Origin of the sequence: Streptomyces lavendofoliae (assembly GCF_014649735.1) — a bacterium.
GTDB classification, from domain to species: domain Bacteria; phylum Actinomycetota; class Actinomycetes; order Streptomycetales; family Streptomycetaceae; genus Streptomyces; species Streptomyces lavendofoliae.
Genome location: NZ_BMTP01000022.1, coordinates 1 through 54603, shown reverse-complemented (window position 1 = coordinate 54603; position 54603 = coordinate 1). Strand labels below are relative to the sequence as shown.

At 72.0% G+C, this 54603-nt stretch carries 56 protein-coding genes, 2 tRNA genes and 1 riboswitch; of the genes, 20 read left to right on the top strand and 38 right to left on the bottom strand.

Annotated elements, in window-relative coordinates; all coding sequences use genetic code 11:
* Positions 1-178 precede the first annotated feature (178 nt).
* Entirely contained in the window at positions 179-2155 is a 1977-nt protein-coding gene (locus tag IE109_RS30040; RefSeq protein ID WP_189554512.1) for a glycosyltransferase family 2 protein, read from the top strand.
* Positions 2152-4104, top strand: a complete 1953-nt coding sequence (gene glxA, locus IE109_RS30035) for a radical copper oxidase GlxA (RefSeq protein WP_189554511.1) — start codon at positions 2152-2154, stop codon at positions 4102-4104. Before IE109_RS30040 ends, glxA begins: the two co-directional genes overlap by 4 nt.
* Positions 4105-4174: 70 nt before the next feature.
* Here the strand turns inward: glxA and IE109_RS30030 are convergent, their stop codons facing one another.
* The 6 genes from IE109_RS30030 to IE109_RS30005 form a co-directional block, all read right to left on the bottom strand.
* The gene (locus IE109_RS30030) at positions 4175-5206 is read right to left on the bottom strand and encodes a glycoside hydrolase family 6 protein (protein WP_189554534.1); all 1032 of its coding nucleotides are present in this window, start codon (positions 5204-5206) and stop codon (positions 4175-4177) included.
* A gap of 152 nt (positions 5207-5358) precedes the next feature.
* Entirely contained in the window at positions 5359-6042 is a 684-nt protein-coding gene (locus IE109_RS30025; protein WP_373297803.1) for a class F sortase, read from the bottom strand.
* Positions 6039-6626 carry a hypothetical protein gene (locus IE109_RS30020; RefSeq protein WP_189554509.1) on the bottom strand — a complete coding sequence of 196 codons (588 nt, stop codon included), beginning with the start codon at positions 6624-6626 and terminating at the stop codon, positions 6039-6041. Before IE109_RS30020 ends, IE109_RS30025 begins: the two co-directional genes overlap by 4 nt.
* Before the next feature lie 114 nt (positions 6627-6740).
* A complete protein-coding gene (locus IE109_RS30015) occupies positions 6741-7520 on the bottom strand; it encodes an HAD-IIA family hydrolase (RefSeq protein WP_189554508.1) in 780 nt (259 codons plus the stop codon).
* A gap of 420 nt (positions 7521-7940) precedes the next feature.
* Entirely contained in the window at positions 7941-8732 is a 792-nt protein-coding gene (locus tag IE109_RS30010) for a hypothetical protein (protein ID WP_189554507.1), read from the bottom strand.
* 259 nt (positions 8733-8991) lie between these two features.
* Positions 8992-10059, bottom strand: a complete 1068-nt coding sequence (locus IE109_RS30005) for an ROK family transcriptional regulator (RefSeq protein ID WP_229891727.1) — start codon at positions 10057-10059, stop codon at positions 8992-8994.
* Positions 10060-10115: 56 nt separating this feature from the next.
* Here IE109_RS30005 and IE109_RS30000 point away from each other — a divergent pair, with 56 nt between their 5' ends.
* Both IE109_RS30000 and IE109_RS29995 read left to right on the top strand, forming a co-directional pair.
* A complete protein-coding gene (locus IE109_RS30000) occupies positions 10116-11183 on the top strand; it encodes a Gfo/Idh/MocA family oxidoreductase (protein ID WP_189554506.1) in 1068 nt (355 codons plus the stop codon).
* Positions 11180-11686 (top strand): heme-degrading domain-containing protein, encoded by a 507-nt coding sequence (locus IE109_RS29995; protein ID WP_189554505.1) that lies wholly within the window; start codon positions 11180-11182, stop codon positions 11684-11686. The genes IE109_RS30000 and IE109_RS29995 overlap by 4 nt, the downstream gene beginning before the upstream one ends.
* A gap of 71 nt (positions 11687-11757) precedes the next feature.
* On the opposite strand, the gene IE109_RS29990 is transcribed toward IE109_RS29995, so the two are convergent.
* The gene (locus tag IE109_RS29990) at positions 11758-12267 is read right to left on the bottom strand and encodes a DUF2000 domain-containing protein (protein ID WP_229891725.1); all 510 of its coding nucleotides are present in this window, start codon (positions 12265-12267) and stop codon (positions 11758-11760) included.
* Between the two features lie 49 nt (positions 12268-12316).
* Between IE109_RS29990 and IE109_RS29985 the strand changes: the two genes are divergently transcribed.
* The gene (locus IE109_RS29985; RefSeq protein WP_189554504.1) at positions 12317-13135 is read left to right on the top strand and encodes an AraC family transcriptional regulator; all 819 of its coding nucleotides are present in this window, start codon (positions 12317-12319) and stop codon (positions 13133-13135) included.
* A gap of 428 nt (positions 13136-13563) precedes the next feature.
* Here the strand turns inward: IE109_RS29985 and IE109_RS29980 are convergent, their stop codons facing one another.
* The 3 genes from IE109_RS29980 to IE109_RS29970 form a co-directional block, all read right to left on the bottom strand.
* The gene (locus tag IE109_RS29980) at positions 13564-14421 is read right to left on the bottom strand and encodes a fumarylacetoacetate hydrolase family protein (protein ID WP_189554503.1); all 858 of its coding nucleotides are present in this window, start codon (positions 14419-14421) and stop codon (positions 13564-13566) included.
* Positions 14422-14522: 101 nt separating this feature from the next.
* A complete protein-coding gene (locus tag IE109_RS29975; protein ID WP_189554502.1) occupies positions 14523-15215 on the bottom strand; it encodes a YidC/Oxa1 family membrane protein insertase in 693 nt (230 codons plus the stop codon).
* Between the two features lie 91 nt (positions 15216-15306).
* Positions 15307-15615, bottom strand: a complete 309-nt coding sequence (locus IE109_RS29970; RefSeq protein WP_229891722.1) for a DUF6412 domain-containing protein — start codon at positions 15613-15615, stop codon at positions 15307-15309.
* 462 nt (positions 15616-16077) lie between these two features.
* On the opposite strand from IE109_RS29970, the gene IE109_RS29965 reads away from it, so the two are divergent.
* Positions 16078-17091: an SEC-C domain-containing protein gene (locus tag IE109_RS29965; RefSeq protein WP_189554501.1), complete on the top strand. Its 1014-nt coding sequence runs from the start codon at positions 16078-16080 to the stop codon at positions 17089-17091.
* Positions 17092-17225: 134 nt separating this feature from the next.
* Positions 17226-17699, top strand: a complete 474-nt coding sequence (locus IE109_RS29960; protein WP_229891720.1) for an excalibur calcium-binding domain-containing protein — start codon at positions 17226-17228, stop codon at positions 17697-17699.
* Between the two features lie 14 nt (positions 17700-17713).
* On the opposite strand, the gene IE109_RS29955 is transcribed toward IE109_RS29960, so the two are convergent.
* The 3 genes from IE109_RS29955 to IE109_RS29945 all read right to left on the bottom strand — a co-directional run bounded on the left by IE109_RS29955 (position 17714) and on the right by IE109_RS29945 (position 20182).
* Positions 17714-18817: an MrcB family domain-containing protein gene (locus IE109_RS29955; RefSeq protein WP_189554500.1), complete on the bottom strand. Its 1104-nt coding sequence runs from the start codon at positions 18815-18817 to the stop codon at positions 17714-17716.
* A 90-nt stretch (positions 18818-18907) separates the two neighbouring features.
* A complete protein-coding gene (locus IE109_RS29950) occupies positions 18908-19192 on the bottom strand; it encodes a hypothetical protein (RefSeq protein ID WP_189554499.1) in 285 nt (94 codons plus the stop codon).
* A 378-nt stretch (positions 19193-19570) separates the two neighbouring features.
* On the bottom strand, positions 19571-20182 hold the full coding sequence (locus IE109_RS29945; RefSeq protein ID WP_189554498.1) for a hypothetical protein: 612 nt from the start codon (positions 20180-20182) through the stop codon (positions 19571-19573).
* Between the two features lie 265 nt (positions 20183-20447).
* Between IE109_RS29945 and IE109_RS29940 the strand changes: the two genes are divergently transcribed.
* Positions 20448-20699: a hypothetical protein gene (locus IE109_RS29940; protein ID WP_189554497.1), complete on the top strand. Its 252-nt coding sequence runs from the start codon at positions 20448-20450 to the stop codon at positions 20697-20699.
* A 52-nt stretch (positions 20700-20751) separates the two neighbouring features.
* Positions 20752-21054, top strand: a complete 303-nt coding sequence (locus IE109_RS29935) for a hypothetical protein (RefSeq protein ID WP_189554496.1) — start codon at positions 20752-20754, stop codon at positions 21052-21054.
* A 316-nt stretch (positions 21055-21370) separates the two neighbouring features.
* On the opposite strand, the gene IE109_RS29930 is transcribed toward IE109_RS29935, so the two are convergent.
* From IE109_RS29930 to IE109_RS29910, 5 genes are all read right to left on the bottom strand, one after another.
* Positions 21371-22660, bottom strand: coding sequence for a DUF445 domain-containing protein (locus IE109_RS29930; protein ID WP_229891718.1), 1290 nt, complete (start codon positions 22658-22660; stop codon positions 21371-21373).
* A 90-nt stretch (positions 22661-22750) separates the two neighbouring features.
* A complete protein-coding gene (locus IE109_RS29925; protein WP_189554494.1) occupies positions 22751-23362 on the bottom strand; it encodes a DUF1707 SHOCT-like domain-containing protein in 612 nt (203 codons plus the stop codon).
* A gap of 204 nt (positions 23363-23566) precedes the next feature.
* Positions 23567-24544, bottom strand: a complete 978-nt coding sequence (locus IE109_RS29920) for an ABC transporter ATP-binding protein (RefSeq protein ID WP_189554528.1) — start codon at positions 24542-24544, stop codon at positions 23567-23569.
* A gap of 8 nt (positions 24545-24552) precedes the next feature.
* On the bottom strand, positions 24553-25317 hold the full coding sequence (locus IE109_RS29915) for an ABC transporter permease (RefSeq protein ID WP_189554529.1): 765 nt from the start codon (positions 25315-25317) through the stop codon (positions 24553-24555).
* Between the two features lie 40 nt (positions 25318-25357).
* Complete coding sequence (locus IE109_RS29910) at positions 25358-26158, bottom strand: ABC transporter permease (RefSeq protein ID WP_189554493.1); 801 nt, start codon at positions 26156-26158, stop codon at positions 25358-25360.
* A 170-nt stretch (positions 26159-26328) separates the two neighbouring features.
* Here IE109_RS29910 and IE109_RS29905 point away from each other — a divergent pair, with 170 nt between their 5' ends.
* On the top strand, positions 26329-29079 hold the full coding sequence (locus tag IE109_RS29905) for a transglycosylase domain-containing protein (protein ID WP_189554492.1): 2751 nt from the start codon (positions 26329-26331) through the stop codon (positions 29077-29079).
* Between the two features lie 36 nt (positions 29080-29115).
* Here the strand turns inward: IE109_RS29905 and IE109_RS29900 are convergent, their stop codons facing one another.
* From IE109_RS29900 to IE109_RS29890, 3 genes are all read right to left on the bottom strand, one after another.
* Positions 29116-29436 (bottom strand): DMT family transporter, encoded by a 321-nt coding sequence (locus IE109_RS29900; RefSeq protein WP_189554491.1) that lies wholly within the window; start codon positions 29434-29436, stop codon positions 29116-29118.
* Between the two features lie 37 nt (positions 29437-29473).
* A riboswitch (guanidine-III (ykkC-III) riboswitch) is annotated at positions 29474-29539 on the bottom strand.
* Between the two features lie 100 nt (positions 29540-29639).
* Positions 29640-29978, bottom strand: coding sequence for a GroES family chaperonin (locus tag IE109_RS29895; protein WP_073750705.1), 339 nt, complete (start codon positions 29976-29978; stop codon positions 29640-29642).
* Between the two features lie 56 nt (positions 29979-30034).
* The gene (locus IE109_RS29890) at positions 30035-30355 is read right to left on the bottom strand and encodes a DUF3618 domain-containing protein (protein WP_189554490.1); all 321 of its coding nucleotides are present in this window, start codon (positions 30353-30355) and stop codon (positions 30035-30037) included.
* 132 nt (positions 30356-30487) lie between these two features.
* On the opposite strand from IE109_RS29890, the gene bcp reads away from it, so the two are divergent.
* The 3 genes from bcp (at position 30488) to IE109_RS29875 (ending at position 32822) form a co-directional block, all read left to right on the top strand.
* Positions 30488-30955, top strand: a complete 468-nt coding sequence (gene bcp, locus IE109_RS29885; protein ID WP_189554489.1) for a thioredoxin-dependent thiol peroxidase — start codon at positions 30488-30490, stop codon at positions 30953-30955.
* 252 nt (positions 30956-31207) lie between these two features.
* On the top strand, positions 31208-32689 hold the full coding sequence (gene proP / locus IE109_RS29880) for a glycine betaine/L-proline transporter ProP (protein WP_189554488.1): 1482 nt from the start codon (positions 31208-31210) through the stop codon (positions 32687-32689).
* Between the two features lie 49 nt (positions 32690-32738).
* Positions 32739-32822, top strand: a tRNA-Leu gene (locus tag IE109_RS29875).
* 64 nt (positions 32823-32886) lie between these two features.
* Here IE109_RS29875 and rdgB read toward each other — a convergent pair.
* The 4 genes from rdgB to IE109_RS29855 form a co-directional block, all read right to left on the bottom strand.
* Positions 32887-33489: an RdgB/HAM1 family non-canonical purine NTP pyrophosphatase gene (gene rdgB / locus IE109_RS29870; protein ID WP_189554487.1), complete on the bottom strand. Its 603-nt coding sequence runs from the start codon at positions 33487-33489 to the stop codon at positions 32887-32889.
* An 11-nt stretch (positions 33490-33500) separates the two neighbouring features.
* Positions 33501-33884 (bottom strand): hypothetical protein, encoded by a 384-nt coding sequence (locus tag IE109_RS29865; RefSeq protein ID WP_189554486.1) that lies wholly within the window; start codon positions 33882-33884, stop codon positions 33501-33503.
* 90 nt (positions 33885-33974) lie between these two features.
* Positions 33975-34706, bottom strand: coding sequence for a ribonuclease PH (rph, locus tag IE109_RS29860; RefSeq protein WP_189554485.1), 732 nt, complete (start codon positions 34704-34706; stop codon positions 33975-33977).
* 76 nt (positions 34707-34782) lie between these two features.
* Positions 34783-35016: a PTS sugar transporter subunit IIB gene (locus IE109_RS29855; protein ID WP_031076305.1), complete on the bottom strand. Its 234-nt coding sequence runs from the start codon at positions 35014-35016 to the stop codon at positions 34783-34785.
* A 188-nt stretch (positions 35017-35204) separates the two neighbouring features.
* Here IE109_RS29855 and IE109_RS29850 point away from each other — a divergent pair, with 188 nt between their 5' ends.
* Together IE109_RS29850 and IE109_RS29845 are read left to right on the top strand one after the other, a co-directional pair.
* Positions 35205-36503: a PTS transporter subunit EIIC gene (locus tag IE109_RS29850; RefSeq protein WP_189554484.1), complete on the top strand. Its 1299-nt coding sequence runs from the start codon at positions 35205-35207 to the stop codon at positions 36501-36503.
* A gap of 253 nt (positions 36504-36756) precedes the next feature.
* On the top strand, positions 36757-38019 hold the full coding sequence (locus IE109_RS29845) for a PTS transporter subunit EIIC (RefSeq protein ID WP_189554483.1): 1263 nt from the start codon (positions 36757-36759) through the stop codon (positions 38017-38019).
* 53 nt (positions 38020-38072) lie between these two features.
* On the opposite strand, the gene IE109_RS29840 is transcribed toward IE109_RS29845, so the two are convergent.
* Positions 38073-38825, bottom strand: coding sequence for an MBL fold metallo-hydrolase (locus IE109_RS29840; protein ID WP_189554482.1), 753 nt, complete (start codon positions 38823-38825; stop codon positions 38073-38075).
* A 163-nt stretch (positions 38826-38988) separates the two neighbouring features.
* Between IE109_RS29840 and IE109_RS29835 the strand changes: the two genes are divergently transcribed.
* Positions 38989-39462, top strand: a complete 474-nt coding sequence (locus tag IE109_RS29835) for a type II toxin-antitoxin system PemK/MazF family toxin (protein WP_189554481.1) — start codon at positions 38989-38991, stop codon at positions 39460-39462.
* Positions 39463-39618: 156 nt separating this feature from the next.
* On the opposite strand, the gene IE109_RS29830 is transcribed toward IE109_RS29835, so the two are convergent.
* The 7 genes from IE109_RS29830 to clpS all read right to left on the bottom strand — a co-directional run bounded on the left by IE109_RS29830 (position 39619) and on the right by clpS (position 44302).
* Complete coding sequence (locus IE109_RS29830; protein ID WP_189554480.1) at positions 39619-40569, bottom strand: PLP-dependent cysteine synthase family protein; 951 nt, start codon at positions 40567-40569, stop codon at positions 39619-39621.
* On the bottom strand, positions 40569-40847 hold the full coding sequence (locus IE109_RS29825; protein ID WP_189554479.1) for a MoaD family protein: 279 nt from the start codon (positions 40845-40847) through the stop codon (positions 40569-40571). Before IE109_RS29825 ends, IE109_RS29830 begins: the two co-directional genes overlap by 1 nt.
* A gap of 139 nt (positions 40848-40986) precedes the next feature.
* Positions 40987-41103, bottom strand: a complete 117-nt coding sequence (locus IE109_RS34160) for a putative leader peptide (RefSeq protein ID WP_373297800.1) — start codon at positions 41101-41103, stop codon at positions 40987-40989.
* A gap of 86 nt (positions 41104-41189) precedes the next feature.
* Positions 41190-41612 carry a M67 family metallopeptidase gene (locus IE109_RS29820; protein ID WP_189554478.1) on the bottom strand — a complete coding sequence of 141 codons (423 nt, stop codon included), beginning with the start codon at positions 41610-41612 and terminating at the stop codon, positions 41190-41192.
* Between the two features lie 70 nt (positions 41613-41682).
* Positions 41683-43107 (bottom strand): amino acid permease, encoded by a 1425-nt coding sequence (locus IE109_RS29815; RefSeq protein ID WP_189554477.1) that lies wholly within the window; start codon positions 43105-43107, stop codon positions 41683-41685.
* A 314-nt stretch (positions 43108-43421) separates the two neighbouring features.
* Positions 43422-43997, bottom strand: a complete 576-nt coding sequence (locus tag IE109_RS29810) for a DUF2017 domain-containing protein (RefSeq protein ID WP_189554476.1) — start codon at positions 43995-43997, stop codon at positions 43422-43424.
* Positions 43997-44302: an ATP-dependent Clp protease adapter ClpS gene (gene clpS / locus IE109_RS29805; RefSeq protein WP_189554475.1), complete on the bottom strand. Its 306-nt coding sequence runs from the start codon at positions 44300-44302 to the stop codon at positions 43997-43999. Before clpS ends, IE109_RS29810 begins: the two co-directional genes overlap by 1 nt.
* A 90-nt stretch (positions 44303-44392) precedes the next feature.
* On the opposite strand from clpS, the gene IE109_RS29800 reads away from it, so the two are divergent.
* Together IE109_RS29800 and IE109_RS29795 are read left to right on the top strand one after the other, a co-directional pair.
* Positions 44393-45721, top strand: a complete 1329-nt coding sequence (locus IE109_RS29800) for a nicotinate phosphoribosyltransferase (protein ID WP_189554474.1) — start codon at positions 44393-44395, stop codon at positions 45719-45721.
* A gap of 185 nt (positions 45722-45906) precedes the next feature.
* Complete coding sequence (locus IE109_RS29795; protein WP_189554473.1) at positions 45907-46494, top strand: isochorismatase family protein; 588 nt, start codon at positions 45907-45909, stop codon at positions 46492-46494.
* 52 nt (positions 46495-46546) lie between these two features.
* On the opposite strand, the gene IE109_RS29790 is transcribed toward IE109_RS29795, so the two are convergent.
* The 3 genes from IE109_RS29790 to IE109_RS29780 form a co-directional block, all read right to left on the bottom strand.
* Positions 46547-46879 carry a hypothetical protein gene (locus tag IE109_RS29790; protein WP_189554472.1) on the bottom strand — a complete coding sequence of 111 codons (333 nt, stop codon included), beginning with the start codon at positions 46877-46879 and terminating at the stop codon, positions 46547-46549.
* Positions 46880-47002: 123 nt separating this feature from the next.
* Positions 47003-49456, bottom strand: a complete 2454-nt coding sequence (locus IE109_RS29785) for an immune inhibitor A domain-containing protein (RefSeq protein ID WP_189554471.1) — start codon at positions 49454-49456, stop codon at positions 47003-47005.
* A 209-nt stretch (positions 49457-49665) separates the two neighbouring features.
* Positions 49666-52128, bottom strand: coding sequence for an immune inhibitor A domain-containing protein (locus IE109_RS29780; protein ID WP_373297799.1), 2463 nt, complete (start codon positions 52126-52128; stop codon positions 49666-49668).
* A gap of 223 nt (positions 52129-52351) precedes the next feature.
* Here IE109_RS29780 and IE109_RS29775 point away from each other — a divergent pair, with 223 nt between their 5' ends.
* Positions 52352-52600 (top strand): hypothetical protein, encoded by a 249-nt coding sequence (locus tag IE109_RS29775; protein WP_189554535.1) that lies wholly within the window; start codon positions 52352-52354, stop codon positions 52598-52600.
* Here the strand turns inward: IE109_RS29775 and IE109_RS29770 are convergent.
* Complete coding sequence (locus IE109_RS29770; RefSeq protein ID WP_189554469.1) at positions 52586-53341, bottom strand: RDD family protein; 756 nt, start codon at positions 53339-53341, stop codon at positions 52586-52588. The two genes, IE109_RS29775 and IE109_RS29770, sit on opposite strands and share 15 nt — an antisense overlap.
* A gap of 55 nt (positions 53342-53396) precedes the next feature.
* Positions 53397-54314, bottom strand: coding sequence for an RDD family protein (locus IE109_RS29765; RefSeq protein WP_373297802.1), 918 nt, complete (start codon positions 54312-54314; stop codon positions 53397-53399).
* Between the two features lie 209 nt (positions 54315-54523).
* On the opposite strand from IE109_RS29765, the gene IE109_RS29760 reads away from it, so the two are divergent.
* Positions 54524-54590, top strand: a tRNA-Phe gene (locus IE109_RS29760).
* Positions 54591-54603 lie beyond the last annotated feature (13 nt).

Genomic DNA, 54603 nt, shown 5'->3' with positions numbered 1-54603 from the left:
CGTTCACGCAGGGACGCCGTGACAGGCATCATGCAACCGGAAGGCCGTCTTTCCCTGTCCTCGGGAATGGTGGCCGGCCACCGAAGTGCCGGAACACGCCGGTTCAGGGGGACTGCGCGCTCCGGACGCAAACGAACACGACCGATCACGCACCAGCATGCGTGCGGGGGGATGACTCATGACGTCGACGCCGACCGGCGCCCGGCAGGACAACGACCCATCCCGGACCGCTCAGCTTCGGGTTCCCCCGCAGCTCCGGACCGGCGGACCCCGGCAGCGCGGCGCCGCCGCCAAGCCGCTGCCGCGCTACGACTACGAGCACTACAGCAGGCTCGCCGGGCCGCTCACCCAGCCGGACCCGGCCAAGCCGTACAAGGTGCAGTACCGCTCCCTGATCTCCCAGGAGCCGCACCGTGTGCGGGTCGCGCTGATGCTCGCCGCCGCCCCGGTGCTGTCGCTGGTGCTGCTGGTGTGGCTGCTCCAGCCGTCGCACTGGACCGAGCGCGACCACCCGGCCTTCGCCTGGCTGCCGGCCCTCGACGTCGTGATGCTCGTCTCGATCGGCCTGATCGAGTTCTTCCGCTGCATGAACGTGCTGTCGAACGCCCACGCGACCCTCGTCGCCCGCGACCCGGTCCCGGTCGTGCCGGAGACCGGCACCCGCGTCGCCTTCCTCACCTCCTTCGTCCCGGGCAAGGAGCCCCTGGAGATGGTGACGAAGACGCTGGAGGCGGCGGTCAGGATCAGGCACCGCGGCCTGATGCACGTCTGGCTGCTCGACGAGGGGAACGACCCCGAGGTCAAGGCCGTCTGCGAGCGCCTGGGCGTGCACCACTTCTCCCGCAAGGGCATCGCGAAGTGGAACCAGCCCACCGGCGCGCACCGCGCCAAGACCAAGCACGGCAACTACAACGCCTGGCTGGACGCGCACGGCGACAACTACGACTTCTTCGCCTCCGTCGACACCGACCACGTGCCGCTGCCGAACTACCTGGAGCGGATGCTCGGCTTCTTCCGGGACCCGGACGTCGGCTTCGTCATCGGCCCGCAGGTCTACGGCAACTACGACAACTTCGTCACCAAGGCCGCCGAGTCGCAGCAGTTCCTCTTCCACGCGCTGATCCAGCGCGCCGGCAACCGCTACGGCGCGCCGATGTTCGTCGGCACGTCGAACGCCGTGCGCATCAGGGCGCTCAAGCAGATCGGCGGCCTGTACGACTCGATCACCGAGGACATGGCGACCGGCTTCGAGATCCACCGCCACAAAAACCCGGCGACGGGCAACAAGTGGCGCTCGGTCTACACCCCGGACGTACTCGCGGTCGGCGAGGGGCCCAGCGCCTGGACGGACTTCTTCACCCAGCAGATGCGCTGGTCGCGCGGTACGTACGAGACGATCCTCAAGCAGTACTGGAAGGGCTGGTACTCGCTGCCGCCGAGCAAGCTCTTCAACTACACGATGATGATCATCTTCTACCCGATGTCCGCCCTGAACTGGATCCTCGCCGCCCTCAGTTGCGCGCTGTTCCTGGGCCTGGGCGCCTCGGGTGTGAACATCGACCCCACCGTGTGGCTGATGCTCTACGGCAACGCCTCCGCGCTCCAGATCGGCCTCTACGTCTGGAACCGCCGCCACAACGTCTCCCCGCACGAGCCGGAGGGGTCCGGCGGCGTGGCCGGCATGCTCATGTCCGCGCTGTCCGCGCCGCTCTACGCCAAGGCCCTGGTCGACTCCGCCCTGCGCCGCAAGAGCAAGTTCGTGGTCACCCCCAAGGGCGACTCGGCCAGCCCGGACCGGTGGTTCGGGACCTTCCGGTACCACTGGTACTTCATCGGCATCTTCGGCGCCTCCATCGCCGCCGGCTTCGTCTTCGGGCACTCCCACCCCGCCATGATCATCTGGGCGTCGTTCGCCACGCTGGTCACCGCGACGCCGATCTTCGTCTGGCGGCACATGCTGCGGCAGGAGAGGAAGCGCCCCGCCCGGCACGGAGGGGGCCGGCCGCCGCAGCCGCCCGAGCCCGCCGAGCCCGCCGAGCCCGTCGAGCCGGCCGAGCCCGTCGAGCCGGCCGTGGGCCCCGCGCCGCAGGCCAGGCCGAGCTGGGCCGAGCAGAACGACACCATGCAGATCGCCCTTGGGGGACGTAACAAATGAGCAGCCTGCCCGTCCGGCCGAACCACCGGCGGAACCGCGCCCGTCGCATCCTGATAGGCACGGCGGTGGTCGCGGTGGTCGCCGGGTTCAACGGACCGGCCCTGTACCGGTACGGCTCGGAGCAGTACCACGACTACACGATCAACAAGCCGGAGTACAAGGCCGCCAACGGCCACTGGGACTTCCTCGACGTCCCCTCCGAGTTCCGGATCAACACCATCCACGCGGCCCTGCTGCACACCGGCAAGGTGCTGCTGGTCGCCGGCTCCGGCAACAACCAGAAGAACTTCGACGCGAACAAGTTCGAGTCGGTCCTGTGGGACCCGAGGACGAACGCGTTCAAGATGATTCCCACGCCGAAGGACATGTTCTGCTCCGGGCACACACAGCTGCCCGACGGAAAGCTCCTCATCGCCGGCGGCACCAAGCGGTACGAGAAGCTCCAGGGAGACGTGACCAAGGCCGGCGGCCTGATGATCGTCCACAACGAGGACCCGGACAAGCCCATCACGCTGCCCGCCGGGACGAAGTTCACCGGCAAGGCCAACGGCAAGACGTTCGTCTCCAAGGACCCGGTCCTGGTGGAGAAGGCCGAGAAGGTCTTCGACAAGACCACCGGTCGCTTCCTGCGCACCCAGCCCGGGCTGGGCCGGATCTACGTCGAGGCCGAGGAGTCCGGCAAGGAGTTCGAGACCGGCACCGAGGACAACTACAAGGTCGAGGGCCTCACGGGCAAGGACGCCCGCAACGTCTACGGCATGGCGCAGAAGCTCGCGCTCGACAAGAAGGACTTCCAGGGCATCAGGGACGCCTTCGAGTTCGACCCGGTCGCCGAGAAGTACGTCAAGGTCGACCCGATGAACGAGGCGCGCTGGTACCCCACGCTGACCACGCTCAAGGACGGCAAGGTCCTCGCCCTGTCCGGCCTCGACGAGATCGGGCAGATCGTCCCCGGCAAGGACGAGATCTACGACCCGAAGACGAAGACGTGGAAGTACACCGGGATCGAGCGGCGCTTCCCGACGTACCCCGCCATCTTCCTGATGGACAACGGCAAGCTCTTCTACTCGGGTTCCAACGCCGGGTACGGGCCGGCCGACGTCGGCCGTGACCCGGGCGTCTGGGACCTGGAGACCAATACGTTCCGCAAGATCCCCGGCCTGAGCGACGCGGACCGGATGGAGACGTCCGCGACGGTCATGCTGCCGCCCGCCCAGGACCAGCGGTTCATGGTCATCGGGGGCGGCGGGGTCGGCGAGTCCCAGGAGTCCAGCGAGAAGTCCCGGCTGGTCGACCTGAAGGACCCGAACCCGCGCTTCAAGGACGGCGCCTCCCTCGACCGGGGCACCCGCTACCCGAGCGCCTCGCTGATGCCGGACGACACCGTGCTGGTCACCGGAGGCTCCGAGGACTACCGGGGCCGTGGCGACTCCAACGTCCTGGAGGCGCGGACGTACGACCCGAAGACCGGGAAGTACACCCGCGTCGCCGACCCGCGGGTGGGCCGCAACTACCACTCCGGTTCGGTGCTGCTGCCCGACGGCCGCGTGATGATCTTCGGCTCGGACTCGCTCTTCGCCGACAAGGCCAACACCAAGCCGGGCGTCTTCGAGCAGCGCATCGAGATCTACACCCCGCCCTACCTCTACCGGGACTCCCGGCCCGAGGTCACCGGCGGCCCGGCCAGGATCAAGCGCGGCGGGAGCGGGGTCTTCAAGACCCCGGACGCCGCGAGGATCACGACCGCGAAGCTGCTGCGGCCGAGCGCCGTCACCCATGTCACCGACGTCGACCAGCGCTCGATCGCCCTGGAGACGAAGAAGACCGCCGACGGCATCGAGGTCACCGTCCCGAAGAACCGGGCCCTGGTCCCCTCCGGCTGGTACATGCTCTTCGTCACCGACGACAAGGGCACGCCGTCCGAGGCGGTGTGGGTCGAGGTTCCGTAGGGCGGGCTCACGCATGTGAAGGGGCGCCCCCGGAGGGGGCGCCCCTTCACATGCGCCGGGTCGGCCGGTCCTACCTGGTGTTGCGCGCGAGCTCCAGGGCGTACTCCGGGAACCAGTCGCCCGCCCGGGGGCCGCCCTTGCAGTCGCCGTCCGACTCGCCGGGGCGCTTGATCCACAGGTAGGCGTCGACCAGCGGGTCGTCCGTCTTCGTGGTGGGCGTCTCGCCGAGGGCACGGCCCGGTGGGTTGCACCAGTTCTCGGCGGGGTCGCCCTTGGTGTAGGGGCCGTTGCCGTTGCGGCTGGTGTCGATGACGAACGGCTTGCCGCCGACCTTCTTCGACACCTTCCTGCCGTACTCCTTGCTGGCCTCGGTGGTCTGGAAGTTGGCCACGTTCACCGCGAAGCCGTCGGCCTCGGCGACGCCCGCCCACTTCAGCGGCTCGAAGATCTGGTCCGGCTTGCCCCAGCCGGCGTTGCCCGCGTCCAGGTACACCTTGGTGTTCGGCAGCTGCTTCAGCCGCTTGACGGCACCCTTCAGCAGGTCGTACCGCTCCTCGTGGTACCGCTCCTCGGTGCAGCCGTCCACCATGTGCATCACCGCGTCCGGCTCCACGACCACCGTGGCCCGCCGGTCGCCGATGCCCTGGGCGACCTTGTCCAGCCACGCGCGGTACGCGTCGCCGTCGGCGGCGCCGCCCGCGGAGTGCTGGCCGCAGTCGCGGTGCGGGATGTTGTAGAGGACCAGCACCGCGTCCCGGTCCGCCTTCGTGGCGGCCTCGGTGAAGCCGCGGGCGTCCTCCTCGGGCTGCTCCGTGCCGACCCACTCGCCCACCGGCTGGGAGGCGATCCTCCTGATCAGCTCGGCGTCGTCCTTCCTGCCCTCCCGCAGGTAACTCTCCACCTGCTGGGCCGCCTTGCTGCCGGGGTTCACCCAGAACGGATCGGCCGCCTTCGGCTGCTGGCTCACCCCGGGCAGGGCCTTCGGTTCCCTGCCGCCGCCGGCGTCGGGGGAGGTACAGGCCGCCAGCAGCAATGCCACGGCGCCCACCGCCCCCGCCGCGGCCGCCCTCACGCGGGCAGACCCGGTGCAACTGCCGTACATCCACTCCCCCTCGGGTGCGCTCTGCACGGGGCCACCCCCCAGGCGCCCCTCCCGGACAACCCGGTCCAATCCATCCTGACACACGGGTCGCGAGGGCCACGAGGGCGGCCACCCGCCCCCGGCGACGGCCCTCGGCCGGGCCGGCCGGGCCATCACCCGCCCGGAGCGCCGCGGTCACCGGTCAGATAGCCGGAGACGACGACGTTCGCGGTGTAGGTGCCCGTCGCGCGGTCGAAGGTGCCGCCGCAGGTGATCAGGCGCAGCTCGGCACGGCCGGGTTGCCGCTGGCCGTACGCCTTCCTCGGGTCGAACTCGTCGCGGGCGAAGACCCGCACGTCGTCGATGGTGAACTCGGCGACCGAGCCGTCCGTCCGGGTCACCTCGATCCGCTCGCCGGGGCGGGCGGAGCTCAGGCCGTAGAAGACGGCGGGTTTCGTCTCGGTGTCGACGTGGCCGACGAACAGCGCGGCGCCGTCGGTGCCCGGCGCGGCCCCGCCGCCGAACCAGCCGACCGTGTGCGCCTGCTCGTACGGGGGCGGGTCGATCGCGCCCGCCGCGTCCAGGGCCCGGGGCGCGACCGGGGCGGTGATCCCGAGCGACGGGACCTCCAGTCGCTCGGGCGCGGCGGGCTCCATCGGCGGCCGGGCCGGCGGCAGCGGGACGCCCAGGGGGCGGCCGACCGCGGCGACGTCACCGGTGGTGGGGGCGGACAGGCCGCCGGGGCCGGACGTGATGTCCTTCCCCCACAGCCACAGGCCCAGCAGGAGCAGGGCCCAGGCCACGCCGGTGAGCAGCCGGCCGTGTCCGGCGGAGCGCGGTGCCGAGGACACGGTCAGTCCGCCCGGGTACGGCGACGGCGGCGGGAGCTGCGGAAGGCGACGGCGACCGCCGCGACGCCCGCGAGCACCAGGCCGACCACGGTGTGCGGGGTGCCCGGCCCCTGCTCGTGCGAGCCGCCCCGGGGGGCGTCGGCGGCGAGCAGCGCCGCTCCCCCGCCTCCGGCCCGGACGGGTGCGACGGGGCTGGCCGGCGTGTGGCGGGTGACGTGGACGGTGCCGGCGTCGTGGTGGTCGCGCCCGTCGCAGTGGACGGTGAGCGGGTACGAGCCGGTGTCCAGGTGGGACTTGACGGTGGTGTCGCCGTACAGGGGACCGCCCTTGCCCTCGCGGCCGGACAGCTCGACCTCGGCGACGAACGCCTTGGACCTGACCGAGCCGTGCTTGCCGCGGCAGCCGTGGACCTGGACGTCCACGTCCTCGCCGGGTCCGGCGGTGGCCGGGACGGCCTGGGCCGTCACCTTCTCCCGGTGTTTCCCGCCGTCCCGGTTCTCCTCGCCGTCGCCGGCGTACGCGGGCCCCGCCACCAGCACCAGGACGCCGACCGTCCCCGCGGCACGGAGAGCAAACCAAGCTGAACGCATCGTGAACCTCCTGCATCGAAGATTCACCCCGTTCGGCGGTTCCCGCATCCGCACGGGGGCGGTGTTCACCCGGTCGGACGTCGCTGACCTGGGCCGATGGCGTCCGCAGCAGGGTCAGACGCGTTCCACCAGATCGGCGATCGAGTTGACCACGGTCGAGGGCCGGAAGGGGTAGCGGTCCACGTCGGCGGGGGTGGTGAGGCCGGTCAGGACGAGGAACGTCTCCATACCCGCTTCCAGCCCGGCCAGCACGTCGGTGTCCATCCGGTCGCCGATCATGGCGCTGGACTCCGAGTGGGCGCCGATGGCGTTCAGGCCGGTGCGCATCATCAGGGGGTTCGGCTTGCCCGCGAAGTACGGGTCCTTGCCGGTGGCCTTGGTGATCAGCGCGGCGACCGAGCCGGTGGCGGGCAGCGGGCCCTCGGTGGAGGGGCCGGTCTCGTCGGGGTTGGTGCAGATGAACCTGGCGCCGCCGTTGATCAGCCGGATCGCCTTGGTGAGGGACTCGAAGCTGTACGTGCGGGTCTCGCCGAGGACGACGTAGTCGGGGTCGTGGTCGGTGAGGATGTAGCCGATGTCGTGCAGCGCGGTGGTGAGGCCGGCCTCGCCGATGACGTACGCCGTGCCGCCGGGCCGCTGGTCGTCGAGGAACCGGGCGGTGGCCAGGGCGGAGGTCCAGATGTTCCGCACGGGGACGTCGAGCCCCATGCGGGCGAGGCGGGCGTGCAGGTCGCGCGCGGTGTACATGGAGTTGTTGGTGAGGACCAGGAAGGGCCTGTCCGTGTCCCGCAGCTTCCTGATGAACGCGTCGGCACCGGGGATGGGGACGCCCTCGTGGATGAGGACGCCGTCCATGTCGGTGAGCCAGGATTCGATCGGCTTGCGCTCTGCCATGGGGCGGGACTCCTGCCGTACAGGTACATGCATGCGTGCTGGGGACGCCGCGACAGCGCTGTGGCGACGCCCCCAGCCTAGTCACGATGCGGTGATCTTGACCCCGTCGATCGCCCGGTACCCGTTGTCGGACCCGGCGCGGCGGAAACGGAAGCCGACGGTGCGCGCCCGTCGGGGCCGTCGACGGTGCGCGGCCGGGGCCGGGAGACGACGTCGGAGGTGCGGCTCCTGAGCAGGGACGGTCCGCAGGCCGGCGGCAGTTCGCGCGGGGTCCGGCGGACGGTCTCGCGGGCGGCCCGTACCGGACGGCGAGGCCGCGTTCGGCGGGCAGCGCGCGCCCCGGCGGGCGGGGAAGGTGCGCGCCGGGGCGCGCGCGGAACCGAACGCGTGGTGCACGCGGGCGTCGCCCCGTCCGGCCGGTCAGCCCCGGCGGCCCCGGATGCGCCCGGCGAGGGCGAGCGTACCGGCGCCGAGGAGGAAGGCGAGTGCCGAGGCGGCGGCGACCATCAGGACGTTCCGGCCGGTCCTGGGCAGTTCCTCGGCGAACTCGCTGGCCGGCTCCTCATCCACGAGGGCGAACCGGTAATCGGCTGACTCCCCCACCCAGTCGCCGTCACCGCCGCGGCGCTGGACGATCGCGGCGTTCGCGGTGATGGTGTCGGGCCGGGCGTCGGAGGTGAAGGCGAGGCGGACGGGCACGGTGACGGTCCGGCCGGGAGGGACGACGAAGCCGCGGAAGCGGTCGCCCCCGCTGCCGGGGGTGGCGGGCCCGCCGGGGGCGCTGTCGTCGAGGACGCCGACGAGTTCGCTCTCGTCGGTCCTCTCGATCGTCACGGGGTGCTGGCGGCCGCCGTTCCCCTCGCCCCGGCTCTCGCTCTCGTAGAACTCCAGCTGGATCTGACCCGGCTTCAGGGCGCGGGTGCGGTCGGTGAAGACGATGACGGGGTGGATGTTGCCGCAGGGCTCGGTGGTGGTGTTGGTCAGCTCCACCGTCCAGGTGTGGAAGCCGCCGCCGGGCCGGTAGGCGGCGGGACCACCGCTGATGCGGGTGCGCAGGGGGAAGGCGGAGGCCGAGGGGGTGCCGCAGGTGGGCTGCCGGTCCGGGACGGCGGCCTCGAAGGCCGCGGTGCCGTCCGCCGGTGCCGCCGCGACGAGCGCGAGTACGGCGACGGCGACGGCGGGGGCGGTGGCGGTGGCGGTGCGCAGTCGCATGGGAACCTCTGGCGGCCGGTGGACGGTCGTGCCCCGAGAACCTTCCACGCGGTCGTGCCGGCGCACCGGCGGACCGGCGACCTCCCGCCGTACGGCGGCGCGGAAGTCCCCGATCGGCGCAACGCGGGTGTCCCCGGCGGCCGGGAGCGGGGCGGGGGGCGGCGGAGAGGGTACGGGGGTTGCGGGCCCGTGACTTCCGGTGGCCCGGTACGGCGTACTCGGCCGGTCACGCCTGTTGTCCCCGGTCCGGCGTGCGCCGTCAGCGGCCGAACAGGGGGGCCAGCACCAGCTGGGCCGCGCCCTCCGCCACCGGGTGGGCCGAGCCGCCCGCGAGGGCCACCGGCACCGGAGGCTCGCCCGCGCCCCGGGCACGCTCCTCCAGGACGGCGCGCACGCCCCGCAGGAACGGCTCCGGCGTACCGGTCACCACCCGGCCGCCCAGCAGCACGCGATCGATGTCCAGCAGCTTGACCAGGTTCGCGGCCCCGGCTCCCAGCACCCCGGCCGCCCCCGCGAGGTCGCCCCGCGCCACGGCGGCCAGGCACAGCACCTCCAGGCACCCGCGCCCGCCGCACCCGCACACCGGCCCGTCCAGCTGGACGGTCTGGTGCCCGAACTCCCCCGCGCCCGTCCGCGCACCCCGGTACACGGCGCCGCCCAGGACGAGCCCCGCGCCCAGGCCCGTACCGAGATGGAGGTACGCGAACGAGTCGCCGCCCGCCCCGCTCAGGGCGATGCCCAGCGCCGCCGTGTTCGTGTCCTTGTCGAGCACCACGGGCAGCCCGAGCCGACGCGCGAGCGCGTCGCGCAGCGGGAAGCCGTCCCACTCGGGGAACCCGGTCACCCGGTGCGGAACGCCCGCCGCGTGGTCGAGCGGCCCCGGCATGGCGACCCCGACCCCGAGCAGCGGGCGCGAGGTGAGGGCGGCGACCTCGCCGGCGGCCACCTCCATCACCACCTCCGCGCCCGAGCCGAGGTCCAGCGGGACGACGCTCGCCGCCACAACGGCCCCCGACAGGTCGACCAGGACCGCGGTGAGCTCGTCCCGGTCCAGGTTCAGGCCGACCGCGTGGGCGGCGCCGGGGACGAGCCGCAGGACGGTCCTCGGCTTGCCGCCCGTGGAGGCCCGCCGGCCCGCTTCGGCCGCGAGCCCCTCCTCCCGCAACCGGGCGGTGATCTTGCTGACCGCCTGCGGGGTGAGCCCGGTCCGCTCGGCCAGTTCCAGCCGGCTGGCCCCCGCCTCGCCCGCCGTCCGCAGCAGGTCGAGCACGAGCGCGGCGTTGTGGCTGCGCAGGGCCGGCAGGTTCACACCCGTTTCGCTGTTCACCGCTCCATTGTCGCGCCCGCTTGCACTTTGGCAACAGCGTTGCTTAAGTGGCGGGCATGACTGGACGACCGCTGCGCGTCGGACTCGTCGGCTACGGCCTGGCGGGCTCCGTCTTCCACGCCCCGCTGATCGCCGCGACCGAGGGCCTGGTCCTCGACACGGTCGTCACGTCCGCCCCCGAGCGGCGGCGACAGGCCCGCGAGGCGTTCCCGGACGTCCGCTTCGCCGCCTCCGCCGACGAGCTGTGGGACCGCTCCGGCGAGCTGGACCTCGTCGTGATCGCCTCGCCGAACAAGACGCACGTCCCGCTCGCGACCGCCGCGCTGAAGGCCGGGCTGCCCGTCGTCGTCGACAAGCCGGTCGCCGGCACGGCGGCGGAGGCACGCGCGCTCGCCGACCTCGCCGAGGAGCGCGGCCTGCTCCTGTCCGTCTTCCAGAACCGCCGCTGGGACAACGACTTCCTGACCCTCCGCTCGCTGATCGAGCGCGGCGAGCTCGGCGACGTACAGCGCTTCGAGTCCCGCTTCGAGCGGTGGCGGCCCAGGCTCAAGGGCGGCTGGCGCGAGTCGGGCGCACCGGAGGAGTTCGGCGGGCTGCTGTACGACCTGGGCAGCCACGTCGTCGACCAGGCGCTGGTGCTGTTCGGCCCCGCCACGCGCGTGTACGCCGAGGCCGACGTACGCCGCGAGGGCGCCGAGGCGGACGACGACACGTTCATCGCGATCACCCACGCCGGGGGCGTCCGCTCCCACCTGTACGTCAGCGCCACCGCCGCCCAGCTCGGCCCGCGCTTCCGGGTGCTCGGCTCACGGGCCGGTTACGTCAAGCACGGCCTCGACCCGCAGGAGAGCGCCCTGCGCGAGGGCGGGCGCCCCGGCCCCGGGTGGGGCACCGAGCCCGAGTCGATGTGGGGGCGCCTCGGCGCCGGCGAGTCCCCGCTGACGGGCGGCGGGACCCCGGTTCCGTCCCTCCCGGGCGCCTACCCGGCGTACTACGCCTCGATCGCCGCCGCCCTGCGCGACGGCACACCTCCGCCGGTCACCGCCCACGAGGCGGCGGCGGCGCTGGACGTCCTGGAGGCGGCGCGCCGGTCGGCCCGCGACGGTGTGGCGGTGACCCTGTGAGCAGCACGGACCCCGCGGCGGCCGGCGCCGCGACCGCCACCGCGCCGACCGTCGGTGAGCTGGAGGAGCAGCAGACCCGCCTCGCCCTGCCCCGCTTCACGTACGACGACGCCTGGACGCTCGGCACGCTCCTGGTCGGCCTGGCCCGCGAGCGGAACGCGCCGGTCGCCATCGACATCCGGCGCGGCGGCCAGCAGCTCTTCCACGCCGCGCTGCCCGGGTCGAGCGCGGACAACGACGCCTGGATCGACCGCAAGCGCCGTGTCGTCGAGCGGTACGCCGAGAGTTCCCTCCTGGTCGGCACCCGGTTCCGCGCGAAGGGCAAGTCCTTCGACACGGACTCCCGCCTGGACCCGGACCGCTACGCGGCGCACGGCGGTTCCTTCCCCCTCACGGTCACCGGCGCGGGCGTCGTCGGGACGGTCACCGTCTCGGGACTGCCGCAGCTGGAGGACCACGCGCTGGTCGTGGAAGCGCTGGAGCGCCTGGCGGGCGCCCTCTGAGCCGGCGGGCCACCCCCCTCCCCCGAGGGGTGGCCCGCCTTTCCCCTCCTCCCACGGGCCGGCCCCCGCGCTCAGGGGTGCATCCGGGCACCCTTGATCACCTTGTCGACCGCGTTGCGCGGCCCGTACACGGCGAGCCCCACCAGATCGAGCCGGTCCGCCGGCACGGCCCGTACGGCCGCGCGGTTGTCCCGGTCGTTTCCGGTGGCGAAGAGGTCCGAGGTGAACACCGACCGGGGCAGCGCGCGGGACAGGGCCCGGCCGTGCGCGGCGGTCAGCGTCTCCTTCGACGCCTCGAAGACCAGGACGGGCTGACGGAACATCGGCAGGTAGGGGGTGCCGTCGGCGTCGGCGTACGGCTCGCCGACCACCTCGGGGAGGTCCGTCCCCAGACCGCTGACCAGGAACGCGGTCACGTTCAGCCGCTGCCAGGGCTCCAGGTCCTCCCGCAGCAGGACGGCGATCTTGGTGTCGGAGCGGACGGGCGGGTCGCCGGCCGTCGCGGTGGACCCGGCCGTGGCCGAGGTCCCGCCCGTGGTCGAGGCCGTCGCGGTGGTGGTCGTGGTGGGTGTGGTGGTCATGCGCCGATGCTCCCGCCGGCCGTACCGGGGGGTCTTGTACGTTGTTTGCATGGTGACCCGGCAGGAGGTTTCCGCGTGGCGCCCGCCGGTCGCGGGTGTCGTGGAGGTCTTCCACGCCCACTTCACCGAGCACCGCTACCCCATGCACGTCCATGACGCGTGGACCCTGCTGATCGTCGACTCCGGCGCGGTCCGCTACGACCTGAACCGCCACGAGCACGGCACCCCGCGCGACACGGTGTCCCTGCTTCCGCCGCAGGTGCCGCACAACGGCTCGCCCGCCACCGCCCAGGGCTTCCGCAAGCGGGTGCTCTACCTCGACCTGACCCACCTGGACGAGAGCTTCATCGGCCCGGCGGTGGACGCACCCGACCTGTGCGACCCGGTCCTGCGCCGGCGGGTCGGACAGCTGCACACGGCCCTGGCGCACCGGGGCGACGAGCTGGAGGCGCAGAGCCGGCTCGCCCTGATCGGCGAGCGGCTGCGGGCCCACCTGCGGCCCCGGCTCGCCGCCGCCCCGAGGACGCCCGACCGCGGGGTGGCCCACGGCCTGCGGGACCTCCTCGACGCACGGCTGCTCCAGGGGCTGTCCCTGGACGAGGCCGCCCGGCTGGTGCACGCCCACCCCGCGCACCTCGTCCGGGCGTTCAGCGCCGCCTTCGGTATCGCCCCGCACCAGTACCTGACCGCCCGCCGGGTCGACCGCGCCCGGCGGCTCCTGCTGGAGGGGCGGCCCCCGGGTGCGGTGGCCGCCGCGGCCGGCTTCTACGACCAGTCGCACCTGACCCGGCACTTCAAACGGCTCGTGGGCGTCGCGCCCGGTCACTACGCCCGTACGGCCAGGGCCACGGCGGCCCGGGCCCGGTGACGGCCGAGGGCCCGGTGAGGGCCGGGGGCCCGGTGGCGGCCGAGGGCCCGGTGAGGGCCGGGGCCCGGTGAGGGCCGGGGCCCGGTGACGGCCGGGGGCCCGGTGACGGCCGGGGGCCCGGTGACGGCCGGGGGCCCGGTGACGGCCGGGGGCCCGGTGCGGCCGGGGCGGGTGGGACGAGCGGGGCGGGCGGGACGAGCGGGGCGTGGGGAGTCGACGGCGGCGGGCCGCACCGGCGCGGCGACCCGGGCGCGTACGCCCCCTGGTACCAGCGGCCCCGCCCACCGCCTGCCCCGGGTCGCGTACGACCGCGTCCCGGGGCCGGCTCGCGTGCCGTCCCGCGCCGTCCCCGCGCCGTCGTCAGGCGTCGTCCCACGCCGTCCCCGCGCCGTCGTCAGGCGTCGTCCCACGCCGTCCCCGCGCCGTCGTCAGGCGTCCTTCAGCTCCTGCCGCTGCCGCCCGAGCCCCTCGACCTCCAGCTCGACGACGTCCCCGGCGCGCAGGAACGGCTTCGGCTCCGGCTGTCCCATGGCCACGCCAGCCGGCGTACCGGTGTTGATGACGTCGCCCGGGTGGAGCGTCATGAACTGGCTGACGTACCGCACGACCTCCGCCACGGGGAAGATCTGGTCGGCCGTGGAGCCGTCCTGCTTCAGCTCGCCGTTGACCCACAACCTCAGCGACAGCGCCTGCGGGTCCGGTACCTCGTCGGCCGTCACCAGCCAGGGACCGAGCGGGTTGAACGTCTCGCAGTTCTTGCCCTTGTCCCAGGTGCCGCCGCGCTCTGTCTGGAACTCGCGCTCGGAGACGTCGTGGGCGACCGCGTACCCGGCGACGTGCGCGAGCGCGGCCTCCGCGGACTCCACGTAACGGGCGGTGCGCCCGATGACCACCGCGAGCTCGACCTCCCAGTCGGTCTTGCGGCTGGCACGCGGCACCAGCACGGTGTCGTCCGGGCCGACGACCGTGTCGGCCGCCTTGAGGAAGACGACCGGCTCGGCGGGGACCGCCTGGCCCGTCTCGGCGGCGTGGTCGTGGTAGTTCAGCCCGATGCACACGACCTTGCCGATCCGCGCGACCGGCGGCCCGATCCGCAGCCCCGTGGGGTCCAGCGCGGGTAGCACCCCCGCCCCGGCCGCGGCCCGGACCCGGTCGAGCGCGGACGCGTCGGAGAGCAGGGCTCCGTCGATGTCGGGCACGATCGCGGACAGGTCCCGCAGGACCCCGTCCCGGTCGAGCAGCGCGGGGCGCTCCGCCCCCGCCGTACCGACGCGCAGCAGCTTCATGGTCTTCTCCCTGTGGTCGAGGTAGGCCCCGGCCGATGGAGTGCGGCCATCGGAGGATTGGCCGATCCTCCAAGACAACGGTTCACCCCGCAAGACCCCGTTCACACCGTGGACGTCTCCCGGTACAGGTACGCGCGCTCGGCGGCGGTCCAGGCCGTACTCGTCACGACGTAGAGCGCGGCGGCGAGCGGCACCACGGCGACGGTGACGAGCGTGGCGAAGGACAGCAGCGGTATCACCTTGCCCACCCCGGCGCCCAGGCCCCCGGCCATGCCCCCGCCGAGCTCCGTCATCTGCCCCCGGGTGCGCCGGTAGGTGTACGTGGCGACGGCGGCGACGATCGCGAACAGCGCGAGGTACACCAGCCCGGCGTCCCCGAGGAGGCCGCCGTGGCCGAGGGCGTCCGCCCAGCGCCCGCCGAGGGGAGCGGCCAGCAGGGCGTGGCCGGTCATGCCGCCGCCGGAGAAGAGGTGGTACATCAGGAAGAAGGCGGGCGCCTGGAGCAGGCTCGGCAGGCAGCCGGCCAACGGCGACACCTTCTCCTGGGCGTGCAGCTCCAGCACCGCCCGCTGGAGCCGCTCGGGGTCCTTGGCGTGCTTCTCACGCAGTTCGGCCACCTTGGGCGCGAGCCGGGTCCGTGCCTTCTGGCCGCGTGCGGCGGCCCGGGACAGCGGGTGCACGGCGAGCCGTACGCACAAGGTGAACACGACGATCGCGGCGGCGGTGGAGGAGCCGTGGAACAGGGGCTGGAGCAGGCCGGCGAGCTGCTCGACCAGTGAGGCGAAAACGGACATGGGAAGGAGCCCTCCGAGGGTCTCGTCGTACCGGGAGAAGTGGATCTCGGCAGGACGGAACCGCGAGGAGGACCCGGAGTCCGGTGAGCCCCTACGCGGCCGTCGGAAGGAGACGGCCGGGCGCTCGGGGCCGCCGGCGCCCGGAGGCGTCGGGATCGCGCTGGGGCAGGAACGCGGTGCGGTGTTCGCGGTCGCGGATGGCCGTGCGCACCCGTGTCGGCGGGACCGCGGGTACACGGCGGGCGGCGATGACCGCGCAGGCGACCAGCTCGGAGCCGACGGCGGCGAGCGCCACGGCCGCGGAGAGGGCGCCGCCCTCGGCGTACAGGCCCTCGGAGAAGAGGAACAGCAGGAAGCCGAGCAGACCGCAGCGCGCGAGCCGCGCGACGAGACCACTCACGATCGCTCCCCTCCTCTCTCCTACGGACGCGGGCGCGTCGGCGAAGGTTCCCGCGACGGCGGCCCGGTAGCCAGAACTGTACTCGGGGCGGCACGGAAGGCGGGGTGCCGATCCCGGCCACATACGTGAACTCCCGGCCCTGCCCCCGGTCCGGCGCCCCGACCGGGCCGGCGGTGCCCCGAGGGCGGGGCAGGTCGGCCGGCGGTACCCGGCGCCCGTACCGCCCACGTCCCCGGCCCCGCACCGCCCAGTCCCCGGCCCCGCACCGCATGCGCCCGCCCTCGCCCCGGACTTTCCCGCATGCGCCCCGCACGCGTGCCGTGCCCGCGGGCGGGAGCGCCGCGCGTCGCCCGTACCGCCACCGCCGCCGTACCACCACCGGCGACCGCACGCACGCGGTGGCACGGCAGGTGCTCGCCCGTCGGCCCACCGCACCCGCCGCACGGCAGTACGGTGTCACCCATGCGCCCCGACACGCCTGCCGATCACATCACCGAAGCCGAGCGTCTGCTGCGCACCGCGGCGCAGTACCCCGAGGACCGCGAACCGCTGCTCCTCAGGGCGGCCGCCCACCTGGAGCTGGCCGGCGCCCGCACGCGCGCGACGACGCTGTACGACGACCTCCTGGCCGCGACACCGCCCCCGGAGAACCCGCAGCTGATCAGGGCCCTGAAGGCGGCCAACCTGTGGGAGTACGGCCACGAGGCCGAGGCCCGGGTCATCATCGACGGCATCCGCGCGACGCCCCCGTCGGACGCCGCCGCGTGGGAGATCGTCGCCGAGACGCTGGAGGCCCACGACGAGCTGGAGTCCAGCGAGGCCGTCTTCTCCACCGCCGTCACCGGCCTGCTCCCCTCGCCCGACGACGAGGTGCCGTACCCCTCGCAGTCCCTCCTCATGGGCCGCCACCGGGTGCGCCGCCTGCTCGGGCTCCGCCACGACGACTGGGACGTCCTGGCCGACCGCCTCCACACCGGCTCCGTCCCGCTCGACGAGCTGCACGACCCCAAGCGCCTGTGGTCCCTCGGCTCCTCCGACCCGGCGGAACTCCAGGCGGAGATCGCCCGCCTGCGCAGCGAACTCGGCTCGTACCGCACGGCCCTGTCCCGCCCCTTCCCGGTGGCCGTCCTGCTCTGGCCGGCCGACGAGCTGGCCGAGCTGCTCGCGGCCTACCCGGAACTGGAGTCGGAGTACCCCACGCACGCGGCGCACCTCACGGACCTGGAGGCCTCCCTGCGCGAGCTCTCCGCCGCGGGCACCCCGAACCTGGGCATCGTCCAGGGGACGGTCCCCTCGTACGAGGCGTTCGCCGCCTCCGAGTCGGCCTCCCCCTCCAACGCGGCCCTGCTCCCCCAGTACGCCACCACCCTCGCCGCCCGTGGCCGCGCCACCCCCTGGCCCCCGTCCCGCACCTCCCCCTGCTGGTGCGGCTCGGGCACGAAGTACGGCGACTGCCACGGGACGGCGCGGATCTGACCGTCCAGGATTTGGAGCATTCGCCTCCTCTTCACCGGACCCGTGCAGTATTTTCACCATGAACTACTGCCGCTGACTGGCGCCCTGTTCCCCCACGCAGTCCCAGTCCCTGTGTATGAGGGAGAACCGCGCCCATGACCAACTCCTACCAGCAGCCGTCCGCCGCCCGCCCCCTGTACCGCATGAAGCGCGTCTGGGCGGGCGGCTTGCTGCTCCTGATGATCGGCACGGGCTGCGGGGCCATGGGCTCCGAGGACTCCGCCACCTCCACCAGGAAGGCCGCCCCCGCTCCCACCGTCACCACCACGGCCACCGCGACGGTCACCGCCACCCCCGCCGCGGCCCCGGCCCCCGCGGTCACCGTCACCGCGACCGTCACGGCGACGGCCACGGTCACCCGCCAGGCCCCCGCAGCGGCCGACAACGACGACGCGACCATCACCGACTCGGACACTGACTCCGGCTCCAACTCCGGTGGCGAGAACGTCTACTACGCCAACTGCGCCGCCGCCCGCGCCGCCGGCGCCGCCCCCGTCCACCGCGGCGACCCCGGCTACGCCCGCCACCTGGACCGCGACAACGACGGCGTGGGCTGCGACAACGGCTGAGCCGGTCCCTCGCCCTAATCAGCCAGACGCCACTTAACGACTTGCTCGGAGCCTCCCCAACCACTGGGACGCTCCCACATGGCCACAATGCCGAGCGTTGCTAGGTAGTCGGTGAACTCCCCGATATCGTGCGTGAAGAGAGCCAGTAGGTACGGAGGACGCTGCCCCTTCTTCTCGTAGTAGAAGTGCCGGTACTCGTACAGCTGCCCCACCGCTTCACGTACGGCACGGTATTCCTGCCCTGGCTTAACCGTCTTGCCCTCGACAAGCCACTCGCGCCCTGGTGAGCGATGATGACGCAGGACCACGTCCCGGGGGTGCACCCCTCGCGTAATCGGGATATACCCGCACGCAACGGCATGTTGGGCGAACCGCAGCAGCAGCGCCTCATGCTCCCTGGTTCGCTCTTGCCGACCTCCTTGGACATCGACGTAATAGCTTTCGCTACTCTTTGCCCGAAACCCACTCAGCGAGCGGTTGCCATGCGCACGGTCCGGATACTCGAAGACGGGTTCGTCATCCTTCGGCGCTTGCAGCCAAAAGCGGTCAACGACGGCGGCATCTCTAAGGAGCTGAACCGCCTCCCCTAGATCACTAATCAGGACGTCATCCGCCGGCAAATCATCTACCCTGTACCGCCGCGCCGCCACATTGGCTTTCTCGTACGAGCGAGGGCGCCAGTGCTGAGGGGCGACGAGCAGGTCCATTGAGTCCCTCCACCGCTCGGCCAGCACCGGACGCAAAGCTCCACGCAGTGTCTGGGCTTGAGCCATCAAATAGCGGTGGAGCTTGCCACCCTTCCCATATGCCCTGCTTAGCTTGGTCACACCCTGTTGCAGTGTCAGCGTGACAGTCGTGCGCGGGTAGTCGAAGATGTAAGCGAGGTAGAGGCCATCGTGTGGGTTCTCGTTGATGGTTCGATCGAAGACGCCGATCCAGGGGGTCAAACTCGCCTTTCCCTGACCGCCGTACCCAACCGCGAAGCACCCTGTGGGCCAGGGAAGGTCCGTTCGCTCCTGCACCGCCCACAGTAGGGCGTGTCCTGGAAGGTCACTAGACGCCATGCCATCCGGCTCGTAGGTCTTGGCGATACGTATCAGCAGGTCACGAAGAGACATTCGCCGAAGCTAGCCCGGAAGCATCACACTGAGCCACACCATCCCTCGACCGCTGACAATTTTATTACGAAGCGTCGCCCGGTCTGACCGTCATGCCGCATGTGCCCCCCGGCAGAAGCGAGTAGCGATGTTGCGACCGGCGGCCCCGGGCAGCGGCGTGGGCACCATGACCTCGTAGGCGTCGACGAACATGACGTAGGGCTTGCTTTCGGTTGACTGGCGCATCTCCTCGGCGACGGGATACGACACAGCGTGTCCCAGCTCGGCGTTCGACAGGAAGTCGAGCCCCGCGTCGGGTCCGACTCGAGCGTATGCGACCGGCCGCCGTCCCGAAGCCCGGCAGGCCCATGTCGGGTCCTCGAGGATCTTGGACAAGACCTCGCCGTCCTCGGCGAATTGCGTGTTCTTGCGGCCATTTGGAGTTGCGGATGGACGTGCTGCCATTAGCGGCGTAGGCAATGTCGAGGTGGTCGAGCCTGACACTCTGGCCGCCGACCTCCATGCGCGGGATCGCCGCCGCGACCTCCTGCTGCCCCGGCGTCGGCAGTCCCGGGTCCAGGCGTGCCGAACGGCACGTGCCGGCGTGCGGTTGCGCGGTTCCTTACAGGAGCCGGGACTGGCCGGTCCCGGTCGTACTGGGCGAGCGATTCCTCACGGTTGAAGAATTACGGTTGAGGCGCCGAAGCCCGTCGATATCGCGGCCTGACCGGCGTGGTTCGCTCCCCCGGTCGCCCCGACGAGACGTGGGTGAGGTTACGGGACGCCGTGCTCGACCACCCCCCGGAAAAGCGTCATCAACCCACCAACGAGCGGCTGTGGGGCGGTCCTGGCCTCGGCCAGGAGGTCGTCGGGGTGGCACAGGCCGCGGGCGGTGATTTCCGCGAGCAGGGTGCTGGCCGTGTTTCCGGTGCCGAGGTGCCCGAGGGTGTCCAGGACCGCTCGGGCCAGGGGGGCGCAGGCGAGGCCGTCGACCGGGACGCGGTGGGCGGGGCGGACGGTGGGGCGGACGCGGACGTAGGCGTGGCCGCGCGGGGCGGCGCGGTGGGTGACCAGGACGTCGACCTGCGGCGTGGCGGGCAGGGAGGTCACGCCGTACAGGGCGAGGGCGGCCGGCCCGGTGAGGAGGGCGTCGGGACCCGCGTACAGGAGGGCGCCGCGCAGGCGCTGGCGCGGGGTGGGCGGGGTGGCCTGGAGGGCGATGACCCGGGGCAGGAGGCGGCGCCACGGGCCGGGCGGCCGGCAGCGGGCGGCGGTCACGGAGGAGGCACAGCCCAGGTCCATCAGCTGGTGCACGGTGGCCACGCCGTCCTGGGCGACGACCAGCGGATCGGTGGCGAGCAGCTGCGGCGGGATGGGGATCGGCATGCGCGTTTGGTGCCCGGGCGGGGCGGACGCCTATCCGGAGGACGGCATGCCGTTACGCGATGGTGGCAGGAAGGGTTCTGCACGCCCCTGTTGGTCATCCGATGGACACGTCGTCGTAGGGCGGCCGGGCGTACACCGGCCGTGTCGGGCAAGGGGGACGCACGCGGGTGGAGCACTGTGGAGGGCATGCCCGGGCTCCCCGTGACCCGCCCGGCAGCGCGACCCGACCGCCAGCGTGGACCCGACCGACAGGTGGACACCGACCATGGCCCGACGCCCCCTCGCCCCGGCCCGCCCCCGTCCCCGTCCCCGTGCGCCGCGCCGGCTGCTGCTGGGCCTGCTGTGCTCCGTCGCCGCGGCGCTGCTGGTCCGGGGGGTGACCCTGCTGCTCCCCGGCGAGGTGACCGCCTCCGTACCGGGCTGGACGCCGACCGGTCTGGTGCTCGTGGTGGCCCTCGCCCTCGGCGGCCTCGTGTACGCGCGCACCCGCCGCACCCGGCCCCGGCCGCCGCGTTAGCCTCGGGGCGAGGCAGGAACACCCGTACGGACGGAAGGCAGGACAGCGAGAGATGGCCAGGATTCCGGCAACAGCTGTGGCGGCGAGCGGGCTCGTCGGTGGGTACGCCGTGGCGCGGTGGACGAAGAAGCGGCCCCTCGGTGGGGTCGCGCTGGCGGCGGCGGGGGCCGTGGCGGCGCGGGAGTGGCAGCAGCGCAGCGGCGGCAGGGCGGCGGCGGCGCTGACCGCGGCGTACGTCGCGGCCTTCGCCGGGTCGCATCCGCTGGCCAAGAAGGTGGGGGCGTGGCCGGCGGTCTTCTCGGTGGCCGGGGGCATGGCCGCGGCGTCGTGGGCGGTCGGCCGCAGGAGCCGGTGAGCGGGATCTCGCCGTGGTGAACACCTGCCGGGGTTGAACGCCCGCGCGACGGCGTACGTATGGAACAGCACCTCCCCACAGTGGCCGGGCGGGTGACCGGCCGGGCAGGGACCGGTCACCCGCCCGGCTCGCCCCTCCGGGCGAGCCGGGCCCAAGGGCCCCGCAGCGGGCCCTCGTACGGCAGGCCGCGCCACGGGTGCCGGACGCCGGGTCGCGGGACGCCCGGGTCGCGGGACGCCCGGGGCGCGGGACGCCCGGGGTGCCGGGGGTCCCGGGCGCCACGGGCACCGGAGGTGCGGGGCAGCCCCGGGGGCGGTCAGCCGCCCAGGGCGTGGGAGACCGTGTAGATCAGCAGGCCCGCCAGCGCGCCGACGACCGTGCCGTTGATGCGGATGAACTGCAGGTCACGGCCGATGTGGGCCTCGATCTTCCGGGACGTCTGGTCGGCGTCCCAGCTGGCGACCGTGTCGCTGATCAGCGAGGTGATCTCGGCGCGGTACGTCGTGACGACGTACACCGCCGCGTCCTCGACCCAGCCCTCCACCTTGGCCTGGAGGCGGCTGTCGGTGGCCAGCCGGGTGCCGAGCGAGAGCAGGGACGCGCGGGCGCGGAGGCGGAGTTCACTGCGCTCGTCCTCGGCCGCCGAGATGACCATGGCGCGTACGGAGGCCCAGGCCGAGGCGATGATGTCCTGGACCTCCGGCCGGGCCACCAGGTCCGACTTCAGGCGCTCCACCCGCGCGCGGGTCTCCGTGTCGCCCTGGAGGTCGGTCGCGAAGTCCGTCAGGAACCGGTCCAGCGCGCCGCGCGCCGGGTGCGCGGGCATGTCCCGCATCTCGGTGACGAACCGCAGCAGCTCCCTGTGGACGCGCTCGCCGACCTTGCGGTCCACGAAGCGGGGGGTCCACCCCGGGGCGCCGCCCTGCACCGCGTCCATGATCGAGTCGGTGTGCAGGACCAGCCAGTCGTGGGCGCGGTTGCAGACCAGGTCGACCGCCCCGTGGTGCGCCCCGTCGGCGACGACCTTCCCCAGGGTCCTGCCGATCCCGGGCGCGATCTCCGCCGCCTCGGCCCGCCTCGTGATGGCCTCCCCCACCACCGCCTGGACGTCCGCGTCCCGCAGCACGGTCAGCGCGCCGCGCAGCGCCGTGGACAGCTCGGCCGTGACCCGGTCGGCGTGGGCGGGCTCGGCCAGCCAGGCGCCGAGGCGGCTGCCGATGCCGAGGGCGTGGAGCCGGGCCCGTACGACGCCCTCGTTGAGGAAGTTCTCGCCGACGAAGGAGCCGAGCGCGGTGCCCAGCTGGTCCTTCTTGGTGGGGATGATCGCCGTGTGCGGGATGGGCAACCCCATGGGGCGGCGGAACAGCGCGGTGACGGCGAACCAGTCCGCCAGCGCGCCGACCATGCCGGCCTCGGCCGCCGCCGCCACGTAGCCGGGCCAGCCGGTGACGCCGGAGCTCCGCGCCCAGGTGGCCAGCACGTAGATGACGGCCACCAGAAGCAGCAGGGCGGTCGCGGTGAGCTTCATCCGGCGCACGCCGCGGCGTTTCTCCTCGTCCGCCGCCGTGTACGAGAAGGCGACCAGCGGGGTCTTCGTTCGGTTCATCCGGCTCCACCCGTCCGCGCGCATGCGTACCTACGTCCCTATCTCAGGTACTCCTCAGCCGCACGGCGAGTTCCCCGAACCCCCGGAAGATCACTTCCGCAGCTGCTTGCGGGAGGACTTCCGTTCCTTGCGTCTGACGTCGACCCCGCCCATCAGCGCGAACCCGGTGATGCGTACCCGGGGTGAGCCGGGCGTGCCCGCGCCCGCGCCCCGGTCGTCGAAGCCGCCCATGAAGCCCTGGCCGGTCACCTCGACGTGCAGGTCGGGCGGGACGACCACCTGGATGCCGCCCATGACGGCGAAGCACCGGATGACGACCTCCCGGTCCTCGAAGTCGGCGTCGCGCAGGTCGATGTCCCCGCCGCCCTGGAGGACGGCCGCCGTGAAGTTCCGCGCGACGCTCCACTTCCCGCGCCGCCCGAAGCCGCTCCAGAAGGCGAAGGCGCCCTTGGAGGTGGCGGGCCTCCCGACGCGGCCGTGCCAGTCGCCCTCCACGGCCCCGGCGGCCGGGGTCACCGCCTCCGGCAGGTCGCGCACCAGGGGGACCAACTCCGCCTGCGTACGCGCCTTGTAGGCGAGGTCGAGGCGCTCCTCGAACTCGCCCATGTCGAGGCGGCCCTCCGCGTACGCGTTCCGCAGCCGCTCCGCGACGCGCTCCCGCTCGGCGTCCGAGGCCCGCATCTCGGGCAGTTCGCTCGTCATGCGAACAGCCTAGTGCGGGGTACGGCCGGACGGCCCGTCGTTCGCCGGCCCGCCGCGCCGCCGGACGCCGTCCACCGGTCGGCGGACCGCCGTGCCGTCCCGCCCGCCACCCGGTCACCGCCTACCGACCACAGGCCGCAGGCCGCAGACCACGGGCCACGCCGACCGACCACCGACCGTCGCCCACCGACCACCGGCCGCTGCTCACCCGTCCGCCGACCGCTCCGCGTACATCTTGGCGATGACGCTCTCGATGTCCGGCTCCCGCACCGACAGGTCCACCAGCGGGTAGTCCGCCGCGATCCGCGCCACCAGCGGTGCCGCCGACCGGGCGGCGGGAAACGCCAGCCACTGCCGCGGCCCCTCGACCTTCACCACCCGGGCGCCGTCCGCGGTGATGGGGGGCAGCTCGCGCTCCAGGTCCACCACCAGCGTCCGCTCGCTCTCGCCCACCTCGTGCAGGCCGCCGAGGGGGCCGTCGTACATCAGGCGTCCGTGGTCGATGACCATGACCCGCTTGCACAGCTGCTCGATGTCGGTCAGGTCGTGCGTGGTCAGGAGCACCGTGGTGCCGCGCTCGGCGTTCAGGTCCCGGAGGAAGTCGCGGACCTTCGCCTTGGAGATCACGTCCAGGCCGATGGTCGGCTCGTCCAGATAGAGGACCTCCGGGTCGTGCAGCAGCGCCGCCGCGATGTCGCCGCGCATCCGCTGCCCCAGCGAGAGCTGACGGACCGGCACCTCCAGCAGCTCGGCGAGGTCGAGCAGCTCGACGCACCGCTCCAGGTTCTCGCGGAAGCGGGCGTCCGGGACGCGGTACATACGGTGGACCAGGCGGTAGGAGTCCCGCAGCGGCAGGTCCCACCAGAGCGTCGTGCGCTGCCCGAACACCACCCCGATGCGCCGGGCCAGCCGCGTCCGGTCCCGGGACGGGTCGATGCCCGCGACCCGCAGCCGGCCGCCGCTGGGGGTGAGGATGCCGGTCAGCATCTTGATGGTGGTGGACTTCCCGGCGCCGTTGGGCCCGATGTACCCGACCATCTCGCCGCGCGGCACCCGGAAGCTGATGCCGTCGACCGCCCGCACCTGGTGCTTCTCGCGGCGGAAGCGGCCGGTCCTGCGGCGTACGTCGAAGACCTTCTCGACGCCGTCCAGCTCGATGAAGTCGTACGTGCCGTCCCGCATGTCCCCGCTCAGCTCCCCGTACTCCGGTACGAACGAATCCCCGCCCGCCACGCCAGCCCCGCCACCACCCAGAACACCGCCGCCACCACCGGTGACACGAACGCCGCCCACCCCGGCAACCCGCCCGGCGCCTGGCGACCCAGCACGTACAGCGCCGGCACCCAGTTCACGAAGGCGAGCGGCACCACGTACACCACCCCGCGCACCAGGTCCTGCGCGAAGATCACCGGCGGGTACTGGAGCAGCGTGTTCCCGCCGTAGGTGAACGCGTTGGCGACCTCCGAGCCGTCCTGGGCCCAGAACTGGAACGCCGCGCCCACCACCATGACCGCCGAGAAGATCAGCCACCCGCTCAGCACCGTCACGGGCACCAGCACCACCTTCGCCGGCGTCCACGCCACGTCGAGCAGCACCAGCGACCAGACCAGCACGGCCAGTCCCTGGGTCACGCGGCCCAGCCGCCGCAGCGCGAACCGGTCCGCCGCCACCTGCGCCAGCACCGGGACCGGCCGCACCAGCAGCGTGTCCAGCGTCCCGTCCCGCACCCGGCGCCCCAGCCGCTGCACCTGGCCCAGCGACAGGTCGGCCAGCCCGAAGGCGGTGCCGGTCGTCCCGTACAGGAAGGCCACCTCGGCGAACGAGAAGCCGCCCAGCCCGTCCACCTGACCGAACATCAGCAGGATGACGACGAAGTCGAACCCGGTGGCCGTGAAATTGGACAGCAGCGTCATCGCGAAGGAGAAGCGGTACGTCATCGTCGACCGCACCCACATCGCGGCGATCAGTCCGTACGCGCGCAGCCCCGCGCCCACCTCAGCCACCCTGGACCACCACCCGCCGGGTCGCCACGGCCTGGAGCACGCGCCCCGCCGCCAGCAGCACCACCGCCCAGCCGGCCTGGAAGGCGTACGTCCCCACCAGCTCCCAGCCGGTGCGCTTCTCCAGGAACACGTCCGCCGGTACCTGGAGCAGTGACGCCCACGGCAGCAGCCGCGCCACCTCGCCCAGCGCCCCGGGGAAGACGGTCAGCGGCAGCAGCATCCCCGAGAAGAACGTCCCCGACAGCCACGCCACCTGCACCACCCCGGCCCCGTCCATCAGCCAGAACGCGCTCAGCGCCACCAGGAACCAGACGGCGAAGCTCACCACCACCCCCAGCGCCACCGACACCAGGAAGGCGACCCAGGTCAGCGGGCGTTCGGGCAGGGCGAGGTCGAAGGCGAGCGCCCCGATCGCCATGGGCGCCACCCCCCGCCCCAGCAGTTGGAAGGCGGAGCGGCCCACGGCGACCGACAGCCACCACAGCTGGAGGTCCGCCGGGCGGTAGAGGTCGACGGCGATGTCCCCCGTCTTGACGCGCTCCATCAGTTCGTCCTCGAACCCGCCGCCCATGAGTCCGCAGGTCGCGAGCAGCGCCTGTCCGATCCACACATAGGCGAGCGCCTCGGCCATGTCGTAGCCGCCGAGGCCGGGCCGCTCGTCCCAGAGAGCCATATAGGTGTACGCCAGGATGAAGCCGAAGACGGTGTTGGTGAACACCCCGGCGGCGGTCGCCACCCGGTACGTCGCATAGCGCCGGAACCCACCCGCCGCCACGGCCGCGTACAGCCGCATGTCCGCGCTCCCTCCCGTACCCGGCAGGGCCGGAGCCGAGGAGCCTAGTCCGACCGCGCCCCCGCCCGCGAGCGGTTTTCGGCTGCCGTTGCCGGGGTTGGCCGGGTGGGCCGTGCACTATGAGGGGACCGCACAAAACGCCTCATAAGCGACGAACCAGGCCGGAGATCATGAGCGACGAGCCACCGCAGCCAGGCTGGGAGCCCCGCGACCCGACCGACGCCGGGCCGCCCCGGGAAGCCCCATCCCCTGCCGACCACCCCGCCGGGCCCACGGGAACGGGCCGCCGCACCGGGACCGGGGCCGGAAGCGACCGCCCCGCCGGAACCGACCGCCCCGCCGAGCCCGCCGAGCCCGCCGAGCCCACCGAGCCCGCCGAGCCCGCCGAGCCCGCCGAGCCCGCCGCCGAGCCCACCGATCCCACCGATCCCACCGAGCCCACCGATCCCCCGGCCGACCGGACGGAGCCGACCGGCCGGACCACCACCCGCACCACCGCCACCGGCCCCCGCACCACCGCCACCTTCCCCCGCGCCGGCACCACCCGCGCCACCCGCACCACCGGCAGGAGGAAGCGCACCGGGCTGCGGCGGTTCCTCCCCACCTGGCGGGTGGTCCTCGGCGCCTTCCTCCTCGCCGCCCTGCTGCTGATCGGCGGCTTCTTCGCCGGCTACCACTTCGTCGACATCCCGCCCGCCAACGCCGCCGCCACGGCGCAGTCCAACGTGTTCCTGTACGAGGACGGCACCCCGCTCGCCCAGAAGGGTGACGTCAACCGCGAGAACGTGCGGCTCTCTCAGGTGCCCGCCACCGTCCAGCACGCGGTCCTCGCCGCCGAGGACCGCGACTTCTACTCCCAGCCGGGTGTCGATCCCGAGGCGATGGTGCGCGCCGCCTGGAACACGCTCACCGGGAAGGGCACCCAGGGCGGCTCCACGATCACCCAGCAGTACGTCAAGAACTACTACCTGGGCCAGGAGCAGACCCTCGTCCGGAAGGCCAAGGAGTTCTTCATCTCGATCAAACTCGACCGGGAGAAGGCCAAGGACGACATCTTCCAGGGGTACCTCAACACCAGCTTCTACGGCCGCAACGCCTACGGGATCCAGGCCGCCGCCCGCGCCTACTACGGCAGGGACGCCCAGGACCTGACCACCGCCCAGGGCGCCTACCTCGCCGTCCTGCTCAACGCGCCCAGCGCGTACGACGTCGACGGCCGCCCCGAGAACCGCGCCAAGGCGCTCCGGCGCTGGAACTACGTCCTGGACGCCATGGTCACGGAGAAGTGGCTCAGCCCCGCCGCCCGGGCCGCCACCACCTTCCCCGAACCCGAGGAGGTGACGGCCACCACCGGCCTGTCCGGCCAGCGCGGCTACATCGTCCAGGCGGTCGAGGACTACCTCACCGACCACGACGTCATCGACGCCAAGACCCTCGCGCAGGGCGGCTTCCGGATCACCACGACCCTCCAGCAGGACAAGCAGGAGTCCCTCGCCGCCGCCGTCGACGAGCAGGTCACGTCACGGCTCGACGAGGGCAACGAGACGGACCGCTACGTACGGGTCGGCGGCGTGTCCATCGACCCGGCCACCAGCAAGGTCGTCGCCATGTACGGCGGCGTCGACTACACCCGGCAGTTCGTCAACAACGCGACCCGCCGCGACTACCAGGTCGGCTCCACCTTCAAGCCGTTCGTGCTGGCCGCCGCCGTGGACAACGCCTCCGTCACCCAGGACGGCGAACGCATCACGCCCCACACCCGTTACGACGGCACCAACAAGCGCCAGGTCCAGGGCTGGACCGGCAGCCCGTACGCCCCGGCCAACGAGGACGACGTCGACTACGGTCCCATCACCCTGCGCACCGCCACCGACAAGTCCGTCAACGCCGTGTACGCGCAACTGGCCGTGGACGTGGGACCGGCGAAGGTGGAGCAGACCGCCATCGAGCTGGGCCTGCCCGCCGACACACCCGATCTGAACCCCTCCCCCTCGATCGCGCTCGGCCCCGCCACCGCGAGCGTGCTCGACATGGCGGAGGCGTACGCGACCCTCGCGAACCACGGCAAGCACGGCACGTACGCGCTGGTCGAGAGGATCGAGAAGGACGGCACCGCGCTGCCCCTGCCCACCGCCAAGAGCCGGCAGGTGATCAGCAGGGAGGCCGCCGACACGACGACGGCCGTGCTGCGCGGCGTCATCGAGGGCGGCACCGGCACCGCCGCCCAGGCCGCCGGGCGGCCCGCCGCCGGCAAGACCGGGACGGCGGAGGACGACAAGGCGGCCTGGTTCGCCGGCTACACCCCGGAGCTGGCGACCGTCATCACCGTGATGGGGCAGGACCCGGACACCGGAGCGCAGAAACCCCTCTACGGGGCGCTGGGGCTGGAGCGCATGAACGGCGGCGGGGCGCCGGCGGAGATCTGGGGCGAGTACACGCGGGCTGCCCTGCGGGGCAGCGAGGTGCGGGACTTCGACCTGGTGCTCGCGCGGGGCACGGAGGAGCAGCTGGAGCAGCCGGACCCCTCGGGCTCGGGCGACCCGGAGGACCCGGGCGGCTGGGATCCGGAGGGCGTCGGGGCGGGCCGGGAACGCGGCGAGGGCTCCGACGGGTACGACGGCTATCGCGGTCCCGGCAGCCCGGGCGGCGGAGCCCGGGAACCGTCCGGTACGCAAGGGGCCGGCGGGGCGAGCGGTACGGCTGGGCAGGCGGAGCCGGGCACACCGGGTTCCGGCCGCCCCGGCGCACCCGGCGTCCCGGGCGGCGCGCCGGCCGGCGACCAGGCCCCCGGCCCGGACGACACCGGCGCGAACGGCACCGGCACGGGTGCGGGTCCCGGCGTCGGTCCCGGCGCGGGGCCCGTGCCGGGCATGCCCGCCGGGCCACCCGGCGGGCCGGCACCGGCCGTACCGTTCCGGTAGCCGCCGCGCGCTGTTCCGCCACCGCCGCGCGCCGGCCTAGTGCCCCGAGGTCGCCTTCAGGCCCACCACCGCGACCAGCAGCAGGCAGACGAAGAAGATCCGCGCGGCGGTGACCGGCTCACCCAGCACCACCATGCCCACCACCGCCGCACCCGCCGCGCCGATCCCGACCCACACGCCGTACGCGGTCCCGATCGGCAGGGTCTTCGCGGCCTGGGAAAGCAGCGCCATGCTGGCGACGATCCCGGCCCCGGTGAGCAGGCTCGGCCACAGCCGGGTGAACCCGTCAGTGAACTTCATCCCGATCGACCAGCCCACTTCCAGCAGACCGGCGACGATCAACAGAACCCAGGCCATGGCGGCACCTCCGGAACGCGACGACGTACGAACAAGGGGTGCGTCGTCTTTGCGTGACCCGGTACGGCGCGTCTCGTCGGGGTCCTCCACGCTAGCAAACGGCTGCGCGAAAGGGCCTGGTGGCGTCCGCCACCAGGCCCTTTCGCGCACGCGTACCGGAGCCGCGTACCGGAACCGAAGCCGCAACCGCAGCCGCAGCCGCCCTACAGATACAGGCCGGTCGAGTCCTCCGACCCGCCGAACCGGTCCGCCGCGACCGCGTGCAGGTCGCGTTCCCGCATCAGTACGTACGCCACGCCCCGCACCTCGACCTCGGCACGGTCCTCGGGGTCGTACAGCACCCGGTCACCGGTTTCCACGGTCCGCACGTTCTGGCCGACCGCGACCACCTCGGCCCAGGCGAGGCGGCGGCCGACGGCGGCGGTCGCCGGAATCAGGATGCCGCCGCCCGAACGCCTCTCGCCCTCGGGCGTGTCGGTGCGGACCAGCACCCGGTCGTGCAACATCCGGATGGGCAGCTTGTCGTGGGTGTTCTCGCTCACGCCAGGAAACCTACCTGCCCCGCCGCCTCCCGCACGCCGGAGGGTCACGACTCGCGTCAGCCCTTGCGCTTCCGGACGCTCATGGCGAGCAGTCCCACCACGCCGACGGCGAGCAGGGCCACCGGCACCACCCGCTCCAGACGCGGGGTGCCGTCCTCCGAGACGAACCGTCCCTTCACGTCCGTCACGACGCGGTTCACGGTGACGAAGGCGCGTCCGGCGGTCTGGTCGACCGTCGACGCCACCCTCGCCTTCGCGTCCCCGATGATCGTCTTCGGGTGCACGCGCACGCCGATCTCGTCGAGAGTGACGGCGAGCTGCTCGCGTCGGCGGACGATGTCCGCCTCGATCTGCGCAGGGGTCCTGGCTTCCGACACCGCGCTGCCTCCGTAGGTCCGGCCGAATCCGTGGTGGCCAGTCTGTCAGCTCAGGGGCCCGGTGACTGTCGCAGACCCCCATTAGGCTCTGAACGCGTACGACCATCCCCCTTCCCGAGGAGCCAGGAAGCCATGAGCGAGCGACTGCAGCCCGGCGACACCGCCCCCGCCTTCACCCTGCCCGACGCGGACGGCAAGGACGTCTCGCTCGAGGAATACCGGGGCCGCAAGGTCATCGTCTACTTCTACCCGGCCGCCCTGACGCCCGGCTGCACCAAGCAGGCGTGCGACTTCACCGACAACCTCCACGTGCTGGCCGACGCCGGTTACGACGTGATCGGCGTGTCGCCGGACAAGCCGGAGAAGCTGGCGAAGTTCCGCGAGAAGGAGGACCTGAAGGTCACTCTGGTCGGCGACCCGTCCAAGGAGACGCTGACGGCGTACGGCGCCTTCGGGGAGAAGAAGCTGTACGGCAAGACCGTGACGGGCGTGATCCGCTCCACCGTCGTCGTGGACGAGGAGGGCAAGGTCGAGCGGGCGCTGTACAACGTGAAGGCGACCGGCCACGTCGCGAAGATCATCAAGGACCTCGGCATCTGAGCCGCCCGGCTTCCGGGTCCGGCGCCGCCTCTCCCGGCCGCCCCCTCCGGCGCCCCCGCCTCCCCCTCCGGCGGCCTCCGCCCCGTCCGCCCCTCCGGCGGCCTCCGCCCGGCCCGAAGCGGGGCCGTCAGGTCCGGCGCCCTTTCGCCGTGTGACCGAAGTCCCACCGGTGCGGGACTTCGGTTTGCGATCGCTACCCGTGAGCAGGTGTTCCCCTCGGATTGATCCACCGTCCAGGAAAGGAACCTGCCCATGGCGGCCACGACCGATCCGGCGGCGGTCAGGCGCCACCGCATGCTGTTCCGCACCATCCAGCAGCGGAGGAACCCGAAGCTCAGGCGGTCCGACATCACCGTCACCGACCCGGCGGCGGTCAAGCGGGCCGTGAAGGCCGCCTCGCTCGGCAACGCCATGGAGTGGTTCGACTTCGGCATCTACAGCTACCTGGCCGTCACGATCGGCCATGTCTTCTTCCCCTCCGGGAACGACACCGCGCAGCTGCTGTCCTCCTTCGCGACCTTCGCCGTCGCCTTCCTGGTCCGGCCGCTGGGCGGCATGGTCTTCGGCCCGATGGGCGACCGCATCGGGCGAAAGAAGGTCCTCGCCCTCACGATGATCCTGATGGCGGTCGGGACGTTCGCCATCGGGCTGATCCCCTCGTACGCCTCCATCGGCTTCTGGGCCCCGGTCCTGCTGATCCTCTTCCGGCTGGTCCAGGGCTTCTCGACGGGCGGCGAGTACGGCGGCGCGTCGACCTTCATCGCCGAGTACGCCCCGGACAAGAGGCGCGGCTTCTTCGGCAGCTTCCTGGAGTTCGGCACGCTGGCGGGCTACGTGGGCGCCGCGGGCCTGGTGACGGTGCTGACCGCCGTCCTGGGCGACGCGTCCATGGAGGCCTGGGGCTGGCGCGTGCCGTTCCTGGTGGCGGGCCCGCTGGGCCTGGTCGGGCTCTACCTGCGGCTGCGGCTCGACGAGACGCCGGCCTTCCGGAAGCTGGAGGCGGAGAAGGCGTCGGCCTCCGAGGCGGCCGATCCGGTGGAGACCTCGGCGAAGGGCGACCTCGGGACGATCTTCCGCCAGTACTGGCCGACGCTGGTGCTGTGCGTCGCGCTCGTCGGGGCGTACAACATCACCGATTACATGCTGCTGTCGTACATGCCGACGTACCTCTCGGACGAGCTCGGCTACAGCGCGACGCACGGGCTGCTGATCCTGCTGGCCGTCATGGTGTTCCTGATGCTGATCATCAGCCGGGTGGGGCGGCTGAGCGACCGGTTCGGCCGCAAGCCGCTGCTGATGACGGGCATGCTGGGCTTCCTGTTCCTGTCGGCCCCGGCGTTCTGGCTGATCGGCCTGGGCGGCGTCCTCGCCGTCTCGGCGGGCATGCTGATGCTCGGCCTGTCGCTGGTGTGCCTGCTGGGCACGATGTCGGCGGCGCTCCCGGCGCTGTTCCCGACCCATGTGCGGTACGGCTCGCTGTCGGTGGGCTACAACCTGTCGGCCTCCCTCTTCGGCGGCACCACGCCCCTGGTGATCACCGCGCTGATCGGCGTCACCGGCAGCACCCTGATGCCCGCGTACTACGCGATGGCGGCGGCCCTGGTGGGCGTGATCGCGGTGGCCTGCATGAAGGAGACGGCCCGTCAGCCCCTGGACGGCTCACCGCCCTCGGTCTGCACCAAGGAGGAGGCCGCGGAACTGGTCCAGTCCCGCGCGCCGGAGCCCCGGTTCTGACGGGGGCGGCGGGCGGCGGCGGGCGGCCCACTACGATGGGGGCGCGCACGCGGCCGTGGTGGAACTGGCAGTCACGCTGGGTTTAGGTCCCAGTGGGGTAACACCCGTGAGGGTTCGAGTCCCTCCGGCCGCACGCACGGCAAGGGCCGCCTCCCGGTGCACGGGGGGCGGCCCTTGCGGCGTGTGCGCGCCGGGCGTCAGCCGACCAGTTCCCGCAGGACGGGGACGAGGGCGCGGAAGGCGTGGCCCCGGTGGCTGATGGCGTTCTTCTCGGCGGGCGTCAGTTCGGCGCACGTGCGGCTGTCGCCGTCCGGCTGGAGGATCGGGTCGTAGCCGAAGCCGCCGGTGCCGGACGGGGCGTGGCGCAGGGTGCCGCGGAGGCGGCCCTCCACCACGCGTTCGGTGCCGTCGGGGAGGGCCAGGGCGGCGGCGCAGGCGAAGTGGGCGCCGCGGTGGGGGGTGTCGATGTCGGCGAGCTGGGCGAGGAGGAGTTCCAGGTTGGCCCGGTCGTCGCCGTGCCGGCCCGCCCAGCGGGCCGAGAAGATGCCGGGCGCGCCGCCGAGGACGTCGACGCAGAGGCCGGAGTCGTCGGCGACGGCGGGCAGACCGGTTGCCTCGGCGAGGGCGTGCGCCTTGAGGAGGGCGTTCTCGGCGAAGGTGACGCCGGTCTCCTTGACGTCGGGGATCTCGGGGTAGGCGTCCGCGCCGACGAGGTCGTGGTCGAGGCCCGCGTCGGCGAGGATCGCGTGCAGTTCGGTGATCTTCCCGGCGTTGCGGGTGGCGAGGATCAGGCGGGTCATGCTCCCAGTATCTACGGGGTGCAGACCTTGCCGATCTCGGTGGCGGCGTCCGTGACGGGCTTGATGTCGGGGGTGGTGTCGCCGTCGCGCACGGCGGCGCGGACGGATTCGACGCCCCTGCCCAGGTCGTCGACGGCCTTGGACAGGTCGGCGTTGTCCGTCTTGCCCTTGAGGCTGTCGAGTTCCCGGTCGATCTCGTCGAGGGACTCGTTCAGCCGGGTCGGGTCACCGGTGGCGGTGGAGACGGCCCGGCCGAGCCGGTCGACACTGGTGGCGATGGCGTCGGCGGCCTGGACGCAGTCCATGGCCTTGTCGAGCGCGCCGCAGCCGACCGCTGTGGTCAGGGCGAGAACCGCGGTGGCGGCGGCGAGTGCGGCGGTACGGCGTCGGCGCATGGAACGGGTCCTCCCCGGGCTGTGGACGGGCGTACGGTTCGGCCCGTACGCCCGCACTCTTAGGGACGCCGCCGGGGGCGTCCGCGGTTGCTAGCGGGTGATGGCGAGGGCGTCGCGCTGGAGGGCGGCGAGGTCGGCGCAGCCGCCGGTGGCGAGGTCCAGCAGGGCGTTGAGCTCCTTGCGGTCGAAGGGCTCGGCCTCGGCGGTGCCCTGGACCTCGACGAAGCGGCCGTCGCCGGTGCAGACGACGTTCATGTCGGTCTCGGCGCGGACGTCCTCCTCGTAGCAGAGGTCGAGCAGCGGTGTGCCGTCGACGATGCCGACGGAGACGGCGGCGACGGTGCCGGTGAGGGGCTTGCGGCCGGCCTTGACGAGTTTCCTGCCCTGCGCCCAGGCGACGGCGTCGGCGAGGGCGACGTAGGCGCCGGTGATGGCGGCGGTGCGGGTGCCGCCGTCGGCCTGGAGGACGTCGCAGTCGAGGACGATGGTGTTCTCGCCGAGGGCCTTGTAGTCGATGACGGCGCGGAGGGACCGGCCGATGAGCCGGCTGATCTCGTGGGTGCGGCCGCCGATCCGGCCGCGTACGGACTCGCGGTCGCCGCGGGTGTTGGTGGAGCGCGGCAGCATCGAGTACTCGGCGGTCACCCAGCCTTCGCCGCTGCCCTTGCGCCAGCGCGGGACGCCCTCGGTGACGGATGCGGTGCAGAACACCTTGGTGTCGCCGAAGGAGATGAGGACGGAGCCCTCGGCGTGCTTGCTCCATCCGCGTTCGATGGTGACCGGGCGGAGCTGTTCGGGGGTGCGGCCGTCGATTCGAGACATGGGACGAGCCTAGTGGGCGATGTGCGAGGGGCCCGTTCCGGTACCGGAACGGGCCCCTCACGGGTGAGCGGTCGGCTCACATCATGTCTTCGATCTCGGCGGCGATCGGGTCGGCGTCGGTGCCGATGACGACCTGGATCGCGGAGCCCATCTTGACGACGCCGTGGGCGCCGGCGGCCTTGAGGGCGGCCTCGTCGACCAGGGCGGGGTCGGCGACCTCGGTGCGCAGGCGGGTGATGCAGCCTTCGACCTCTTCGATGTTGTCGATACCGCCGAGCCCGGCGACGATCTTCTCAGCCTTGCTGGCCATGTCTTTCTCCCTGCGTCAAAGGGCCGTTCCGGAGCACTGAGCGCTGCTCGGCCCACCTAGGTCTTTCGTCACGGTAACGCACGGTTGGCCCATCTTCGCGGGCGCATTACCCGGTTGTACCGAAGGATGACGATCACCAGCGCCTACCATATCGCAACTGGTCTACACCAGTCTTCAGGAGGACGCCGATGAGCTCCGAGAGCGCGGCCGCGTCGAAGCCTGTCCCCCGGCAGAAGCGGGGGGCCGGTCTCTTCCAGGGACTGCAGAAGATGGGCCGCAGCCTCCAGCTGCCCATCGCCGTCCTGCCGGCCGCGGGCATCCTCAACCGGCTGGGCCAGCCGGACGTCTTCGGCGCCGACGGGCTGGGCTGGAACGACGTCGCCCGGGTGATGGCGGGCGCGGGCGGCGCCCTGCTCGACGCGGACCTGGGCCTGCCGCTGCTGTTCTGCGTCGGCGTCGCGATCGGCATGGCCAAGAAGGCGGACGGCTCCACGGCGCTCGCGGCGGTGACGGGGTTCCTGGTCTACCGGGGCGTGCTGCGGGCCTTCCCCAAGGACTGCCCGCCGGGCACCAGGGACGTCAACGGCGGCTGCCTCGGCGCGGACGACACCTTCGTGTCGTACACGTACCAGAATCCGGGCGTCTTCGGCGGCATCGTGATGGGCCTGCTCACGGCGTACGTCTGGCAGCGCTTCCACCGTACGAAGCTGGTCGACTGGCTGGGCTTCTTCAACGGCCGCAGGCTGGTGCCGATCCTGATGTCGTTCCTCGCGATCGCGTTCGCGGTGGTGTGCCTGTTCGTGTGGCCGCCGGTCGGCGACGCGCTGGAGAGCTTCAGCGACTGGCTGATCGGGCTGGGGTCCTGGGGTGCGGGCATCTTCGGGGTGGCGAACCGGGCGCTGCTGGTCATCGGCCTGCACCAGTTCCTCAACGTGCCCGTCTGGTTCCAGTTCGGCTCGTACACCAAGCCGGACGGGACGGTGGTGCACGGCGACATCAGCATGTTCCTCGCGGGCGACCCGAACGCGGGGCAGTTCACCACCGGCTTCTTCCCGATCATGATGTTCGCGCTGCCGGCCGCCGCGCTCGCCATCACGCACTGTGCCAAGCCGCACCGCCGCAAGGAGGTCGGCGGCCTGATGCTCTCGGTCGCCCTCACCTCGTTCGTCACGGGCATCACCGAGCCGATCGAGTACTCGTTCCTCTTCATCGCGCCGGTGCTGTACGCGGTGCACGCCCTGCTGACCGGCGTGTCCATGGCGGTGACCTGGGCGTTCGGCGTCAAGGACGGCTTCAGCTTCTCGGCGGGCCTGATCGACTACGTCATCAACTGGGGGCTGGCGACCAAACCGTGGCTGATCATTCCGATCGGCCTGGCCTTCGCGGTGGTGTATTACGCGGTCTTCCGCTTCGCGATCACGAAATTCGACCTGAAGACACCGGGCCGTGAGCCCGAGGAAGCGGAGACGGACGTCACCAAGCCGTAGCCGCCGCTCCGGCGGTCGCCCGGCCGCGTCCGGCGGCGGCGCCGCCCGCCGCACCCGAAGGGGCCCCGGTCATGGGGCCCCTTCAGCGTTATCAAATCGCAAGTTCCTTATCTAACCCTCACCGTGCTACAACAGGTCTACACCAGTTAATGGTGTAGACCACGCGGCGTTGCGCCGCGTTCCCCGAGACGCCGCCGTCCCCCATTAGACATCAATGTCCCCGGGCGGCGCCTTGCCCACCTGGAGGAACCTGATGTCCACCGCCACCGCCCCCGAGGCGGAGAAGAAGAAGGGCGCCGGCGCGATGGCCGTCCTGCAGCGCATCGGCCGCAGCCTCATGCTGCCGGTCGCCGTGCTGCCGGCCGCGGCGCTCCTGGTGCGTTTCGGCCAGCCGGACATGCTCGGCCGGGAGTCGTTCCCGACGTTCATCACCAAGATCGCGGGCTATATGGCCGCCGGCGGTGGCGCCCTGCTGGACAACATGGCGCTGCTCTTCGCCGTCGGTATCGCGATCGGCTTCGCGAAGAAGTCCGACGGCTCCACCGCGCTGGCCGCGGTCGTCGGTTACCTCGTCTTCAAGAGCGTGCTCGGCACCTTCACCGACAGCAGCCTGCCGAAGAAGGAAGCCATCGTCGACGGCAAGATCGTCATGGTCGAGCAGGCGGTCGACGCCAAGGTGCTCGGCGGCGTGGTCATGGGGCTCATCGTGGCGCTGCTCTACCAGCGCTTCTACCGCACCAAGCTGCCCGACTGGCTGGGCTTCTTCGGCGGTCGCCGCCTGGTCCCGATCCTCTCCGCCTTCGCCGGCCTGGTCGCGGGCATCCTCTTCGGCCTGATCTGGCCGTGGCTCGGCGCGGGCCTGCACAACTTCGGTGAGTGGCTCGTCGGCTCCGGCGCCGTGGGCGCGGGCATCTTCGGTGTCGCCAACCGCGCGCTGATCCCGGTCGGCATGCACCACCTGCTGAACTCCTTCCCGTGGCTCCAGGCCGGCGAGTACAACGGCAAGAGCGGCGACATCGCCCGGTTCCTCGCCGGCGACCCGACCGCCGGCCAGTTCATGACCGGCTTCTTCCCGATCATGATGTTCGCCCTCCCCGCCGCGTGCCTCGCGATCGTCCACTGCGCCCGCCCCGAGCGCCGCAAGGTCGTCGGCGGCATGATGTTCTCCCTCGCGCTGACCTCCTTCGTCACCGGTGTCACCGAGCCGATCGAGTTCACCTTCATGTTCATCGCCCCGGTGCTGTACGCGGTCCACGCGGTGCTGACCGGTGTCTCCATGGCGCTGACCTGGGCGCTCGGCATGAAGGACGGCTTCGGCTTCTCGGCCGGCGCCATCGACTTCCTGCTGAACCTGGGCATCGCGTCCAACCCGTGGGGCCTGGCCCTGGTCGGCCTGTGCTTCGCGGCGGTCTACTACGTGGTCTTCCGCTTCGCGATCACCAAGTTCAACCTCCCCACGCCGGGCCGCGAGTCCGACGAGGAGCTCGCCGAGCTCCAGAAGGCCGAGGCCAAGTAGCCGACGCCGAAGGCCCCCGGAACCGAACGGTTCCGGGGGCCTTCCGCATGTCGTCAGACCTGGTAGACCGCGCCCGCGTGCGCCAGCTCCGAGGGCCCGTCGTACACCGCCCGCGCGTCCGCCAGGTTGCGCTCGGCGTCGGTCCAGGGCGGGATGTGGGTGAGCACCAGCCGTCCCGCGCCCGCCCGGGCGGCGTGCGCGCCGGCCTCACGGCCGTTCAGGTGCAGGCCGGGGATGTCCTCCTTGCCGTACGTGAAGGACGCCTCGCACAGGAACAGGTCCGCGCCCGCGGCGAGCGCGTCCAGTTCGTCGCAGACCCCCGTGTCCCCGGAGTACACGAGGGACTTCCCGCCGTGCTCCAGCCGGATCCCGTAGGCCTCCACGGGGTGGCAGACCTTCTCCGTGCGCACCCGGAACGGGCCGAGGTCGAACGAGCCGGACTTCAGCGCGTGGAAGTCGAACACCTCGCTCATCGACGTGTCCGACGGTGTGTCCGCGTACGCCGTGGTGAGGCGCTGCTCGGCACCGTCCGGCGCGTAGACGGGGATGGCGGGGCAGCGACCGCCCTCGTGGCGGTAGTAGCGCGCGACGAAGTACCCGCACATGTCGATGCAGTGATCGGCGTGCAGGTGGCTGAGGAAGATCGCGTCGAGGTCGTACAGACCGATGTGGCGCTGCAGCTCGCCCAGGGCGCCGTTGCCCATGTCGAGGAGCAGCCGGAAGCCGTCGGCCTCTACGAGGTAGCTCGAACAGGCCGATTCCGCGGACGGGAACGACCCCGAGCAGCCGACGACGGTGAGCTTCATGGAGCGAGAACCTCCGTGGAAGGGAGCCGGGCAGGCGCTGACAGGGGAGGTCGTGCGGTTTACCGAGCGTAAGGCGCGGCACGGCGGGTCGCTCCTCCGCGGTGGCCCCTTGTGGTCGAACTCACCCGCGCTGTCACCGGTTCGGGCGGGTAGCGTCCGGTGCATGGACACGTCCTGGTGGCCGGCGCTCGGCGCCGTCGTGGTGATCGCCCTGGTGGCGGCGGTGTCCGACGCGTCCGGCCGCCGCCGGCCCGGGGGGCGCCGGGGAAGCCGCCCCGAGGGGCGTACGCGACCGCCGGCACGGCCGGGCGGCCGGGCGCCGAGGGCACGGCCCGGGGCGGGGGAGATCTGGTGGGCGGACGTGCCCTACGAGGACGGCCCCGGCTCGAAGGACCGGCCGTGCCTGGTCCTGGCGGTACGCGGGGACACGGCGCTCGTCGCCAAGATCACCAGCCGGTACCGCGACGAGCGGCCGGGCGTGATCGCGCTGCGCCCCGACGCGGTGGGCGACGCCCGCGGCCGGCCGAGCTTCCTGGAGACGGACGAGCTGCGGGACGTCCCGCTCGGTCGCTTCCGCCGCCGCGCGAGCCGGGTGGACCCGCTGGTCTGGGACAAGGTCCGGCACCTGGCCGCCTGACCCGCACCCGGCGTACGGCCCGGGGCCGCCCCTCGCCGCGACCCGGCGGCGGGGCACGTCCACCGTGACCGGTGGCGCGCCCCGCGGGCCGCGAGGAGGCCGGGCCCGGAGGGGGCCGGCCCACCGGCGGCGGTGGCCGCCACCCGGTGCCGGGCGTCAGGCCCAGAGCTGGCCGTGGAGGGTCTCGATGGCCTCTTCCGTGGTGGCGGCCGTGTAGACGCCCGTCGACAGGTACTTCCAGCCGCCGTCGGCGACGACGAACACGATGTCCGCGCTCTCGCCCGCCTTCACCGCCTTCTTGCCGACGCCGATCGCCGCGTGCAGCGCCGCGCCCGTGGAGACGCCCGCGAAGATGCCCTCCTGCTGGAGCAGCTCCCGCGTCCGGGTCACCGCGTCCGCCGAGCCGACCGAGAAGCGGGTCGTCAGGACCGAGGCGTCGTACAGCTCGGGGACGAAGCCCTCGTCGAGGTTCCGCAGGCCGTACACGAGGTCGTCGTACCGCGGCTCGGCGGCCACGATCCTGACGTCCGGCTTGTGCTCGCGCAGGTAGCGGCCGACGCCCATGAGCGTCCCCGTGGTCCCGAGACCCGCCACGAAGTGCGTGATGGACGGGAGGTCGGCCAGGATCTCCGGGCCCGTCGTCGCGTAGTGCGCGCCCGCGTTGTCGGGGTTGCCGTACTGGTAGAGCATCACCCAGTCGGGGTGCTCGGCGGAGAGCTCCTTGGCGACCCGCACGGCCGTGTTGGAGCCCCCGGCCGCCGGGGACGAGATGATCTCGGCGCCCCACATGGAGAGCAGGTCGCGCCGCTCCTGGGAGGTGTTCTCGGGCATCACGCACACGATGCGGTAGCCCTTGAGCCTGGCCGCCATGGCGAGCGAGATGCCGGTGTTGCCGCTGGTGGGCTCGAGGATGGTGCAGCCGGGCGTGAGCCGGCCGTCCTTCTCGGCCTGCTCGATCATGTGCAGGGCCGGGCGGTCCTTGATCGAGCCGGTCGGGTTGCGGTCCTCCAGCTTGGCCCAGACGCGCACGTCCGCCGAGGGGGACAGGCGCGGCAGCCGGACGAGCGGGGTGTTGCCGACCGCGGCGAGGGGCGAGTCGTAGCGCATCAGCGCATTCCGCCGGCCACGGCCGGGAGGATCGTCACGTTGTCGCCGTCCGACAGCTTGGTGTTGATGCCCTCCAGGAAGCGGACGTCCTCGTCGTTGAGGTAGACGTTCACGAAGCGGCGCAGCTCGCCGCCCTCGACGATGCGCTCCTGGATGCCGGCGTACCGGGACTCGAGGTCGGCGAAGAGGTCGGCGAGGGTGTCTCCGCTGCCCTCGACGGCCTTGGCGCCGCCGGTGTGGGTGCGGAGGATGGTCGGGATGCGGACCTCGATGGCCATGGCGTGGGCTCCTGTCGGAAGGGCTGAGTCTGCGAGAAGAAGGCGGGCCGTGCTGCGTGCGCGCGCGGACGGATGCGCGCGGGTGCGAGGGTGGTGCCGGGGTGGACCGGGTCGTGCCGGGGTCGTACCGGTGGTGGCGCTAGACGGCGGCGCGGCGCGGACACATCGCGCTGGCGAGGCGGCACAGGTCGACGTGCAGCCGCGCCACGAGCAGCACGGTGCCCGGCGTCTGTTCGCTCACGTCGAGGAAAACCATGCGGTCATCGTATCGATTCCCGCTCCGCCATTCGGAGTGTGATCCCGCATCGTGGACGATTTGCGACCGGGATGCGGGACGGCCGGTCAGTACGCCTCGACGACCTGGACCTCTTCCTCGGTGATCTCGCCGTCGACGATGCGGTACGAGCGGAACTGGAACGGTCCGGCGTCGTCGGTGTCCGCCGTCGAGACCAGGACGTAGTGGGCGCCGGGCTCGTTGGCGTAGGAGACGTCGGTGCGCGAGGGGTACGCCTCGGTCGCGGTGTGCGAGTGGTAGATGACGACCGGTTCCTCGTCGCGGTCGTCCATCTCGCGGTAGAGCTTCAGCAGGTCCCCCGAGTCGAACTCGTAGAACGTGGGCGAGCGGGCGGCGTTGAGCATGGGGACGAAGCGCTCGGGGCGGCCGGAGCCCGCCGGGCCCGCGACCACGCCGCAGGCCTCGTCCGGGTGGTCCTCGCGCGCGTGCGCGACGATCTGGTCGTACAGGGCCCGTGTGATGGTCAGCATGCGCATCAGGATAAGCAGAGGGGCCCGCCCGTACCGAGTGGTGGTACGGGCGGGCCCACATGCTGGACGACTACCGCTTGAAGGCGGCGTTCTCCGGGTTCCGGGACTTCAGGATTAGGTAGGAGACACCGAGCAGCAGGGCCCACAGCGGGGCGCAGTACAGGGAGACCCGCGCGCCCTCGTCGATGCCCATCATCACGATGACCATGCCGATGAACAGCAGCGCGAACCAGCTGGTGAACGGCGCGCCGGGGGCCTTGAACTCCGACTCCGGGGCCTCGCCGCGCCGGACGGCGGCACGGTAGCGGATCTGCGAGACCAGGATCATGATCCAGGCCCACATGCCGGAGATGGTCGCGAAGGAGACGACGTACTCGAAGGCCTTGCCGGGGGCGACGTAGTTGATCCACACGCCCACGAGCATCAGCGCCGCCGAGACGGTGGTGCCGATCAGCGGGGTGCCGGACTTCGTCAGCTTGGTGAAGACCCGCGGGCCCTGGCCGTTGAGCGCGAGGTCGCGCAGCATGCGGCCGGTGGAGTACATGCCCGAGTTGCAGGAGGAGAGGGCGGCGGTGAGCACCACGAAGTTCACGATCGCGGCGCCGACGCCGAGGCCCATCTCCTCGAACGCGGCGACGAAGGGCGAGACGCCCGGCTGGAAGTGCGTCCACGGGACGACCGACAGGATCATGATCAGCGCGCCGACGTAGAAGACGGCGATGCGCCACGGGACGGTGTTGATGGCCTTGGGCAGGGTGACCTTCGGGTCCTTGGACTCGCCGGCGGTGACACCGACCAGCTCGACGGCCAGGAAGGCGAACATCACGATCTGCAGGGTCATCAGCGTGCCGCCGATGCCCTTGGGGAAGAAGCCGCCCTCGGACCAGAGCATGGTCATGGACGCGGTGTCGGCGGCGTCGGAGAAGCCGATGGTGAGGATGCCGGCGCAGATCAGGATCATGCCGATGATGGCCGTGACCTTGATCATCGAGAACCAGAACTCCAGCTCGCCGAAGAGCTTCACGGAGATCAGGTTCGCGCCGTACAGGATGATCGTGAAGACGAGGGCGGACACCCACTGGGGGATGTTCCACCAGTACGTCATGTACGTGGCGGCCGCGGTGACCTCGGTGATGCCGGTGACGACCCAGAAGAGCCAGTAGGTCCAGCCGGTGACGAAGCCCGCGAAGGGGCCGATGAACTCACGGGCGTACTCCGAGAAGGAGCCCGAGACCGGGCGGTACATGAGCAGCTCGCCCAGCGCCCGCATGATGAAGAAGATGACGAGACCGGCGATGGCGTACGCCAGGATGAGGCTCGGTCCGGCCTTGGAGATGGCCTTGCCCGCGCCGAGGAAGAGCCCGGTGCCGATGGCTCCGCCGATCGCGATCATCTGGATCTGACGGGCTCCGAGGCCCCGCTGGTAGCCCTCGCCGGAGGCGGACTCCGCGGCCTCACTGCCGTCGTGCTGCTTGTCGACCCGCACTGAGGTCATGGTTGGTGCGCCTTTCTCCACGCTGATCCGCGTCGCTCGCACTGGACTGCGCGTGACCGCGGATCAGGTCCTGATCCCCCCGGATATGGATGGAGTGCCGCCGGCGGTCTGCCGGCCTGAGCGCACCCGGGTGACAGGGGTGGCGTCCCCGGGCGATTCGAGAAGGTTTACCACGATCGCAACAATGATCGAGACATGCCGAAGTGATGCACACCACAGAGAAATCGGGACAAAGCGCATCTACGCCCGCAAGGACGGGCGGGTTGGTGACCTGATCGTTATGCGGATTTGAGCGTCCGCTGAGCGAACGAAGGTCACATGAGGGTCTCGACGAGAGTCTCCTGGAGGGCGCCCAGCCAGAGGTACGCCATGACCATCGGCTTGCGCGGGTCGGAGTCCGGCAGCCGGTACAGCGCCTCGCTCTCGTCGTCGTCCTTGACCTCCAGCCGGGTGCCGATGGTCAGCCGCAGGTCGTTGAGCGCGCCGAGCCACCGCCGTGCCTCGTCGGGCGTCAGCTGGAGGACCGCGCCGCCCTCCCCCGCCGCGTCGAGGGCGTCCAGGCTCCGTACGACGGCGAGGGCGTCCTCGCGCTTGCGGGTGCGCAGGTCGTTCTCCGTGTAGCGGCGGAACTCGGCCGACGCGGCGCGCAGCTCGTCGTCGCCGTCCCCGTAGGCGTCGGGGAACAGGCGGGCCAGCGCCGGGTCGGACGGCGGCTCGCTGGGGCCCTCGCGGAACAGCTCGGCCAGCGGGTCCTCGCCCTTGGCCGGTACGTCCCCGGGGCCGATCAGCTCCAGGAGCTGGACCGCCAGGGAGCGGAGGATGGAGATCTCGACCTCGTCGAGCGGGACGGCCGCGCCGCCGCCGGGCAGCGCCTGGAAGTGCCCGCTCATCAGCCGCGGTCCTGGGAGAGCGTCGCCCACAGTCCGTAGCCGTGCATGGCCTGCACGTCCCGCTCCATCTCCTCGCGGGTGCCGCTGGAGACCACGGCCCGGCCCTTGTGGTGGACGTCCAGCATCAGTTTGTGCGCCTTGTCCTTGGAGTAGCCGAAGTACGCCTGGAAGACGTAGGTGACGTAGCTCATGAGGTTGACCGGGTCGTTGTGGACGATCGTCACCCAGGGCACGTCGGGTTCGGTGACGGCGAAACCCTCTTCGGCCGCTTCGGTGCGTTCGATCTCTACGGGAGCAACACTCACTCAGCCAATGCTGCCACTGAGGGTGGGGGGTCGCACAAACGGGGTCCGAGAAATCGTCAGAGTGACGAGTATTCGGGGTAGCATCATCGTATGAATGCTGCGGATCTCGGGCTGCCGGTGGACGTGCCGTCCACCGCGCTCTTCACCGATCAGTACGAGCTGACCATGCTCCAGGCGGCGCTGCGGGGCGGCACGGCCGACCGGCGCTCGGTCTTCGAGGTGTTCACCCGGCGGCTGCCCGAGGGGCGCCGCTACGGGGTGGTCGCCGGCACCGGCCGGGTCCTGGACGCCGTCGAGAACTTCCGCTTCGACGCGGGCGTCCTCGGCTTCCTGCGGGAGCGCGGAATCGTCGACGAGCCGACGCTGGAGTGGCTCGCGGACTACCGCTTCGGCGGCGACATCTGGGGCTACCCCGAGGGCGAGGTGTACTTCCCCGGCTCGCCGATCCTGCGGGTCGAGGGCTCCTTCGCCGAGTGCGTGCTGCTGGAGACCGTCATCCTGTCGATCCTCAACCACGACTCGGCGATCGCCGCCGCCGCCTCGCGGATGTCCGCGGCGGCCGGCGGCCGGCGCCTGATCGAGATGGGCGCCCGGCGCACCCACGAGCTGTCCGCCGTCGCCGCGGCCCGCGCCGCGTACGTGGGCGGGTTCTCCTCGACCTCCGACCTGGCGGCGGGCTTCCGCTACGGCATCCCGACGGTCGGCACGTCCGCGCACGCGTTCACCCTCCTCCACGACACCGAGCGGGACGCCTTCCGGGCGCAGGTGGAGTCGCTGGGCCGCGGTACGACGCTGCTCGTCGACACCTACGACGTGGCCGAGGCGGTGCGTACCGCCGTCGAGATCGCCGGTACGGAGCTGGGCGCGGTGCGCATCGACTCCGGCGACCTGCTGCTGGTCGCGCACCGGGTGCGCCAGCAGCTGGACGAGCTGGGGGCGCGCGACACGAAGATCGTCGTGACGTCGGACCTGGACGAGTACGCCATCGCCTCGCTGGCGGCGGCGCCGGTGGACGCGTACGGCGTCGGGACGCAGCTGGTGACCGGCAGCGGGCACCCCACGTGCTCGATGGTCTACAAGCTCGTCGCCCGGGCCGAGTCGGCCGACCCCAGGGCTCCGCTCCGGTCGGTGGCCAAGAAGTCGCTGGGCGGCAAGGCGTCCGTCGGCGGCCGCAAGTGGGCCGCGCGGCGGCCCGACGCGGACGGGGTGGCCGAGGCGGAGGTCGTCGGCACCGGTCCGGTGCCGGCCGATCTCGTGGACCGGCAGCTGATGGCCGAGCTGGTCAAGGGCGGCGACGTGGTGGCGCGCGAGCCGCTGGACGCGGCGCGGGAGCGGCACATGGCGGCGCTGGCGGGGCTGCCGATGTCGGCGATCCAGCTGTCGCGGGGCGAGGCCGTCATCCCCACGGAGTACGTCTGATCCCGGAGTACGTCCGGTCCCGGAGTACGTCCGGTCCCGGACACGTCCGGCACCCGGCCCCGGCGGGAACGGCGGCGTCGAACGCCCCCTCCCGCCGGGGCGGGGAAATCCCTAGGCTCGTTCCCGCCCCCCGGCACCCCGCCCGAACGCCCGACCGACCGCTCCCCCACCGAAGGACAACCGCCATGCACCGCGCACTGATCGTCGTCGACGTCCAGAACGACTTCTGCGAAGGCGGCAGCCTCGCGGTGGCGGGCGGAGCCGATGTCGCCGCCGCCATCACGGACCTGGTCGGCGAGGCCGCCGGGGCCGTGTACCAGCACGTGGTGGCCACCCGTGACCACCACGTCGACCCGGGCGACCACTTCTCCGACCGGCCCGACTACGTGGCCTCCTGGCCGAGGCACTGCGTGGCCGGTACGGAAGGCGTGGGCTTCCACCCGAACTTCGCGCCGGCGGTCGCGTCCGGCGCGATCGACGCGGTGTTCGACAAGGGGGCGTACGCGGCGGCGTACAGCGGCTTCGAGGGCGCCGACGAGAACGACGTCCGGCTGGCCGACTGGCTCCGGCAGCGGGGGGTCACGGAGGTGGACGTGGTGGGCATCGCCACCGACCACTGCGTGCGCGCCACCGCGCTGGACGCGGCGCGCGAGGGGTTCCGCACCCAGGTGCTGCTGGACCTCACGGCGGGCGTCGCGGAGGACACCACGGAGCGGGCCCTGAGCGAGCTGCGCGCGGCGGGCGTCGAGCTGACCGGCAAGCCGGTCGTCTGACCCCGTACGGGAGCCCTTCCGCCGGGGCAGGGCCACGGCCCGCCCCCGCCGGTCAGGGGGCGGTCGGGGCGCCCCAGGCGCGGCTCCGTGGGAGCAGGGCGCGAATGGGGTGCCACAGCTCGGTGTGGGCCTCCGGGACGGTGCGCCAGAGCAGGCCGTCCGGGTGGTGCAGTACCGCGGTGATCTCGTCCGGGGTGGGCGGGTGGGTGTTGCCCCGCAGGTAGACCGCGCGCAGCCCGAGGTTCCGCAGCCGGGTCAGGGCGCGGGCGCGGTTCACGGCGTGGACCAGGACGCGGACCGTGGAGCCGTCGCCGACCGGGTTGGGCAGGCTGAGCGCGACCACGACGTTGCCTCCGGGCAACTTGGTGAAACCTCCGCCGGGCATGCGGGACCACTCCCCCGTGAGATGGTGTGTCAATAAGAACGGGTCACCACGCACCTAAACAGAATCGGCCGCCGCCCGCTAGTGGGCGACGGCCGATCATGCTTTGACCTGCGACGATGCGTACTACTTCGCCGACGGGCCGACCTGGACCGTGATCGTCTGGCCGTTCGTCGGCTGCTTGACGATCGCGATCTTGGTGTTGGTGTCAGTTACCTTGACGCCCGCACGCGGGTTCGACTCGTACCAGTAGACGCCCTTGCGGTCGTCGAAGGCGGAGACACCGCGCAGCGACGGGACCTTCGCCTCGACACCCGCCTTGTGCAGGGTGAGCCCGGTCGTCCGGTAGAGGCTGAACGGCGAGTCGTAGGCCTGGATGCGGTTGCGCATCAGCGTGCCGTCGGCCCACTTCGTCGGGGTGGCGTGCGCGTCGACCGGCAGGATCAGGCCCTGGCCCGGGTGGACGGCGGTGTTGTTGTCCTTCTGGGAGGTGTCCCACTGCCAGACCAGCAGACCGGTCTGGTACGGGTAGTGCTCCACCCAGGAGTCCATCGGCGCCGCGAAGCCGAAGTTGTACGGGCCGACCTTGAGGGTCTTGTCGTACGACACGTACTGGCGGTTCTCGGCGATGTAGTACTGCTCGTACTCGTTGGTGAAGGACTCACCGATCCGCGAGAAGCCCTTGGCGGTCCAGCCGTTGTCGTCGCCCTCGGCGTTGTCGGAGAAGACGGCCGCGCCGTCCGCCGTGAGGGTGATGGCGTCGGCCGTGAAGCCCTTGCCGCCCGCGCCGCCGTCCGTCTGGTAGCGGAAGCGGAGGTCGAACTTCTTGCCGGCGTAGGCGTCCAGCGGGTACACGAGCTTCTGGTGGCCGCCGGAGACGTCCGTCAGGGACGGGGCGCCGCTGGCGTCGACCGGGATGGCCTTGCCGTTGGCCGTGCCCGCCAGCGCGGTCCACTGCTTGCCGCCGTCGGTCGACACCTCGGTGTAGAGGTAGTCGTAGTCCTTCTCGATGTCCCACCAGCCGTCGAGCGTCAGCTCGGCCTTGGTCTTGCCGGTGAGGTCGACGGACCGGGTGAGGGTGTTCTTGAGGTCGTCACCCATGTCGCTCCACCACTGCCTGGAGCCCTCGGAGGGCTTCACGACGGCGGTGGAGACCTTCTTCTTCGGCAGCTCGACGACGAGCGCCTGGGGGTTCTTGGTGTTGTACTCCGCGACGCCCAGCGTGTGCTTGGACTTCGTCGCCGCCTTGGCCTTCTCGTAGTTGAGCCAGCCCAGCTGGAGCTTGTCCCAGGCGGTCATGTCGCCCGGCAGGTCGCCGATCTCGTTCTTGCCCGTGCCCAGCCAGGAGCCGGACGACATCAGCGACCAGAAGCCGGTCGAGTTCTCCGCGCCGGCGCGGCCGGAGGTGTCGTACAGGTCCGGCAGGCCCAGGTCGTGGCCGTACTCGTGGGCGAAGACGCCGAGGCCGCCGTTCTCCGGCTGCATCGTGTAGTCGCCGACCCAGATGCCGGTGTCGCCGATCTGCGTGCCGCCGGCCTTGTTCTGCGCCGGGCCGGTCTTGCCGGCGTCGGTGCCGTACGCGTACCAGCGGTGGGCCCACAGCGCGTCGGTGCCCTGGGCGCCGCCGCCCGCGGACTCGTCCTCACCGGCGTGGACGATCTGGAAGTGGTCGATGTAGCCGTCGGCCTCGTTGAAGTTGCCGTCGGCGTCGAAGTCGTAGCGGTCCCACTGGTCGTACTGGGCCAGCTGCGCCTTGATCTCGGCGTCGGTCTTGCCGGCCGCCTTCTGCTGCGCGGTCCAGGCGGTCACACCGTCGCGGACGGCGTCCCACACGTTGGCGCAGTTGGTGCTGCCGCAGTAGTTGGAGCCGTAGCGGGCCTCGTTGTACTCGACCTTGACCCAGTCGGAGACCGCGCCGTCGACCGAGTAGCGGCCGGAGGAGGTCTTCTCGTAGTAGGTCTTCAGGGACTGCTTCTGCTGACCGGTCTTCTTGTCCTTGCCGGTGCCGAAGTACAGGTCCTGGAAGTGCTGCTGGTTGTAGTCCTTCTGCCAGGCCGTCGAGTTGTCCTTCGAGCGGTCCGGCTCGGCTATCGCGTTGTGCAGCGGACCGGGCGTGCCGCCGAACTTCGGCTTGAGCGTGGTGTCGTCGCCGTCGTCCGCGCGGTCGATGAGCGTGGTGTTGTCGACCTTGTCGCCGAACTCGACGAGGATCGTGAAGATCTTGTCGGTCTTCTCGCGGCCCAGCTCGACGTACTTCTTGTCGTCGAGCTTGACGACCTTGGAGGCACCCCTGCGCTCCACCTTGAGGTCGCCGGCCAGCACCTGCTCCAGCGCCGCTTCGCGCGCCTGGGCCTGCTGCTTGCTGAACGGTCCGTCGAGGTCGTGGTCGACCTTGGCGGCGTGGTCGTGCCCGGGGGCACCGTGCGCGTCGTGCGCGCCCGGTGCCGGGTCATGGCGCTCGATGCCGTTGGTGGGGCGGTTGTCGGCCTGGGCCGTCGTGAAGGCCGAGGCCGTCGCGGCGGTGGCGGCCAGCGCCACGATCACCGCGGAGGCCCTGAAAGCCCGTCGTCTGCTGGTCACTTGATCTTGTCCTCCCCGCGCCCGCGAACCGCGGATGGGGGGTTGATGTCGTATCCGCGTGCGGTGTCGCGCCACAAGTGACGACATTCGACCGGAGAATGACGCGAAAAGACAGACCTTGACTTGGACAGGCCAAGTGCTCTATGTGAACAGCCGGATCCGCAATGCGAACAGTCGGCCCGACCCCGGCCGGGCGGGAAACCGGCTGGTCATCCGGCCGACGGACCCACTTCCACGGTGACCGACGCGCCGTTCGGCGGCTGGTCCACGATGGCGATCCGGGTGTTGGTGTCCGTGGTCCGCACCCCGCCGAACTGGTTCTCGTCGTACCAGTACACACCCTTGTGGTCATCGAAGGCGGGATTACCCGGATGAGGGCGGATCTGCTGAGGAACACCCCTTTTATGGAGGGTGAATCCGGGCACCGGGTACCGGCTGAAGGCCGCGTCGTAGGGGGCGATCTTGTTGGACATCAGCGAGCCGTCCGCCCACGTCATGGGCCGGGGATGGGCGTCCACCGGCAGCAGCAGCCCCTGGCCCGGGTGGTCGGTCACGTTGTTGTCGCGCTGTGAGGTGTCCCACTGCCAGATCATCAGGCCCGGCCGGTAGGCGTAGTGCTCCACCCAGTTGTCCCGCGGCTTGGGAAAGCCGAAGTGGTACGGGCCCGTCTCCAGGGTCCTGTCGTAACCGACGTACTGCCGGTTCTCCGCGATGTAGTACTGCGGGTAGTCCCCCGTGACCGCCTCACCCACCCGCGCGAAGCCCCGCGCCGTCCAGCCCGCGCCGCTCCGCGCCTCGCCGTCGTCCGCGAACAGCGTGACGCCGTCGGCCCGCACGGCGATGTTGTCCGCCGCGAAGCCCTTGCCGGCCACCCCGCCGTCCGTCTTGTAGCGGAACCGCAGGACGATCCGCTTCCCCGCGTACGCGTCCAGCGGGTACACCAGCTTCCGGTACGTCTCCGACACCCCGGTCAGGGCGGGCTTGTCGCCGCCGTCCCTGGTGATCGCCTCACCGTCCGCCGTACCGTCGACCGCCTTCCAGCTCTCGCCGCCGTCCGTGGAGACCTGCGTGTAGAGGTAGTCGTAGTCCTTCTCGATGTCCCACCAGCCGTCCAGCGTCAGCTCGGCCCGGCTCCTGCCGGTGAGATCGACCGGCCGGGACAGCGTGTGGGACAGGCTGTCGCCGTGGTCGCTCCACCACTGCCCCGCTCCCTGGGCCGGCTTCACCACCGGCGTGGTCACCGACTTCTCCGGCAGCTCGACGACCAGGGCCTGCGGCAGGTCGGTGTTGTACGCCGAGACGCCCAGCGTGTGCGCCGACGCGGTCGCCGCCTCGGCCCGCTCGTAGTTGAGCCAGCCCAGCTGGAGCTTGTCCCACGCCGTCATGTCGCCCGGCAGGTCGCCGATCGCCTCCTCGCCCCTGCCGAGCCACGAACCGGACGACATCAGCGACCAGAAGCCGACCGAGTTCTCGACCCCCGCCACGTTGTTGGTGTCGTACAGGTCCGGCAGGCCCAGGTCGTGGGCGTACTCGTGGGCGAAGACGCCCAGCCCGCCGTTCTCCGGCTGCATCGTGTAGTCCCCCACCCACAGGCCGGTGTCGCCGATGGGCACGCCCCCCGCCCTGAACCCCGCCGGGCCGGTGTCCCCGTCGTCCCTGCTGTACGCGTACCCCCGGTGCGCCCACAGCGCGTCCGGCCCCTGGGCGCCGCCGCCCGCGGAGCCGTCCTCGCCCGCGTGCACGATCTGGAAGTGGTCGATGTAGCCGTCCGGCTCGTTGAAGTTCCCGTCGTTGTCGTGGTCCGTGCGGTCCCACTCGTCGAACCGCGCCACCTGCTCCCTGATCCGTTCGGCCGTCCTGCCCCTCGCCCTCTGGTCGGCGACCCAGGCGGCCACCCCGTCGGAGACCAGGTCCTCCACGTTGGGGCAGTTGTTGCCGCCGCAGTAGTTCGAGCCGTACCGGGCCTCGTTGTACTCGACCCGCACCCAGTCCGAGACCTCGCCCTCCACCGAGTAACGGCCGGAAGAGGTCTTCTCGTAGTACGTCTTCAGCGACTCCACCCCGTCGCCCTCGCCGAAGTACAGCCGCCGGTAGTGCTCGCGGTCGTAGTCGGGGCGCCAGTCGGTCGAGTTGTCGCTCGCCCGGTCCGGCTCGGGGATCCGGTTGTGCCGCGGCCCCGGCGTACCGCCGTACTTGACGACCGGCGGCTTCGGACCGCCCGGCCCGTCCGGGTCGTACATCGTGGAGTCGTCGACCTTGTCGCCGAACTCCACCAGGATGGTGAAGATCTTGTCCGTGCGCTCCCGCCCCAGTTCCACGAACTTCCGGTCCCCGAGCTTCACGACTCTGGACCCGCCGCGCCGCTCCACCTTCGCCCGGCCGCTGAGCACCTGCTCCAGGGCCACCTGCCGCTGCTGGCGCTGCCGGGCGCTGAACGGCCCGTCGATGACGTGACCGTCGTGCTTCCCCTCGGCGGCGCCGCGCGACGCGTCGTCGTGCACGGGCGCGGTGGTGGAGGGCACCGCGGCGGCGCCGGTCGTGGCGAGGGTCCCGGCACCGGCCGGGACGCCGGCGGCGGCAGGGGGCGCGGCCCGGGCGGTGGGCCCGGCGGCGGACGCGGTCAGGGCGGTGAGTGCGGCCAGGACGCTCAACACCGTTCTGCGAAAGCTCACTTGATGCGGTCCTCCCCTGCGTATCGCGTCAACGGGCGCCGACTTCCGGCCAGATGGCATAGGCCGTGATGCTGTGCGCCCCCCATGCACCGGTACCGTGGGTTAGGTCACGCTTACTACCGGTTCCTCTCGGGCATCCGCCGTCGTACAGTCAGAAGTCAGTGCGACCGAGTTGCGTGAGACTCCCCCATCCGGTGCTCCAGCTTCGAGGACGGAACCCGCCATGCCGCGTCCGACCGCCGCACAGCTCGCCTACGGTTCGGCCACCGTCGTCTTCGCGACCGTCGCCATGCTGCTGCTCTCCCGCACCCCCTCCGGACTGGGTGTCGCGCTGATCGGGATGGTCGCGCTCGCGCTCGGCCTGCTGGTCGCGATGACCCTGCCGACGCCCGCCGCACGCCGCTCGGCGTACGACCCGGCGGTCCGGCCCCCGGTGCCGGCCGAGCGCAGGGAGCATTCACTGCGTCGTTGACACGACGACGGTCTTGGCCGCCTTGTCGTGCAGGCCCTGCTTGTACGGCTTGTCGACCAGGATGAGGATGAGGATGAGCAGCGGCCACAGGCAGGCGCAGCAGATCAGCGCGGGCAGCCACAGCACCACCGCCCGGGTCAGCGCGGCGCCGGTGTTCGGCACGCTGCCGTCGTTGAGCATCGCCACCCGCATGCCCATCAGCCGCTTGCCGATCGTCTGGCCGTGCCTCTTGGTGGTCATGAGGGTGTCGTAGGCGATGTACGCCACGATGGTGATGAGCTGGAAGACCCACTGCCCGCCGTCGTCGGCCTGCCATACGTCCGCCACGTCGGTTCGGTCGGACACCCTGGCGTAGATGTTGAAGGGGATGCCGATGAGCGCCAGCGGCACCACGATGATGAGCCAGTCGATGAGCCGGGCCAGGACACGCCGCCCCGACTCGGCCAGCGGCGGCATCCCCGCGAGCGGGTCGGCCCCGCCGTAGCCGTACGGACCACCGCCGTACGGCCCGCCGCCGGGGCCCCCGCCGTAGGGTCCCCCGGGTCCGCCGCCGGGTCCGCCGTCGTACGGACCTCCGCCGCCGTACGGCCCCTGTCCGCCGTACGGACCTCCGCCGCCGTAGGGGCCGCCGCCACCCGGGGGCGGCGCGGGCGGCGGCTGGGAGCCGTCGTCCTGCGGCCTCTTGCGGAACGGGTCGTCGTCGGGGGGCTGCTGACCGGGCGCCGGTGGTTCGTTGCTCATGTGGGCAGTGCATCCCGGCCGGCGGGCCGCCGCAAACGATCACCCGCCGTTCGGGCTACCCGCTCCGCCCTGCGACGAAGGTGTGGGCGGCCTTGTCGTGCCAGCACTGGCGCCAGGGACGGTCGAACAGGCACCACAGGACGTCGACCACGCCGACCACCAGGATGCCCAGCACCCCGTAGACCAGCCAGCGGCGCAGCGCGGCCCCGAACGTCGGGGGCTCGTGCGACTCGATGTCCCGCACGTCGAGCCCCAGCAGCTTCTTGCCGAGCGTGCGGCCCCACTTCGCGGTCGGCAGCGCCTCGTACAGCACGCCCAGCACCAGCAGCGCGGCGAGCACGATGCCGAAGTACGTGGAGGTGGTGCCGTCCAGGAGCCAGACGGTGACCGTCTCGCCCGACTGCTTGGCCTGCTGGATCTTGCCGTCGATGTGGTCGAGCGCCTTGGAGACGAACGGGACGGCGACGGCTCCGACGGCCGCCCCGAGGACCACGGTGTCGATCAGCCGGGCCGCGAACCGCCTGCCGAGCCCGGCCGGGCGGGCGGCGGCCTGCGCCTGCGCGACCGCCAGGAACGGGTCGGCGACCGGTGGCTTCCACGGCAGGACGGGCTGCTGGGAATGCGCCTGCGGCTGGGCCTGGGCCTCCGGCCGGGCCAGCTGGTGCACCTGCTGCGCCCAGGACGCGGCACCGCCGCCCGGCCCGTCGGTGACGGGAGCGGTGGGAGCGGTGGGGGCGGCTGCGGGGGCGGGGGTGGCGGGGGCAGGGGCCGGGACGGGGGTGGGCGCCGGGGCAGGGGCGGGCACGGGCGCCGCAGGGGCGGGCGACGGCTGCGGGGCCACGGGCCGGGCGGCAGGAGCCGGGGCCTGGGCCTGTGCGGCCGGCAGCGGCAGGGGCAGGGGCAGGGGCTGCTGCGGCTGCCCGGGGGCCTGCGGCGTGCGTGGCGTGTCGGGGGCGGCGGCCCGGATGGTCATGGTGCCGTCGGCGGGCTGCTCGGGGTGGGGCTGTGGGGCGACCGCGCGGAGGGTGACCGTCCCCTCCGGGGACGCCGCCTTCGCCGGCTCCGGCTCCACGTTCCGTACGCCGGGCAGCGCGCCGCCGGTCGGGTCGGCGGCGGCCGGGCGGCGCGGGTCCTGGCCGGCCTCGGCCCCCCAGGAGACGCGGCGGTCGCGGTCGCCGCCGAAGCCGGTCTGGCGGGCGGTGTCCGCCTGAAAAGCGGAAGGTCGCCGGTTCGACCCCGGCCCCAGCCACCGCCGCCCTACC

Coding starts and splice junctions, on each gene's coding strand:
- IE109_RS30040 (WP_189554512.1), top strand. CDS start 179: ATGACGTCGACGCCGACCGGCGCCCGGCAGGACAACGACCCATCCCGG.
- glxA (WP_189554511.1), top strand. CDS start 2,152: ATGAGCAGCCTGCCCGTCCGGCCGAACCACCGGCGGAACCGCGCCCGT.
- IE109_RS30030 (WP_189554534.1), bottom strand. CDS start 5,206: ATGTACGGCAGTTGCACCGGGTCTGCCCGCGTGAGGGCGGCCGCGGCG.
- IE109_RS30020 (WP_189554509.1), bottom strand. CDS start 6,626: ATGCGTTCAGCTTGGTTTGCTCTCCGTGCCGCGGGGACGGTCGGCGTC.
- IE109_RS30015 (WP_189554508.1), bottom strand. CDS start 7,520: ATGGCAGAGCGCAAGCCGATCGAATCCTGGCTCACCGACATGGACGGC.
- IE109_RS30010 (WP_189554507.1), bottom strand. CDS start 8,732: ATGCGACTGCGCACCGCCACCGCCACCGCCCCCGCCGTCGCCGTCGCC.
- IE109_RS30000 (WP_189554506.1), top strand. CDS start 10,116: ATGACTGGACGACCGCTGCGCGTCGGACTCGTCGGCTACGGCCTGGCG.
- IE109_RS29990 (WP_229891725.1), bottom strand. CDS start 12,267: ATGACCACCACACCCACCACGACCACCACCGCGACGGCCTCGACCACG.
- IE109_RS29985 (WP_189554504.1), top strand. CDS start 12,317: ATGGTGACCCGGCAGGAGGTTTCCGCGTGGCGCCCGCCGGTCGCGGGT.
- IE109_RS29980 (WP_189554503.1), bottom strand. CDS start 14,421: ATGAAGCTGCTGCGCGTCGGTACGGCGGGGGCGGAGCGCCCCGCGCTG.
- IE109_RS29975 (WP_189554502.1), bottom strand. CDS start 15,215: ATGTCCGTTTTCGCCTCACTGGTCGAGCAGCTCGCCGGCCTGCTCCAG.
- IE109_RS29965 (WP_189554501.1), top strand. CDS start 16,078: ATGCGCCCCGACACGCCTGCCGATCACATCACCGAAGCCGAGCGTCTG.
- IE109_RS29960 (WP_229891720.1), top strand. CDS start 17,226: ATGACCAACTCCTACCAGCAGCCGTCCGCCGCCCGCCCCCTGTACCGC.
- IE109_RS29955 (WP_189554500.1), bottom strand. CDS start 18,817: ATGTCTCTTCGTGACCTGCTGATACGTATCGCCAAGACCTACGAGCCG.
- IE109_RS29945 (WP_189554498.1), bottom strand. CDS start 20,182: ATGCCGATCCCCATCCCGCCGCAGCTGCTCGCCACCGATCCGCTGGTC.
- IE109_RS29940 (WP_189554497.1), top strand. CDS start 20,448: ATGGCCCGACGCCCCCTCGCCCCGGCCCGCCCCCGTCCCCGTCCCCGT.
- IE109_RS29935 (WP_189554496.1), top strand. CDS start 20,752: ATGGCCAGGATTCCGGCAACAGCTGTGGCGGCGAGCGGGCTCGTCGGT.
- IE109_RS29930 (WP_229891718.1), bottom strand. CDS start 22,660: ATGAACCGAACGAAGACCCCGCTGGTCGCCTTCTCGTACACGGCGGCG.
- IE109_RS29925 (WP_189554494.1), bottom strand. CDS start 23,362: ATGACGAGCGAACTGCCCGAGATGCGGGCCTCGGACGCCGAGCGGGAG.
- IE109_RS29920 (WP_189554528.1), bottom strand. CDS start 24,544: ATGCGGGACGGCACGTACGACTTCATCGAGCTGGACGGCGTCGAGAAG.
- IE109_RS29915 (WP_189554529.1), bottom strand. CDS start 25,317: ATGTGGGTGCGGTCGACGATGACGTACCGCTTCTCCTTCGCGATGACG.
- IE109_RS29910 (WP_189554493.1), bottom strand. CDS start 26,158: ATGCGGCTGTACGCGGCCGTGGCGGCGGGTGGGTTCCGGCGCTATGCG.
- IE109_RS29905 (WP_189554492.1), top strand. CDS start 26,329: ATGAGCGACGAGCCACCGCAGCCAGGCTGGGAGCCCCGCGACCCGACC.
- IE109_RS29900 (WP_189554491.1), bottom strand. CDS start 29,436: ATGGCCTGGGTTCTGTTGATCGTCGCCGGTCTGCTGGAAGTGGGCTGG.
- bcp (WP_189554489.1), top strand. CDS start 30,488: ATGAGCGAGCGACTGCAGCCCGGCGACACCGCCCCCGCCTTCACCCTG.
- proP (WP_189554488.1), top strand. CDS start 31,208: ATGGCGGCCACGACCGATCCGGCGGCGGTCAGGCGCCACCGCATGCTG.
- rdgB (WP_189554487.1), bottom strand. CDS start 33,489: ATGACCCGCCTGATCCTCGCCACCCGCAACGCCGGGAAGATCACCGAA.
- IE109_RS29865 (WP_189554486.1), bottom strand. CDS start 33,884: ATGCGCCGACGCCGTACCGCCGCACTCGCCGCCGCCACCGCGGTTCTC.
- rph (WP_189554485.1), bottom strand. CDS start 34,706: ATGTCTCGAATCGACGGCCGCACCCCCGAACAGCTCCGCCCGGTCACC.
- IE109_RS29855 (WP_031076305.1), bottom strand. CDS start 35,016: ATGGCCAGCAAGGCTGAGAAGATCGTCGCCGGGCTCGGCGGTATCGAC.
- IE109_RS29850 (WP_189554484.1), top strand. CDS start 35,205: ATGAGCTCCGAGAGCGCGGCCGCGTCGAAGCCTGTCCCCCGGCAGAAG.
- IE109_RS29845 (WP_189554483.1), top strand. CDS start 36,757: ATGTCCACCGCCACCGCCCCCGAGGCGGAGAAGAAGAAGGGCGCCGGC.
- IE109_RS29840 (WP_189554482.1), bottom strand. CDS start 38,825: ATGAAGCTCACCGTCGTCGGCTGCTCGGGGTCGTTCCCGTCCGCGGAA.
- IE109_RS29835 (WP_189554481.1), top strand. CDS start 38,989: ATGGACACGTCCTGGTGGCCGGCGCTCGGCGCCGTCGTGGTGATCGCC.
- IE109_RS29830 (WP_189554480.1), bottom strand. CDS start 40,569: ATGCGCTACGACTCGCCCCTCGCCGCGGTCGGCAACACCCCGCTCGTC.
- IE109_RS29825 (WP_189554479.1), bottom strand. CDS start 40,847: ATGGCCATCGAGGTCCGCATCCCGACCATCCTCCGCACCCACACCGGC.
- IE109_RS34160 (WP_373297800.1), bottom strand. CDS start 41,103: ATGGTTTTCCTCGACGTGAGCGAACAGACGCCGGGCACCGTGCTGCTC.
- IE109_RS29820 (WP_189554478.1), bottom strand. CDS start 41,612: ATGCTGACCATCACACGGGCCCTGTACGACCAGATCGTCGCGCACGCG.
- IE109_RS29815 (WP_189554477.1), bottom strand. CDS start 43,107: ATGACCTCAGTGCGGGTCGACAAGCAGCACGACGGCAGTGAGGCCGCG.
- IE109_RS29810 (WP_189554476.1), bottom strand. CDS start 43,997: ATGAGCGGGCACTTCCAGGCGCTGCCCGGCGGCGGCGCGGCCGTCCCG.
- IE109_RS29800 (WP_189554474.1), top strand. CDS start 44,393: ATGAATGCTGCGGATCTCGGGCTGCCGGTGGACGTGCCGTCCACCGCG.
- IE109_RS29795 (WP_189554473.1), top strand. CDS start 45,907: ATGCACCGCGCACTGATCGTCGTCGACGTCCAGAACGACTTCTGCGAA.
- IE109_RS29790 (WP_189554472.1), bottom strand. CDS start 46,879: ATGCCCGGCGGAGGTTTCACCAAGTTGCCCGGAGGCAACGTCGTGGTC.
- IE109_RS29775 (WP_189554535.1), top strand. CDS start 52,352: ATGCCGCGTCCGACCGCCGCACAGCTCGCCTACGGTTCGGCCACCGTC.
- IE109_RS29770 (WP_189554469.1), bottom strand. CDS start 53,341: ATGAGCAACGAACCACCGGCGCCCGGTCAGCAGCCCCCCGACGACGAC.
- IE109_RS29765 (WP_373297802.1), bottom strand. CDS start 54,314: ATGACCATCCGGGCCGCCGCCCCCGACACGCCACGCACGCCGCAGGCC.